The organism is Corynebacterium yonathiae (assembly GCF_027570195.1).
GTDB classification, from domain to species: Bacteria; Actinomycetota; Actinomycetes; order Mycobacteriales; family Mycobacteriaceae; genus Corynebacterium; species Corynebacterium yonathiae.
In genome coordinates this window covers 1-46,458 of the sequence record NZ_JAKMUZ010000021.1, presented here as the reverse complement: position 1 = coordinate 46,458, position 46,458 = coordinate 1, and the positions used below count along the sequence as shown (strand labels likewise).

The following is a 46,458-nucleotide window of genomic DNA, read 5'->3' as shown; positions in this document are numbered from 1 at the left end:
AAACATAATTCAATAACCCAAAAGAAGGGAAGTGAACGGAACACCCACCGTCCTCTTCCCTTCTTTCACGTTTTGCGGGGAGCAAGCATCACGCGACGGAACACGTAGCGAGCTGCACACCGCCACCATTCGTCGTAGCTGAAGTTTATAGGCATTAGGCTCCCAGGAGAACACTTCAGGACGAGCGATTGAGAGTGTTCCCGCACCCAACTGTGCTCGTTGCTGGGGATCTACGGACTAGGAATAGCTCGGTGATTTTCCCTTATCTACTCGTAAAGGGCGCCGGCTTTGGCTATACTTTTTCGCCACGTGACCGTTTCATGGACTACACAGTGTGTCGGCTATCTTTGATCTATTAAGCGGTGCGTATAGAGAGGAAGGGCGGACTCGAACGCCCGGTACTTCCCGCTGAGGGGGTCAGTAAATTCGATGTGGGTTGCGGTGAGATGCATAGGGATCCGCATATCCTCAGCATCCTCGGGATAGATTTCTGGATAGACAGGATCACCCAGGATGGGTATTCCAGCCTGCCACATGTGGAGACGCAGTTGATGGGTCTTGCCCGTGGTGGGTTTGAGCGTGTATTTGCCTAATTGTGGCAGTTCTCCGTGGATCTGTTCATACGGGGCGTTATCTATTAGTTCTACTGCAGTCAGAGTAGTAAATGCGTTGGGGGTGCCATCGCCTATGCGGCCTTGGATTTCGCCGGGGGTTTTGGTGAGGTGGGAGGCCCACTGTAGGGGCGTCGGAAATCGGCGGTATTCGGCGATCGCCTGATAGGTCTTTTGTACTTTCTTTTCCGCAAAGAGCGTTTGGTAGGCGCCGCGAACATCACGATGTTTGGTGAATAGCAAAATTCCGGAGGTAAGTCTGTCTAGGCGGTGCGCCGGTGCGAGCTCGTCGTTTCCTGTCATTCGTCGGAGCTGGACTGTAGCTGTCTGTACGATGTGGCGTGCGCGTGGCATGGTTGCCATAAACGGCGGCTTATCGGCGACGAGGATATGTTCATCTTCGAAGAGAATAGGGACGTCGTAAGGCACCGGTGTTTCGGGTGCCGGGATGCGGTAGAAAAAGACGTCCTCGTCGTTGCCTAATATTGAGTCCGGCCGAAGCCTGGTTTGATTGCGTAGGACAACCTCGCCGGAGTCGAAGCGCGCCTGGAGCGCCGAGGCGTCGTCGTCGGGGTGTCGATGGCGTTGTGTCGAAATTACTGCACTAAGAAAATCCCAGGCTGTTATGCCTGCCTCAGGGGTGCGCACGCGGGTTGGGTTTAGGCCATCTTTGATCGGCAAAGGCGTGAAACCTTTTCTGCGATGTATTAAAGTTTTGTCCATGGATTTTAACTCTCTCATTGAACCGGTTGTCGCCTTTTTCTCTGAAGGTATCGGCGCCGTAATTCGCACCGTCTTAGAATTTGTTTACACCGTTATGTTCCCGTCGAATTCCGAGGCCGCAACCACCAACCCTCAAGCCTAATCCGTACTACAATTAAGGTATAACCACGGAAAGGACACATCATGGCTAAGGAAGACATTGTAGTCGTTGCCGTTGACGGTTCGGAAGCATCGAAGAATGCAGTACGCTGGGCCGCAAATACGGCAATGAAGCGCGAGATTCCTCTTCGAATTGCATCGAGCTACACCATGCCCCAGTTCCTGTACGCAGAGGGCATGGTTCCGCCGAAAGAACTTTTCGATGACTTGCAGGCCGAGACCCTTGAGAAGATCGAAGAGGCTCGCGCTATCGCTCATGAGGTAGCTCCGGAGCTCAAGATTGGGCACACCGTTGCTGAGGGCTCTCCCATCGACATGCTGCTGGAAATGTCGCATGATGTCACCATGATCGTCATGGGCTCCCGTGGCATGGGCGGTTTGTCCGGCATGGTCATGGGCTCTGTCTCCGCTTCGGTTGTCTCCCACGCTTCTTGCCCAGTGGTCGTCGTTCGCGAAGATAATCACGTTACAGACTCCACCAAGTACGGTCCTGTCGTGGTCGGTGTGGATGGCTCTGAGGTCTCGCAGAAGGCCACTTCTTATGCCTTCCGTGAGGCACAGGCTCGTGGCGCCGCTTTGATTGCGGTCCATACCTGGATGGATATGCAGGTGCAGGCTTCCCTGGCGGGTCTGTCGGCCGCTCAGTCCGAGTGGGCTGATATTGAAAAGGAGCAGAGCGAGCTGCTGGCTGAAAACCTCAAGGAACCGCGCGAGGAATACCCAGACGTAGAGGTCAAGCAGCTTATCACCCGGGATCGTCCAGTGAGCGCTTTGACCGAAGCCGCAGAAGGTGCGCAGCTTCTGGTTGTGGGTTCCCACGGTCGCGGCGGCTTTAAAGGCATGCTCTTGGGTTCGACCTCTCGTGCGCTGCTGCAGTCCGCACCGTGTCCGATGATGGTTGTCCGCCCGGATGAGGAAAGCTAGAGACTGCTATTCATAGAGCGCTTCGCCCACAAGGGCGGAGCGCTCTTGTTGTGCGGAGCCGCCTTAGGTAGCGTGCGCTCGTGTACGCTAAGGTATACCCGCTATTTTAGGAGGATTGCATGAATTTGGGCCTGGGGCTTTTTAGCTCGATTGTTATTGGTATCATTGCCGGCTGGCTGGCAGAAAAGATTATGAAGCGCGACCACGGCTTGTTGACCAACCTTATTGTTGGTGTGCTGGGTGGCATTATCGGCGGAATGATTATCCACTTCCTGAATATCGAGGAAGGCGGATGGATCTTCTCCTTGATTGCCGCTACTGGTGGTGCTTGTATCCTGTTGTGGATCGTGGGGCTCATTAAGAAGTAGCCCGAATTTAATTCGCGTACAAACCGGTTTGTCTATAAAGTATAGATGAACCGGCTTTGTCGTTTTAGAGAGGAACCCATGGCAGAGAAGAAGTCGCGCCGTAATAGGCCCAGCCCGCGTAGCCGGCTGCTGGAATCGGCGACCAAGCTTTTTACCACCGAGGGCATTCGTGTCATCGGAATTGACCGCATCTTGCGCGAGGCTGATGTGGCTAAGGCTTCTTTATACTCCCTATTTGGTTCTAAAGACGCGCTCGTTATCGCCTATGTGGAAGCGCTGGACGAGAAATTCCGTCAGGATTGGGAGCAGCGCACAGCGGACATGACGGATCCAGATCAGAAGATCTTGGCCTTTTTTGATAAGGCGATTGAAGAAGAACCCAAGCAGGAGTTCCGTGGATCTCACTTTTTGAATGCGGCCGGAGAATACCCGCGACCAGAAACTGAAGCTGAGCACAGGATCGTGGCCGCATGTGTTGAGCACCGTAACTGGGTCCACTCCACCTTGACGGCATTGTTGACTGAGCGCAATGGGTACCCATCCTCTTCGCAGGCGAGCCAGCTTTTGATCTTCTTGGATGGTGGTCGCGCCGGCGCTCGGCTCACCAAGGAGATTGGGCCGCTGCAGACGGCTCGCGAACTGGCTACTCAGATGCTTTCTGCTCCCCCTGCTGATTATTCGATTTAAGGTACTTTCGAGCCTCCATACGTAGCTGGTTGACCCGCTTCTTCTCTTCCTTGGAGAGGGCGGGTTCTTTTTCGCGCTTGCGCCAGCGGCGGATGCTTTCTCGGCGCATAGTATGAACGTCCTCAGTAAGCGGGTAGTCGCGGTGCAAAATGATCTCAAAGATGGCGGTTTGGAGCAGCATAAAGAGATACGCGCAGCCCCAGTAGAGGATGATTGCTACCGGGATTGGTCCGGTTTGGGCCAAGTTCCATAGGAAGAATGGGATGACTAAGAGCAAAAAGCCCATGATGATGAAGACGCGACGGTTGACCTTCTTATCAAACTGAGTGGTGCGGAAGCTGCGCACCAAAGAAATAACAGAATTAGCCATGGTAAAGGCAATAGCGGCTATCAAGATGGGGTTGATGAGATCGCCGTGTTCGCGGGCGAAATCCGTCAACGGGGCGCCGTAGAAGGTAGTTTGGCGGAAGGCCGACACATCGGAGGCATTCAGCATTCCCACGGTGGTGGAGCCGCGCTCGATATTAGACATGCGCAGGAGCACCTGGTAGAGGCCGATGAAGGCCGGAATCATGATGAGCGGGGGAAAACAACCCGCTGCGGGGTTATAGTTGTAGCTCTTCATGAGGTTCTTTTCCTCTTGCATGAGCTCCACCATTTCCTCGGTAGTGGTGGCGTTATTCATCTGCTTTTTGATGCGGTTGTTTTCTGGGCGGATGAGTGCGCCGATGCGGGCGGAGCGTACGGAAATCCAGTTCAGAGGGACAACGACGCCACGCACGGTGATAACGAGCAGAATGATGGAGATCAGCCAAGCCGCGGATTCACTGACGAAGCTGCTGACGATCCAGTGCCAGAATTTCATGAATCCAGAAACCGGGTACATGAAGACTTCGTACATGCTTAACCTTTCATGGGCAGTATGGTCTAAGGCATGACTAAAGTTCTTGGGGAACTCATGCTAACCATTGGCGTGGTGCTTTTACTCTTTGCATTCTATGAAGCCTATTGGACAAATGTAGAATCCGGTCAGCTTCAGGAGGAGGCGAGCGCCCACCTCGAAGAGCAATGGCGCAATCCACGGCAGAAGATGGAGCCGGAATTAGGCAAGGCTTTCGCACAACTCTATATTCCCACCTTCGGTTCCGACTACCACTTCGCCATTATTGAGGGCACTAACGAAGATGATCTGCTGCGCGGACCGGGTCGCTACGTGGACTCCCAGATGCCGGGGGAGCTGGGTAACTTCGCGGTTGCGGGCCACCGTGTGGGCAAGGGAGCTCCCTTCAACGACCTTGGCAAGCTGCAGACCTGCGATGACATCGTGGTGGAGACGCAAACGGAGCGAATCACCTATCGCGTGCTGCCCATCGATGGTGAGCAGGCGGATTGTTTCAACGGGATGCCGCCGGAATACGCCCACGTGGCTGGCCGGCACATTACAACGCCTGGTGACGTCTCGGTAACCCACCCGGTGCCAGAATCAGACGCCGAGCCGAGCCGCGAGATCCTGACCCTGACCACGTGTCACCCGCAGTTTTCTAATGCGGAACGCATGATCGTGCACGCTATGGAAGTAGAAAAAGAGGAGAAATAATGTATCGCGCTTTGTGGAAACTCTTGCCAGGGCCGACACCGGTGAAGGCTGTTTTGGCCATCGCTATCGCAGTGGGAGTTTTCTTCCTACTGATGGAGGTCGTATTCCCATGGCTGTCGCCGATGATGCCGTATAACGACGTCGCGGTTTAAAGGCCTAAGTTAGCAATCGCTTCGTGGGCGATCTGTTCTGATTTAACGGTTTGTTGCTGGTTGCTCCACACCAGCACTGCGTGCGTATCCTTTTGCACCGCGTACACGGCGTGCTCGTTGACTACGCCCCTGCCGCCTTCCCATCCGTCGAAGGAAGCGGGTTCGGTGGCGTCGATAGGCGCGGCCCAATCTACTGCGGCGCGGGCGTCTTCGACCGTGGGCATATCGCGCACGATGACGGTGGCTTGCGGATCGTCCTGGTAGGACCAGAACACACAGGCCGGGGTAGGAAAGCGCGCGTCGACGCCCTGCTTGGTCAGACGCTGGCCATTGGTTTCTTCGAGCCAGCCGGGGTCGATGTAGGGGCAATCGCTCCAGTCATTGACCTCCGCGGCTTGAGTGACGTTAACCTCCGGGGCTTCCGCGGATCCCGGAGCTACTGTGCTGGTTGGCGCGGGGGTGGGTGCCGATGAATCGCAGCCGGCGATCCCAAAGGTGGCTAGAGCGAGAAGGGACAGTAGGCTTTTGCGCATGAGCTCCACAATAGACCGGGATACCGATGCGCTGCGCAGCGGTATCCACATCTTGACCGCTGGCCTGCTGGTGGTAGGCATTTTTACCTCCGCGCGGATGCCGCTTTCGCAAGCGATTATTAACCTGCTGCTTTTAGTGGGCTTTGCAGCGGTGTACTTTGCAGGCTCGGTTTATGGGGAGTATTGGGCCCAGCCGGTGCGCTACTTGTGGTTATGCATCCTATCGGTGCTGTGGGTGGCGGACTTATTCGTGGCCCCAGCGGCAATCTATTTGGTCTTCGCCATGTTCTTCTTATACCTCACGGTACTGGATATGGCAGCGGGCATCGTGTGCGTCATTGGCGCCTCAATCATCACCGTGGTGGTGCAGATTCCGCAGGGGTTGACCTTTGGCGGGGTGATGGGTCCGGCAGTCTCGGCGCTGGTGACGATAGCGATCACTTATGCCTTCCGGACGCTATCGCGGATGAATAAGGAGTTGGTCGCAACCCGTTCGCAACTGGCGGCCACAGAGCGCGATGCGGGCATGGTCGCCGAGCGTCAGCGTATTGCCCATGAAATTCATGACACCCTCGCCCAAGGGCTTTCCTCCATTCAGATGCTCTTGCATTCGGCGGACCGCGATCTGGATAAGCAGGATACGGACAAGGCGCGAGAGCGCATCGAACTGGCCCGCAGGACGGCCGCGGACAACCTGCACGAAGCGCGGGCAATGATTGCTGCCTTGCAGCCACCGACGCTCAATGAGGCGTCCCTTGAGGCCGCGCTGACCCGCATGGCGGAAAATTTTGGGGCTACCGCAGATATCCACGTTGAGGTGGAATCTGAAGGCGAGGTGCAACAGCTGCCTATGAAGGTGGAGGCGGCGTTGCTGCGAATAGCACAGGGGGCTGTGGGGAACGTCGTCAAGCATGCGCAGGCGAGCCGCGCCCGGATCACAGTGACCTACGAGGGCGATGAGGTGCGCTTGGATGTGGTGGATAACGGCAAGGGGTTTGATCCGGCTGCGGTGGAAAGTGCCCCGGCTGGGCTGGGGCATATTGGGCTGGCCGCGCTTCGGCGCCGCGCGCAGGAACTAGGCGGGGAGGTCATTATTGAATCCGCGCCGGGGGAGGGCACTGCAGTGTCAGTTAGTATGCCCTTAGACAACCGAGTAGATTAAACTTTTGGTTGACAAAGACATCGATAGGAGGAATGTCGTGATTCGGGTCCTATTGGCAGATGACCACGAAATCGTCCGGCTAGGCCTGCGCTCCGTGCTCGAGGGTGCAGAAGATATCGACGTCGTAGGCGAGGTCGCTACGGCCGAAGCTGCGGTGTCGGCAGCACAAGCAGGCGGCATCGATCTCATCTTGATGGACCTGCGCTTTGGCGCGGGCGTGGAGGGCACCCGAGTGATGGGCGGTGCGGAGGCAACCGCGCAGATTCGCTCCGCTATGGACACCCCGCCCAAAGTCCTCGTGGTCACCAACTATGACACCGACGCGGATATTCTCGGCGCTATCGAAGCTGGCGCCGTTGGCTACCTGCTCAAGGATGCTCCTCCGCAGGAGCTGCTTGCGGCGGTGCGCTCGACTGCGGAGGGTGATTCGGCGCTGTCTCCCATCGTGGCAGATAGGCTAATGACTCGCGTGCGCACGCCACGCACCTCGCTCACGCCCCGTGAACTGGAAGTCTTGCAGCTGGTAGCGGCGGGCGCGTCCAACCGGCAGATAGGCCAGGACCTCATGCTGTCTGAGGCCACGGTGAAGTCCCACCTTGTACACATTTATGACAAGTTGGGTGTGCGTTCGCGCACCTCCGCTGTGGCGGCTGCGCGCGAGCAGGGCGTGCTTTAGTTGGCGGCGTTATAGGCCTCGATGACGTCCTGCGGGATTTTTCCGCGGTGCGCTACTGGCAGGCCTTGGGTGCGCGCCCATTCACGGATTTGGCTGGGGTTTGCCCGCTGCGCATCAAGAGCGGGGGCAACGCGGGCAGCCTCCACGTAGGGGGCAAGAAGATTATGGAAGCGACGCGCGTTATCCGCAGAGAGATCGATAAGGTAATTTTGACCGTTTACGCTAAAGCGAATGACTTCTAGCTGGTCCTCGGGAATTAGGGTGTGGTCCAAGTCGTCGTAAAATTGGGTCACTTCACGGCGGGACATTTTGCCTCCAATTTTCTAAATGCACACCAAACAAAGAGAGTATAAACGGTGTTTAGGGGGATAGAGTGGTTAGAAGACTATCAGCAACCTTTTCGGGCTGAAAATACTTTTCCCGAAAAATCCCGGATCTTTATGGAAAATAAATAAACGCCACCACCTAATAGGGGGCGGTGGTGGCGTGGTTTCTCCTACTGGGCCAGACGCTGCTGGATTTCCGCAGTAATGGAGTCAATTTCTGAGCTAATGGTCTTGTGTGCGCGGCGGCGCTGCTGCTCAGTCATGAACTCGGCATTATCGATGGCGGAGTCTACTTCCTGCAGGCGGTCACGCACATCGCGCTTGAATCCGGCCGGAACGTCCGTGTTGTCGAGGGAGTTGCGGATGCCTGCGGTGCGGGCCTTAAGTGGTGCACCGTAACCGGAGAAGGAAGCCATCTGGTCCGAGCTCACACCGGCCTTAGCGGCCTTGCGCTTTTCGCCTTCGGTCTTCAAGCCTACGTAGCCACGGTAGAGAAGCGGCAGCAGCAGGGGCGCGGCGGTGCGCAGTGCACCGGCGTAGCGCTTGACGTTATCGGAATTAAATCGGCCGGCCTTGAGCTTGGCTAGCTCGTTCTTGGCCATCTTTTGCTCGTGCTTGCGGCGCTTCTTCAGGCCTTTTTCCTCAGACTTGATGAGGTGCTTTTCCTGCTTGGCCAGGAGCTTCTGCTGGCGGCGGCGGTCCTTAGACTGTGCCTTTACCTCTGCCTTAGCGCGGGTTTTGGCGGCCTTTGCCTGGGCACGTGCTTCTTGGCGGGCCTTTTTAACTTTCTTCAGAATGCTCATTAAATTTCCCTCACGTTTGATCGAGTCTGGATTCAACTTTACCTTGCCGTTCTATTAAGCTCACCCGGTGTGGAGGATGTGGTTGTTGCTTCGGACCTTGTGGGGTGTCGCTACCGCCTAGTGCAGCGGCGCGCGCACCCTGAGATGCCGCGTACCCATGCTTCGATCGCCCGGGCGGAACGCCATGCGGCCGCCGTGGAGGCGGTCATGGAGATGTTTCCCCGCAAGGGCTCTGGCCGGTTCCGCCGCATCGATTTAGAAGGAGATGAGTGGGAGCGCTCGATGCGTACCCTTGAAGCATTGGCTTCTGGATATACGCACATCACTAACGCGGTTTTTGCTACCGAGGAGTGGATGGTGCGCGTGGACTTGCTCCTGCGCGAGGGCGATAAATACACCCCAATCATCGTCTCCAATCACCGGGTCGCCCGGAAGAACGACACAAAGACGTCGTTGGCGGTGCCCACCCACCGCCTGGGCCTAAGCGAACCGCTCGAGGTGCCGTATAGGCTGCGCCATCATTCGGTGGATGGCTATCGCTTAGCTTTTGCTGCCCGTGCTCTACGCGATCTCGGTCTTGGTTCTGGCCGGGGCGGGGCCATTGGGCAGGATCGCACCCGGGCATTTTTCACCGAGACGGCCAAGTTCGATCTGGAACGCGCCTGGAATCAGCCGCTGCCCACCGCGCCGGTTCGGGTTAAGGAGTGCGCTAGCTGCCGTTTTTGGCCCCTGTGTGAACAGGAGTTGGTAGCGGCGGATGATATTTCGCTCTTTTTATCCGGCGACCGGGCTAAGCCTTATCGTGAGCGGGGGATTACTACGGTGCAGGCGCTTATCGACGCCAACTTAGGCGAACCCTCCCGCCTTGCCGCTGCCTGGCGCGCCGGGGAAGTGCTGCTGCGCCGCAGCGACGTGCACGTTCCGCGTGCGGACGTGGAAGTAGACGTGGATATGGAAGCTTATTTAGACCAGGGTGCATATCTTTGGGGCGTGTGGCACGACGGCGAGTACATCCCTTTCGTTACCTGGGAACCTTTGGGCGGGCGCGCCGAGGCAGAGAATTTCGCGGCTTTCTGGCGCTGGTTGATGGAGCTCCGCGCGAACGCACATGCCCAAGGCAAAACGTTTGCTGCGTATTGCTATTCGGCCCACGGTGAGAACCACTGGATGCGCATGTCTGCGCAGCGCTTCCGCGAGGTGGATGAGCGGGAGGTTGAAGAGTTTATTTCTTCGCGCGAGTGGGTCGATATGTTCGCCCACGTCAAAAGATCCTTCGCCGGCCCCTTCGGTTTAGGCCTAAAAGTGGTTGCGCCACAGGCCGGGTTTACTTGGCCCGAAGAGGACTTCGACGGCGAAGAATCCGTGAATGCGCGGCGCGAGGCGCTAGCCGGTGACCTCGTGGCGCGGCAGCGCTTGCTGGACTATAACTCCGGCGATGTGCAGGCGACCCGCGCGGTCCGCGAGTGGATGAACTCCGGAGCGCCGGGTACTACAGCGCTGTAAATAAGGCGTAGATGACCGCGAGGATCGCTACGCCCGCATAAATCTGGTTCCATTCAGGCCCCGGCTTAGGCTCCGGGCCTTCTGCCTTCTTCATCAAAACCTGCTTTTGGGCCTTGACCGCTCGGGCGATGAGCACGGGGTAGACCGCCAGAGACACGATGCACAGGAGGGAGGCGACCACCTTGAGCAGGGAAATGTCGGTGCCGATCCAAATGAGTAGCCCGCCGTTGACAAAGGTAGCGCGCAGGAGGCCGAGTTTGTCGAGCTGCTGCAGGCCCGCTCGGACGGCGGCGGGGCCGCCACCCATGGTGGTGGGCAAGAGGTAGCTCATGACCCCGATGAGGAGTTGCCCGGCAAATCCCACCAGCAAGGCGAGTGTAGGCAGCGCTGGCTCAGTGATAAAGAAGTGCTGCACGGTGTAGTACACCAGAGACAGCACCAGCCACAACGAGGCCATGAGAACGGAGACCGAGGCGAACGTGATGCGATCACGCGGTTCCTTCACCACTGTCAGTACGTTGGAGAGCCATTGCTGCAGGCTCAGCGTCCAACCGCAGCAGTAGACGATTAGGCCCAACTGAGGAAAGTCGAGGAAGGCGCCAACGATGGTGGCGGCCACGCCGACGGCGAGCAGCACAAAGGAGGATCGCATGTGGCGATTAATGCCCTGGGTGCGCCAGATAGACGGGAAAAGGATGGTGAGAGAGCCGGCTGCGGCCAAGCCGATGAATCCGCCGATATTGGCAGCAATATGGGCGAGCAGCAACGTGGGGTGTCCGGGATAGACGGCCAGCAACCCGCCGAAAATGGCGCCTACCGGCAGACAGAGGGCGGAAAGGACATACGCGCCCACCACGGGACGAAAACGCTTTTCTTTGGCGCCGCGCCATTGCTGGAAAAGTGACACCGCATGCCAGAACACCATAAGGGCAATGAGGGTGGCGCCCACTTGGGTGACGATCCAGTGCTGGGACCAATATTCCAGGAGGATTTGGCCAACCAATGCGATGATTATTCCGGCGTTGAGTCCATAAATACGGGCCAATTGGGTGGGCCGGGTGGAATCGGGGAGGCGCTGTTGGGTGAACTTTTCCGTCAGGTGCTGCGACCAGACGATGATGCTATTGCTTACCAGTCCGAGAGTGAATAGGTGGATGAGCACCCACCGATAATTCGGCACCAAGGTATGTGTTGCCCCCACGAGGATGAAGATCATCATCCATAGGGATACGGGACGGGAGGCTTTGCGGTGCCATGTCCGCGCTGACCATTTATTATCAGGCATAAAACCGAGTTTAGTCGGTTTTAATCGTGGTCCAAGTCAGCGCCGTAAGGGCGAGGGCTACGGCGGTGAAGAAGGCAATGAAGAGAGGCCAAGAAAGGGCGTCGAAAAGCAGCCCGGCACACGCGCCCACCACGGAAGATCCAAAGTAGTAGCAGAAAACATACATAGAGGAGGCTTCCGCGCGATCGTGTGTGGCAATCTGTCCCACCCACCCGGAGGCAGTGGAGTGTACTGCGAAAAACCCTACGGTAAAGGCGATCATGCCCAGAAGTGTTAGCGGCAGGTTACCGGCGCAGAGCGCGATACCTAGAGCGAAAAGCGCGGCCGAAGCACAGAGGGTTTTCCCATGGCCGATCCGCGCCACTAGTGATCCGGCTCGTGCCGAGGACCAGGTGCCGGAGAGGTAGAACAGGAAGGCCAAGCCGGCGAGTGAAGGAGCCAATCCGAAATCATCGATGAGCCGAAAGGTGAGGAAGTTATACATGGAGACAAAAGTGCCCATCGACAGGAATGCGGTGAGAAAGAGTAGTGCCAAATCCCGGTTAGCCCAGTGGCCAAAAAGCGCGCGGCTTTCGTTTTTGAGACGGATGGGCTTTGGGCGGAAATTGCGTTGTGCGGGAAGCAGAAGCCAGGACGTGAGAGCAAAGGTCAGTGAGACCAGCGCCGAGCCGAAAAGTGCCCAACGCCACGTGGAAACCTCCACCAGTCCGGTAGGGATGAGGCGCCCGGTAAGGCCGCCGATGGAGGTGCCAGCAATGTAGAGACCCATGGCCCGCGGCAGGGCTTGATCGTCGAGCTCTTCAGCAAGCCATGCCATCGCGGTAGCAGGGGCTCCGGAAAGGAGCGCGCCTTGGAGGCCGCGCAGCAGGATCAGCTGCCACCCCTGGTGGGCGATCGGTACCACGAGTCCGACACTGGTCGCGGCAACGGCCGAAATGAGGAGGATGCGTCCGCGTCCGAAACGCTCGGAGAGGATGGAAGCGGGCACCACACACAGGGCTAGCGCCCCCGTGGCGGCCGATACGGTCAGGGCAGCTTCGGTGGAGGACAGGCCCATGTTTTCTACCAGCGTGGGGAGGATAGCCTGGGTGGAATAGAGGCTGGAGAAAATGGCCAAGCCTACAAGGAGCATGGCTACCATAGCGCGCCGCGTTCGAGTCATGCTTTCAGCCTGCCCCGCTGCGCTGCATGTGTAAAATGTGGGGAATTGCGATAATCGATGCGGAGTATGCATGAATGTGGAGGATGTCCGCGGCTTCCTCGCGGTGGTGGAACACGGTCGAGTTGGCGCCGCGGCCGATGTTCTGGGAATTTCTCAATCAGCGTTAACCCGCCGCGTACAGCGCGTAGAGGCCAGCCTTGGCGCCCGCCTTTTCGAGCGCACTGGGCGCAGCTTGCACGTAAACTCGCGCGGCAGGGCCTTTGCTGCGGCTGGGCGGAAAATGCTCCGGGCCTACCACGTTGGGCGGGACGATGTAGCCCGTCTCATGGATCCAGAACACGGCACCGTGCGCTTAGATTTCATGCACTCGTTAGGTACCTGGTTAGTTCCGGACCTACTCAAAAGCTACCGCGCGCAGCACCCGCACGTGGATATTCGCCTGCACCAAGGAGCTGCCAAAGAGCTGGTGAGCAGGGTAGAAAATGGCGAGTCCGACCTGGCCCTCGTGGGCCCACGGCCTGATGCGGCATTGGGCTGGCACCAGATAAAAATCCAGCGCCTAGGTCTTGCGGTACCGGAAGGCCACTGGGCAGCGAACCAGAGAGAGGCTGACCTAGCGGAATTCGCCGCGGAGCCATTCATCGGCATGCTCCCTGGCTATGGCACGCGCATGCTTCTCGATGTCCTCGCAGAAGACGCCGGTTTCACCCCTCATCTGGTCTTTGAATCGATGGAGCTTACCACCGTCGCGGGGTTGGTAGCAGCAGGGTTGGGGGTGGCGCTATTGCCGCTCGATGATCCTTATCTACAGGTGGGAAGCTTGATTCCCCTCACGCCGCCCGCGTACCGCGAACTCGGATTGGTGTGGCGCGCCGGGGACGATGCGCCTCCGGTGCAACAATTCCGAGAGTTTATCCGGGCATAGAAAAAGCCGCCCCAGAGGGGGCGGCCCGAGTAACTAAAAGGGGTTACTTGGTGGCTGCAGCGAAGCGCTCAGCAACGTCATCCCAGTTGAAGACGTTCCATACGGCCTTAACATAGTCGGCCTTAACGTTCTTGTACTGCAGGTAGAAAGCGTGCTCCCACATATCCAGCATCAGCAGCGGGGTGAAGTTGATGGAGGTATTACCCTGCTGGTCAGTCAGCTGCTCGATGATTAGGCGGCCAGCAATGTGGTCGTAGCCCAGAACTGCCCAGCCGGAGCCCTGCAGGGAGGTAGCAGCAGCGGAGAAGTGAGCCTTGAACTTCTCAAAGGAACCGAAGTCACGGTTGATGGCCTCTGCCAGCTCGCCGGTTGGCTCGCCACCACCATTCGGGGACAGGTTCTTCCAGAAGATGGAGTGGTTGGTGTGGCCACCCAGGTTAAATGCCAAGTTCTTGGACAGGGCGCGGATGCGATCTGGGTTAGCCTCGCCGTTGCGCTCTTCCTCGAGCGCCTCGAGTGCAGCGTTAGCGCCAGCAACGTAGGTTGCGTGGTGCTTATCGTGGTGGAGCTCCATGATCTCTGCGGAGATGTGTGGCTCCAGTGCGTCGAATGCGTATGGGAGGTCAGGAAGTTCGTAAACAGCCATTTGTTAAATCCTTTCTTCGGGTACGTGTCCCGATGATAGGCACGGTTGAAAGATTTCGCCATGATTAATTCGAAATGTGGAACTCGCGCGAATATTAACTGGCTACGGAATAGCTTTCCGCAGTACAACGTTGGGAAGAAGGAATAAGGAAGGAGCTATACCTCATGTGGATGTTTAAGCCGGAGCCCAAACTAGTCGCCGCAGACGAGGCCCTGCCGGGTCGAGCCAAGCCGATCCTGAACCCTGCGCCGCATGCTGTTTTAGGAACGCCGATTACCGGCCCGTGGAAAGACGGACAGCGTTCCATTCTTATCGCGCTGGGATGTTTCTGGGGCGCGGAGAAAATGTTTTGGGAAACAGAAGGAGTGGAATCGACCTCGGTGGGCTATGCGGGCGGTACCACGCCGAATCCCACCTATTACGAGGTATGCCGTGGGTTGACCAACCATGCCGAGGTGGTAGAGGTGGTCTATGATCCGCAACGCGTCAGCCTGCGTGATCTCGTGGTGCAGGCCCTAGAAGCGCACGATCCTACCCAGGGCTTCCGTCAGGGCAACGATGTGGGAACGCAGTACCGCTCTGCCTTCTACCCACGCACGGAGGAAGAGCGTGTAGAAATCCAGAGCATCGTGGATTCCTATGCAGATAAGCTCAAGGAATTCGGATTTGGAGATACCACCACGGAAGTCAAGCTCCTTTCCGATACCGATTCCGGGGAATACTACTTAGCTGAAGATGAGCACCAGCAGTATCTACATAAGGTGCCCAATGGATACTGCCCACACCACAGCACCGGGGTGAAGTGCGACTAGGCGTCGCGCCGGATGAAGCGGGCGATCTTCTTGGCCAACCTCGGCGTAAGCGATTGGCGCGATTGGGAGCCTAAGACCTCATCCCAGTACCAGAGCATTTCCTCAAAGTAGTTGTGTCCGTGCCCGCCAGGGACGTTGAGGGAATTGATTTGGTCCAAGCCAATTTGCCACCAAGTAATAAAAGGTACCCAGTGCAGCTGCCGGAAAGTATCCGCGTGCAGTGCTTCCGGCTGCGGTTCACGGAGCCAGGTGGGCCTGCGCACGAGAAGGTTGAGATCCCACCACACGATTGCGTCGGAGGCATGCTGGGCAATGAGCATGCGGGGCCGGCGCCAAGTGTGGGCGTAGTCGTTGCCAAAGGCGTCGTGCAGGGTGTGGCTGGGGACGGCTGCGTAGCGGACATGCTTGCCGCCGTCGATAACGGGCAGGCGTTCCAAAGAGCCAATATCTCGGCGCAGACGTTGCGTAAAGTGCGTCATACGCGGAGGGCCAGAAAAGACGGCACCATTGCATTCAGAAAGTAGGTCCTCCTTATTATGGTAGTTATCCATAATGGCGTAAGCGCCAAGAGATTCGCCTGCGAAATAGAGCCGTGGGCGGTTTTCTTCTGGCAGTTTGTCTATTTCTTCTTGAACCACCCGAATCAATTCGCGGGCCGCCTGCTTCGGTGCGTTTTTATCCACGAGGTAAGCAAAAACCGAGGGTAGATAGGAATACTGCATGGTGACGGTGACGCAATCACCGCCCGTTAAGAACTCATAGGAGCTCGCGCCCCAGTTATTGATCCACCCCGAGCCGGCCGGCATCTGGATAACAATCGTTTCTCGCCGCAGTGCACCAGTGCGCTCGAGCTCGGCGCGAATTTTTTCCGCAGATTGCCGGAAGGAGCGGCCTGGGATGTAGCCGGCGTAGATGCGGATGGGCTCCTTGGCATCGTTCCCTGTCGCCGTGCGGATATCGCGGGCGCGGGGGCCATTGGATACGAAGCGACGGCCCTGTTGTCCCAGGGCCGACCACGGTTCGAGTGACCACGGGCTACCGGAACGTTCCGGCTCCCACGGCATAGAGGTGCCAGGGAAAATTTGCTTATTTATTCGCTGCGCTTGGTGTGATAGCGAGCGCAGCCAGCGCCGGAAAACCACGCGGTCAGAAAGTGCGAAGGCCGTTAAGCTCAGTCCCGCGGTAACCACCGGCCAAGCGATAAGCGCCGGTACCCAGCGCCCCAGCTGGCGCGAGAGCTTAGTAACCGCCAACTGGGTGGCCTCCCCGATGAGCAGTAGTGTGCCATAGCCTGCGGTGCCAGCAGCCAAGCCGATTGCCGCCGTGACGGGCCCGCGCACGAGCTGTTTATTGACCAACTCCGCCTGCTTTTTCTGGTTGCGCAGCGAAAGCACAGCATTAAACGCAGTGCCGGCACCGATAGCAAGGTGCAAAATTTGCCGATGCTGCGGCCCGAGACGGTCCTGCGGGCGTTTGCCAATGCTATTGAGGAAGAAGCTTGTCGAAGCCGCCCCTAAATGCCCAATTCCTTGCCCAATTGCCACGTTGGCAGCGGTCACCCACCACGGACGGGGGAGGAGGGAGGGGGAAACGGCAGCCCACGTGGCTAATTCGGCACCCAAAATTCCAGCCGACATATTGGGCGGTAAAGTTTGCCGGCTGGTCATACGGACGATGGGCGTGAGATCCGCGGCTACGCCAAGAGCGATTAGTGCAGCGCGGCGGAAAGCGCGTTTCATAATGCCTGATTGTCCCAGATTTCGTTGGGAATTTCAGTGTGAGATTAAGCCCGTGCAAAAATTCCGAGAAAGTTGCACAATGGGGTCATGGCAAATCATGTTGGAAACAAAGTAGTTCTCATCGGCGCAGGCGACGTGGGAGTCGCCTACGCCTTCGCTCTCATCAACCAAAGCATCGTTGACCACTTGGCAATCATCGACATCGATGAAAAGAAGCTAGAGGGAAACGTCATGGACCTCAACCATGGTGTTGTTTGGGCTCCCACCCGTACCCGCGTGACCAAGGGCACCTACGCCGATTGTGCAGATGCCGATATGGTCGTCATCTGCGCCGGTGCCGCACAGAAGCCGGGCGAGACCCGCTTGGACTTGGTAGGCAAGAATGTCAAGATCATGAACAGCATCGTTGCCGATGTCATGGCGAATGACTTTGATGGCATCTTCCTTGTCGCGTCCAACCCAGTGGACATCCTGACCTACGCCGTATGGAAGGCCTCCGGTCTGGACCACAAGCGCGTCATCGGCTCCGGCACCGTACTGGACTCCGCACGCTTCCGCTATATGCTAGGTGAGCTGGAAGGCGTTGCCCCGAAGTCCGTCCACGCCTACATTGTGGGCGAGCACGGCGATTCCGAGCTGCCCGCAGTCTCTACTGCCAACATCGCCGGTGTTCCGTTGTCTAAGAAGCTGGATACGGATCCGGAGTATGCAGGGCGCATCGAGAAGATCTTCGAAGATACCCGCGATGCCGCCTACTCCATTATTGACGCCAAGGGCTCCACTTCCTTCGGCATCGGTATGGGCTTGGCCCGCATTACCGCCGCCGTCATCCAGAACCAGGACGTGGCTCTGCCAGTTTCTGCGTACCTGCAGGGCGAGTACGGCGTAGAAGATCTCTACATCGGCACCGCTGCCATTATCAATCGCTCCGGCATCGTGCGCGCGATTGAGCTGCAGCTCAATGAGCACGAAAAGGAGCGTTTCGATGCTTCTGCGAAGACCCTGAATGACATCAAGGAAGAGTTCTTCGGCTAGTGAAGATTGTCGCTCACAGGGGATACTCCGGAAAATATCCAGAGCTATCTCCTCTAGCTTTTGAGAAGGCTTTAGATTTGCCAATTCATGGCGTCGAGTGCGATGTGCGCTTGACGCGCGATGGAAAGGTAGTGGTCCAACACGATCCCACGCTGGACCGCACTGCGGGGCGTCCTGGCCGCATTTCCAAGCTGGACTGGGAAGAATTGCGCGGCGTGGACATCGGTTCGGGCCAACGCATGATGCTTCTCGATGAACTCTTGGAACTACTAGAGGGCAAACCGCACCACCTATACATCGAGACCAAGCACCCCTCCGGGCAAGGCGACTTCCTGGAGGAGCAAACGGTTCTGCGCCTGCGATATGCAGGGCTTTTCGACGATCCCCGGATCCACGTCATCTCTTTTTCCCACCACGCCATTCGCCGCATGCAGAATTTGGCGCCGCACATGGACCGGGTTTATCTCCGCCGCGATTGGGAGCGCCACGTTAACCGTCCCGATGTGATGTTGTCTAAGCCCACTGCCCTGGGCGTATCCTTGCTGCGGGCGAAGCTACAGCCGGCAATTATCGGCGCCCAGGGATTGCCTACTTACCTGTGGACCGTAGATAAGCCAGAGGATATGAAGTGGGCGTGGGCCAACGGGGTGGATATGCTCGCTACCAACCAGCCTGAAGTGGCCCTGCATGCCATTGAGCTCTAGTAAGCAGGTATCTTGGAGGCATGGCCAAGAAGAAAAAGAACAAGGAACAGCTGCCTGAGGGTATGTCCCGCCGTCAGGCAAAACTCGCTGCTCGCGCCAAGGAGCGCGCTGCCCTAGAAAAGGACCCCCGCCCCTACGGCGGACTTGCTGCAGAGGCCTCCCTGGTCGCCATGCAGGAGTTCGTCCCCTCCGCTTTTGCCAAGCTTGAGGTCAAAGGCTGCGACAAAGACGTATATGTAGCCACCGTGTTGCCGGGCGCTTCTGCTGCGCTAATTCGTGATGCTGAATTTGGCGGCGATGCCTTCGTGGGCCTGCAGGTACAGTCGCATACCCATAACCCGGGCCGCGACTTGGCCTTTGCCCTTAACTGGGTAAAAAATAATGAACCCGGCGCCACCCTTGAATCCACCGCGGCCGATGGCTCGGAGCCGAAGCTGGAGGAGCTTATCGACGCCTCCGCAGCCCTCGACGTGCAGGTTCACCAAGACTTCGAGTGGTGGATCCCAGAGGGTGCACAGGTTACCCCGCAGATTGCGCAGTCCCTACGCGCAGCTAATGATTCCGTCATCGAATCCCACGAAGTGGGTGAGAACATCACCGGCGCTGCTTTTTGGGCAAATGCCGGCGGTGGCAAGGCCCACATCCGTTGGGTCCGCCCGAGCGATGATGAATCCGCATTCCTGAACGCACTAGCTCGCGTAGCCGCCCGCGGTGAGCTGAACCTCGGTGAGGGCACCAAGTTTGCCGGTGTCTTCCGCACGCACGGTCTCATCGCCCCAGTCTTCGACCTGGATCCAGAGGTTGACTACGCTTCTTATGAGGACCACCTCACCCGCGTGGATAAGGCCCTGGAGGAGGAAATCCCTAATGATGCTCAGCTAAGTGCCGATGAGCGCAAGCAGCTAGAAAACATTAAATCCCGCCAGGTTACCCTGCGCTAAAGACATAAAAATGGCACCTCCTGTGGGGGAGGTGCCATTTTTTGATCGCTATTTAAGGGAATCCCACAATCCGGAGGCTGCTTCCTCGTCCCAGAGGACTACGTTGCCTACCTCGGTGTCTTGGAATCCACCGACGGGGACGGTCTCTGTTTCTACTCCGGAGCCCATGGCGAGTGCCACGCGGGCAAGGTGCCAGACGTGGTCGCCCTCGTCCACGATGAACGAGGAAGCGGTGTGGTTGACCAAAGAGAAGGCACGGAAAGGGTTGATAAGGGTAGCTGGGGAAGCGACCTTATCCAGCAAGGCGGAGAAGAATTCGCGCTGGCGCTGCACGCGGTCTAGGTCTCCCATGGCAGTAGCACGGGTGCGCACGTAGCCCAAAGCATCGCGTCCCTTGAGCTTTTGGCAGCCGTCTTGGAGATCGATGCTGGCTAGCGGATCATTGATGGGTTCTTTCACGCAAACATCCACGCCGCCGACGGAATCGACCACATTGGCCAGGCCACCCATACCGATCTCGGCATAGTGGTCGATGTGCAGACCGGTTGTCCCTTCAACGGTTTGGGTGAGTAGCTGCGGTCCACCGTAGGTAAAGGCGGCATTGATCTTGTCCATGCCAAAACCGGGGACTTCCACGTAGCTATCGCGCGGAATGGACACAAGCTTGGCCTTGCCGGTGCGAGGGATGTGCAGCAGCATGATGGTATCGGTGCGGCCTTCGCCCACATCGCCGCCGGTGCCCAATTCAACCTGCTGTTCCTCGCTTAGGCCTTGACGGGAATCGGAACCAACAAGCAACCAGTTGGTACCGGCGGTATTAGGCACTTGGTCTTCGGGGAGCGCCTCGATACGGGTCAGGCGAGCATCGGTCCAAAACATAAAGACGAGGTTGAATATCAAGAGGACAACCAGCGCCAGACCAATACAACCGAGGGCGCGCTTGGCCGGATTGACCTTCTTGCGGCGGCTATGTGGGCGCTGACGTGGCGCCGGTCGGCGTTCGGTTCGACGAGGCGGGCGTTGTTGCGCTCGGTATTGACTCGGGTAGCGGCTCGGCGTTGGGGGCGGGGTGCGGCGCGGTGGCTGTTGCTGCCGCTGTGGCTGCGGAGCGCGGAAGGATTGCTGTTCCGGTTCGATGCGCCGCGGTGTCGGGCGAGCGGCGGTGCGGCGTCGGATAGGGCGGCCGTATCGATCCTTGAGGGGACGTCCATCGGCCCCAAGGACGAATTCAGTGGAGGAACCGTCGCCGGCTCGGCGGGCCTCCCTATGCGGATCTCGTCCTGATTCAGTCATGCGCTATACCTTACAAGGTGCGGGGAGTTTCGCCCGCTTCGCGACGTCCCCCTAAGGGAATTTTCACAGGAAGGAATAACCCACGAAAGCGACGGCGTCGATAAGAAAATGCGCTATGACCAACGGCCATACCCGCCCCGTGCGGTGGTAGTAGTAGCCGTAAATTAAACCCATGATGATATTGCCAAATCCAGCGGAAACGCCTTGGTAGAGGTGATAGGAACCGCGCAAGATGGAGCTTGCGGCAAGCGTGGCCGGCAGGGACCAACGGGCCTGGCGCAGGCGCGTCAGGAGCCACATCACCACTACGGTCTCTTCTGCAAAGGCGTTGGCGGCCGCCTTGAGAAGGGATACGGGGATCTCTAGCCAGACATTGGCAAAATCACCAGGTATGACCTCTTTGCTCCAGCCAAAATGTACCGCTGTGAAGTACAACGCGAGGCCCGGGATGCCAATTAAGGCGGCAAGCCCCGCGCCCTCCAGACAGTCGCGGGTGCGGTAAGAACGCGGGAAAATATGGTCCTTAGCCAGCAGGAAAAGCGCCAAAGCACCATAGGAGCAGAGTACGGCGGCCGAGCACAGCTGCAGGCCCATATCCACCCAGGCTAAAGAGGACTGGCTGGAATTGAGCGTGACTGATTGCTCATTGAGCCGCTGTGGCGAGGCAAGAGAATTGATGAGATGCAGCACCGCCCGCACCCCGGAAATGCCAAAAGTGAGGGTGAGGACGATGAGCAGTTCGGCGCGTAGGGACTTAGTCATGGGTGCAGGATGTGGGCAAGGCCGAGGAGGGCGGCGTCGGAAAGCGTAATGCTTCCCAGGTGTACGCCCACCGGCGGGTGATTGGGTACGGCCCACGGTACGGAAATGGCTGGCAGGCGGGCCATGTTGAACAGGGAACCCCACGGCGACCACCGGGTCTGGGCCGCGAAATTTTCCGCATGGGAAAGAGAGAGGAAATGGCCAATGCGCGGCGGATCCGTGGTCAGCATTGGGGTGAGGATGGCATCGACGCCCCACTCCTGGGCTAGTAAGCCGGGCAGCTGCCGGACATGTGCCCGCGCCGCGGCCAGTTCGGCGGAGCTGACGCGCTGGCCCTGCTGGGCAATCCACGCGGCGTAACCCGCCGCTGGGCTGAGCCCCCCTAGGCGGGAGGTAAAGGTATTTCGGAAATGCGCAAAAGTTGCTCGTGCCTGCGGGTAGGGGGAAATGGGCACTACGTGGAAGCCGGCTGCTCGCAGGCGTTCGGCCGCCTCGCGGGCAGCGCGCAGGTGGTGCGCGTCGACGCTGGCATCGCAGAACAATGGCTCTACCAGCAGCCCGATGCGGGCGCGGGGAGTGATCATGCGGTGGCCATGCAGAAACGCATTATCGGCCACGGTCCGGGTGATAAACCCCTGCACGCCTAGCTCTTTGCCGGCCGGCTTAAAGCCCACCACGCCGCAGGCCGCGGCGGGCACGCGGATGGATCCGCCGCCGTCGCTGGCGTGTGCGGCGCGCAGTAACCCCCGTGCGACCTGTACCGCCGCACCACCTGAGGAACCACCTGGAGTGCAGCCCGGGTAGAGGGGATTGTGCGGGTGGGGTAGGCCCACCGGCTCCGTATCCACGCGCAGACCCAGCTCCGGGGTGGAGGACTTACCGATGAATAACGCACCCTGCTTTTCTAGGTCCTCTAAGAAAGCATCGCTGCATTCGGGAAAGTAAGTGCGATCGACATTTCCCAAGGTGGTGGGCATGCCACGGACGTCGCAGAGATCCTTGGCGGAGAGCACCCAGCCGGCAAGCCGGCCGTGACCGGAGGGTGTGCGGTCCATATCCAAGTAGACAAAACCGTGCTCCTCTGGGGCAAGGCCGTTCAGGTCCGCGCGGAGTTGTTCTACGGAAAAGTCCATGGAGCACCAGTCTAGTGGGCTAAGGTGACGTGCATGACCACCACCATTGCCTTCCTCGGGCCGGCCGGAACCTTTACAGAAGCGGCCGTGCACAAGTTTTCCGCATACCTATCTGAGGTAGAGCCCTTGCCGGTTGGCTCTCCCTCGGAAGCTGTGGCCGCCGTGCGCGCCGGGCAGGCGGATTATGCCTGCGTGGCCATTGAAAATTCCGTGGATGGTGCGGTGACCACGACTTTTGACGCGCTTGTTGAAGCAGAACCGGTGCAGATTTACCGCGAGGTGGATATTCCCGTTGCTTTTAGCATCATGACCAGGCCGGGCGCGGACGGTATTAGACGTCTGAGCACTCACCCAGTGGCTTTCCAGCAAATCCGCGGCTGGGTAAAAGACAACTTGCCGGAGGTTGAGTTTGTACCGGCCAGTTCCAATGCCGCTGCGGCCGAAGCCGTAGCCCGCGGGGATGCGGATGCCGCTGCAGCGCCGGTGCGGGCCGCCGAAATCTTCGGATTGGAGGCTATCGCCCGCGGTGTGGCGGATGTCAAGGGCGCCGTAACGCGCTTCGTTCTAGTGGGAAAACCGGGAAAGCCCACCGCGCGTACCGGCCAGGACCGCACGAGCGTAATTTTCACCCTGCCCAATGAGCCCGGCAGCCTGGTAGGTGCATTGCAGGACTTTGCGCACCGCGGGGTGGACCTCTCCCGGATTGAATCGCGGCCCACGCGGCAAGCCTTTGGCACCTACCGTTTCTATGTGGATCTCATCGGGCATATCGATGATCAGCCGGTTGCGGAGGCGTTGCGAGCATTATGGCTGCGGGCAGAGAACTTGCTCTTCCTCGGCTCGTGGCCCACGGCAACCCCAGCGGGAAAGCCGCCGCGCGATCTGGCAGCGGCGGATGATTGGGTAGCGCGGGCACGCAGGGGGCAATAATCTAGGAGTATGCCTGGAAGAATTATCCTGCTGCGCCACGGCCAGACCTATTCCAATATTTCCCGCTTACTCGATACCCGCCCGCCGGGGGCCGAGCTTACCGAGCGCGGGCGCGACCAAGCTACGGAGGTAGGCCGTGAGCTGGCGCAGTTGGTGGGTGAGCGCGAGGTGGAATTTAAATGCTCCGTCGCGCTGCGCGCGCAGCAAACCGCAATGCTGTCAGCGTGCGCTTTTGAACAGGAGCGCGGCTTGCCAGAGTTTTCTCAGCGTGTGGACGTGATTGCCGGTGTGCATGAGATTTTTGCCGGCGATTGGGAAATGGACGGCAGCGAGGATGCTCACCGTTCGCACATGGTGGCCATGCGTGGCTGGTGCGATGGCGAGCGGGGCGCCGGGATGGAAGGCGGCGAGACCTTGGATGATGTGCTGGCTCGCTACCAGCCGGTGTTGGAGGGCATTGCAGAGCAGCTTGCCGACGACCAAGATGTGATCCTAGTCAGCCACGGCGCGGCCATCCGTGTGGTGACCAAGCACGCCACGGGTGTTGATGCCGACTTTGCCTATACCGGCTACCTGGCCAATTGCCGCTTCATGGTGATAGAACCACGCGGCAAGGGCTTTGGTGAGTGGACATTGACCCGTTGGGCAGATACGGAGCTCTAGCCCCAGCCCAGCCGGTGCAGCTCCTCTTCTTCGAGGCCGAAGTAGTGCCCGAGCTCATGGAATACGGTGACTTTGACCTGTTCCGCTAGTTCTTCCTCGCTGCCGGACCAGCGCTGCAGCGACTTCCGGTAAATGAAGATCGCATCGGGCAAGAATCCGGTGTGATCGAAGGTGCGGTGGGGTAGAGCCACGCCTTCGTAGAGCCCGAGCAGCATTGGGTTATCGGGGTTTTCATCTTCGACCAAGATGACGAGGTTGCGCATGCGGCGCACAAATTCCTCGGGTACCTGATCCAGCGCCTCGTTGACCATTTCGTTGAAGCGCTCTTCCGAAACCTCCACCATTAGGGTGCTGGGGCTGGTGCAGGGGCGGCGGATTCGGGTGCCGGCTTATTGTCCTTATCCTCGCGCAGCGGATTGCGCTCAGGTCGCTCCTCCGGCGGATTGCCGTCGATAGTCAGCGCCTGGCGGCCACCGGTAGCGGAGCCGGTGATGGCAGAGAAGCCGCCGCCTTCGCGGGCGTGCACAAGGGAGCAATTGACGGACTTGGTGCCGCCATTCCACGAGGCCTCGGTGATAGACCCCCAGAATGGCTGCAGTGTGGACTGGTAAAGCTGCTCCTCGCCGCCGAGGTAGTCTTCGGTAGCGGCGGTACAGGTATCGGAAAGGAATTTGTCCATATCCTTGCCGTCCGGGTAGCCATCAGGGAACTGCTTGCCCACATCAATAACGGATACGGTCTCCATCTGGTGTGGCTTAGCGCAGTCGACCACGTGCGGAACCTGCTTGTCATCAATGGCCAAGCACTCGCCCGGCTGGGTGAGGTTGGCTTGCTCGGAAGCCTCTACGTTGCCGGTATTAAGCTGCGGTACGCCGTGATCATCGGTGGTTTGCAGGCCGCAGAGCAGGGTGCGGTCACCCCGGTCCCAAGCGGACTGCGGCGGAAGAATGGATGCCACATCGTACTTACCATTCGGATCCCATTTGCCGTGCAGGTAGCCCACGGTAGCGGATTCACACAGCTCATCGCGCAACTGGTGTTGGCGGGTAAGCGCTGGGCGAGTGGCATCGGTGCCGAATTCACTGGTGGGGTAGACACTTAAGTCTTCAGTCTTGGAAACCTCGAAGCGGTGCTGTTCGGAACAGGGCACTTCCTTGAAGCCGGTGGCGGAGCCATCTTGCGCGATATCCCACGTCAAACAGGCGCCGGCGGCCGCGGCGGTGAAAGGCTCCGGCTTGGGAGCTGCGGTTTCTGAAGCATCGCCATTATCATGCTGTCGGGCAGCGGTAGTGTCTTCGCCGCCTGATTTGTGGGAGCTGATAACGCCGTAGATGCCCATGAAAACGGCCGCCGCGATTGCCGCAATCAAGACAATCTGGACGGCCACAGGGGAACGCCACGCAGGTGATTTCTTCATAAGGCCCTTAATCTTACCTTTTCAGCAGGGTGCTGGCTAGATGCTGTTCTCCCTAGCCACGCGGGTAGTCAGGCGGTAACGGTCCGTACGGTAGACCGAGGAACACCACTCCACCGGTCTATCGCCCGAGCGGGAGTAGCGCACAATATGCAGCAGTGGGGTGCCCACGGGGACGTCGAGAAGCGGGGCAGTGTCCGCATCGGCCGAAATTGCAGAGACCGTCTGATCCGCATCGGTAATGGGGGCATCAAAGACAGAATCGAGGATGGCGTAGACCGAGTTGTAGATGTCATTTTCCAGAAGGTTGGGCGCAAACGTGGAGTTATACCAGCCATCGTCAATGGAGTACGGTTCGCCATCGCCCAAACGCAGGCGGCGCAAATGAATATGTTCGGTGTGGGCAGGAGTATCAAAAAAGATGGCGGCGTCTTCTGGGGCGCTACTGCGGCCGCTGGTAAGGATCTTGGAGGAGGCGGTGACGTCTTGGGCGCCCATCTCATCCGAAAATGAGGCTAGGTGGAGCCGGGATACTAAAGGATTGGGGGCTACGAAGGTGCCCTTGCCGCGGACGCGACGCAATTTTCCGGCTGCAACGAGATCCCCGATGGCACGACGCACTGTGATACGTGACACTCCGTAGGTTTCTTCAAGGAGCCTTTCGCCGGGGAGTATATCGCCGGGTTTGAGAGTCGTGCGACACAATTCTTCGAGAATATCGTGTAATTGGGCGTGTTTTGGAACGGGACCGTCCGTAATTGTGCGGGCGGGGAGCGGAACGGCGGACATAACACCATGATAATTCGCTGGTTATTACCACCGCAAGGTGTAGTCAATACGCTAAACTTACATTCGTGATTGATCTCAAGCTACTCCGCGAAAACCCCGACGTTGTCCGTGCTTCCCAGGTGAACCGAGGTGAGGATCCCTCCCTCGTGGATAAGCTTTTGGAAGCTGATGAGCAGCGCCGTGCTGCTATCCAGAAGGCCGACGAACTGCGTTCCGAGCAGAAGGCTTTTGGCAAGAAGATCGGCCAGGCCTCCCCGGAGGAGCGCCCCGCTTTGCTGGAGGGCTCCAATGAGCTGAAGGCCAAGGTTAAGGAGGCGGAAGAGGCGCAGTCCGCCGCTGAGGCCAAGGTAGAAGAGCTGCAGTACAAGCTGGATAACGTGGTTGAAGGTGCCCCAGCCGGCGGCGAAGATGACTTCGTGGTGGTAGAAGAAGTTGGCCAGATTCCGGAGTTCGATTTCGCACCGAAGGACCATCTTGAGCTGGGCGAATCCCTAGGCCTCATCGATGTCAAGCGCGGTGCCAAGGTAGGTGGCGCTCGCTTTTACTACCTCACCGGTGATGGTGCCTTCCTGCAGTTGGGAATGCTCATGCTTGCGGCGCAAAAGGCGCGGGAAGCCGGCTTTAAGCTGATGATTCCGCCAGTTCTGGTCCGCCCAGACATTATGTCCGGCACCGGTTTCTTGGGACAGCACTCCGATGAGGTCTACTACTTGCCGGCCGATGATATGTACCTGGTTGGTACCTCTGAGGTAGCCCTTGCTGGCTACCATAAGGACGAGATTATTGACCTTTCCAATGGTCCGCTGCAGTACGCCGGTTGGTCCTCCTGTTTCCGCCGTGAAGCTGGCTCCCATGGCAAGGACACCCGTGGCATCTTGCGTGTCCACCAATTCGACAAGCTAGAAATGTTTGTTTACTGCAAGCCGGAAGATGCTGAGGACATGCACCAGCGCCTTCTATCCATGGAAAAGGATATGCTTGCAGCCATGGAGCTGCCCTACCGCACCATCGATATCGCCGGTGGTGACCTCGGTTCCTCGGCGGCCCGCAAGTTCGATAATGAGGCGTGGGTCCCTACCCAGGGCACCTACCGCGAGCTGACCTCCACCTCGAACTGCACCACCTTCCAGGCTCGCCGCCTGTCCACCCGTTACCGTGACGAGAACGGCAAGACCCAGACCGCTGCTACCCTGAACGGCACTTTGGCCACTACCCGCTGGCTCGTTGCTATTTTGGAAAACCACCAGCAGGCCGACGGCTCTGTTGTTGTCCCTGAGGCCCTGCGCCCCTTTGTGGGCAAGGATGTCCTGACCCCGCAGTAAGTCCGCCGTCGTCCTGGAGAGTTATGAACGCTGCGACGAATTTCCTGTACCGCCAGATCACCCACATTGGCAGGGGGGTGACTCTGGCTCAGGGATTACAGATGCGCCTTTCGGGCGAAGAAAATATCCCCGATAAGGGCGGCGCGGTGTTGGTCTGCAACCACACCGGTTACATGGATTTCCTCTTCGGCGCTTTCTTGGCTTACCGCAAAAGGCGCCTCGTACGCTTCCTGGCTAAAGCTGGAATCTTTAAAGCTCCAGTGGCAGGGCCGTTGTTGAAGGCCATGCACCACGTGCCAGTTGATCGTATCGATGGCAGTGCTTCTTTCCGCCAAGCGGTTCAGCTGGCCAAGGACGGCGAACTCGTGGGCGTGTTTTCTGAAGGCACAATTTCCCGCAGCTTTGAAATCCGCAGCATGAAAAGTGGCGCCTCCCGCATTGCCTATGAGGCGGGGGTGCCGGTAATCCCACAGGTCATTTTTGGTTCGCAGCGCCTGTGGACCAAGGGGCATAAAAAGAACCTGGGACGGACCAAGACCCCTGTCTTTATTACCGCCCTCGAACCGTACTATCCCACCGGCGATGCGGAGGCTGATACCGCGGAGATTCGACGCCGTATGCAAGAGGCGTTGGAAGGACTATGGGAACAGTACGAAGCCGAATTTGGGCCGATGCCTGCCGGTGAATACTGGGTGCCCGCCCGTAAAGGTGGAGGGGCTCCAACCCTTGATGAGGCAGAAGCTCGCGATGCTGAAGTGGAAACCGAACGACACCGCGTACGCCGACTGCGTGACGATCTAGTGGGCCTCAAAGAACGCGTCTCCGTTACTACGGTTGACTTGGTGCGCAACCACATGGCCGCCGCCAAGGGAACAGATGGGGAGGAACCAAAGAATAAGGCGCGTACCGCCCCGGAGACCTTGGAGTGGATCAAGAACAACCTCAATGCCGTGGTTGAAGAGGCAACCCGCGGCTTAGATGAAGGCCGCGATAAGGTCGCGGATGTCATGGCGCAGCTGAAGGCGGATGTGGTGCAAACCCAAGCGTCCATCACGGCCAGCAGTAAGGAGATATGGGCCGGTTCCGTAGCAGAGCAGGGCCTGTTGGCGGCAGCTACCCAATCCCGGCTTATCGTCTCGCGCTTGCCGCACCGCATGAAGGCGCAATTCTCTTCCATCCCCCGCGTGGTAGTGGCGCACAACAGCGCGCTGAATTGGGAAGATGGCGCGCTGACTCCACGATTGCACAAGGCTTTGGCGGAGATCTATCCGGCGGCCGAAGTCCTGATCGTGATATCACCCGCCGGTGAGGTGGATGTTCCGCAAGCCGTGTGGAGCGTTGTCGTTGATGAGGATGCTATGCAGCCGCGTCTCGATACCAATGCACTCTCCGTCACTGCCGCGACCGCGGTACAAGGCGTGGAGCGCATCCTCGAGGATCTGCAAGCTAAGCCGGAGGAGGCCCTGGTTTTTGCTAACGAGCCAGGAGATGAGGATTTCCTTGACCGGATGCCGGTAGTGGCTTTGGAAACTGCCCCTATTGAGGTGGTCAAGGGCGCCCAAGCGGTCACATATTCTGCGGAGAAAGCCGGAATGTCCGAAGTGCTCGAGGCGATGGCTCGTTTAGCGAAGAAATAGCGAAGGATTTCCGTCCGCTTTGCACCCCCGCGAGGGGGTGACTTTTCTTTTTGAATGTCTAAGTATTTTAAGAAAACTGACTGCTTACGGGCCTGAAACCTACGTGTGAGTAACCACATGTGTAACTCGCGTCCGTGACCCCTAACATAGATTTCAGGAGATAAAGTCTCTGCAGCCACGGTGCGAATCTTTCCACCGAAACCACAATTTAACTGCTTTTAGCTGTGCTTTTGCCATCTCATTCATGGATTTATGGCGCAGGCACATGCAAGCACCAAGGAAGGAGATGCGGTCAGCAATGACCCAGCAAAGCAACCAATCCTTTAACCCCGAATACTTTGAAAATCTATGGAATGGGTACGCGGATGAGGACTACGACGTAGTCATCATCGGTGGCGGTTCCGTAGGCGCCGGTGCGGCAGCGGACGCCGCTACCCGTGGCCTCAAGACCGCCGTCATTGAGGCGCGCGACTTCGCCGCAGGTACCTCTTCTCGTTCCTCCAAGATGTTCCACGGTGGCCTGCGCTACCTGGCCATGTTTGACTTCCGTCTGGTGGCGGAGTCCCTCAAGGAGCGCGAGCTGAATATGTCCACCCTGGCACCCCACCTTGTGAAGCCGCTGAAGTTTATCTTCCCGCTGACCCACCACGTATGGGAGCGCGTGATGATGTTCGGTGGCTTTACTCTTTATGACCTCATGGGCGGCTCGAAGAGCGTGCCAATGCAGAAGCACCTCACCCGCAAGGGCGTGCTGAAGGTGACCCCGGGTCTGAAGGACGATGCCATTGTGGGCGGCGTGCGCTACTACGACACTTTGGTTGATGACGCCCGCCACACCATGACCGTGCTGCGTACCGCCGCCGAGTACGGCGCCGATGTACGTACCAATACCGAGGTCATTGGCTTTGACAAGGACCGCGGCGGTCGCATCGTAGGCGCCAAGGTGCGCGACACCGCCACCGGCCGTGAGACTACCGTGCGCGGCAAGGTCTTTATCAACGCCACCGGCGTGTGGAATGACAAGATTCAAGAGATGGCCGGCGTGGAGGGCAAGTTCACCGTGCACGCCTCCAAGGGAGTGCACATCGTTGTGCCCAAGGATGCGCTTGATGCAGAGGCAGCCCTGTGCTTCGTCACCGAAAAGTCCGTCCTCTTCGTTATCCCGTGGGGCGAGTACTGGATTATCGGTACCACCGATACCGATTGGGAAAAGGGCCTCTCTTTGCCAGATCCGGCACCAACCAAGTCCGATATTGACTACATCTTGGACCAGGTTAACCAGCGCGTTCGCCGCAAGATCACCCGCGATGACATCGTGGGCGTCTACTCCGGACTGCGCCCGCTGCTGTCCGGCAAGTCCGATTCCACCACCAACCTTTCCCGCAACCACGCGGTTGCGCGTGTGGCCCCAGGTATGGTCTCTGTCGCCGGCGGTAAGTACACCACGTACCGCGTCATCGGTAAGGACGCCGTGGACCTGGCAGTGGAGGAACTGGATACCAAGGTCCCAGAGTCCATCACCGAGCAAACCCCGATCCTCGGCGCCGCCGGCTACCACGCCTTGGCCAACCAGGTCCCATCCTTGGCTCGTCGCTATAACCTGAGCGAGAAGTTCATTGAGCACCTGCTCGGCCGTTATGGCTCCCTGCTGGGTGAGGTTTTGGCACCGGCAGTTGAGGATGCCTCCCTGCTCGAGCCAGTTCCTGGTGCCGAGTCCTACTTGTGGGCCGAGGTCCGCTACGCCGTCACCCACGAGGGTGCATTGCACTTGGAAGACATCCTGTCCCGCCGCCTGCGCATCGCCATCGAGTTCGGTGACCGCGGCGTGAACGCCGCCCCGGCCGTTGCTGATTTTGTAGCACCGCTGCTGGGCTGGAGCGACGCCGACAAGGAGCGCGAGGTATCCCAATTCAAGGCCCACACGCAGGCCGAACTTGAAGCAGAAGCTGCGGTAACTGACCGTGAGGCCAATGACATTTTGGTACGCGCAGGATCCGCCCGACCCACCCAAAACGAGGTTTAAGTTATGACCGGATTTGATGCATTCCTGTGGGAGTTTATCGGCACTGCGTTGCTGCTCCTTCTAGGCAACGGCGTATGTGCGCTGGTAAACCTGCGCACCTCTGGCGCACGCGGTTCCGATTGGATCGTTATCGCCCTGGGTTGGGGCATGGCGGTCTTCGTCGGCGCTAGCGTGGCCGATCCTACGGGCGGGCACCTCAACCCTGCCGTCACCGTAATGTTGGCAGTTAATGGATCGCTTGAATGGTCTCTGGTCCCGTACTACTTCCTGGGCCAGATTCTCGGCGCTATCCTCGGTGCCATCCTGGCATGGGCTGCCTTCAAGCAGCTTTTCGACGCCAATAATTACGATGATGCCGGAAACGTCACCGGCGCCAATAAGAACACGAACGGTATCTTCTTTACCAAGCCGGCACACCCTAAAAATGGCTGGAATGCGGTGACGGAGTTTATCGCTACCTGTGTGCTGCTGATGTTCATCGCTTTCGGCCCAACCGGCGGCGAGCTTGGTCCAATGAGCTACTTCGCTGTTGCTTTCGTTGTTGTGGCGGTCGGCCTGTCCCTTGGTACCCCCACGGGTTATGCCATCAATCCGGTCCGTGACTTGGGTCCGCGAATTGCCTATGCATTCATCTTGCCTATCCAGGACAAAGGCAGCGCGAACTGGGGCTATGCCTGGGTCCCCATCGTGGCCCCGCTGGTCGCGGCCGTAGCCGTTGGCCTGTTGTCCGTTGCGCTCTAATTCCACCTTCGTACAGGAGACTAGACACATGACTAACAAGAAATACGTCGCCGCGATCGACCAGGGCACCACGTCGACGCGCTGCATCATCTTTGACCACAGCGGTGAGCAGGTTGCCGTCGGCCAGCTCGAGCACGAGCAAATCTTCCCCGAAAAGGGCTGGGTAGAACACGACCCAGAAGAAATCTGGAGCAATACCCGCCGCGCTGTTGGAGAAGCTCTTGCCAATGGCGATATCACCGTAGAAGACATCGACTCGGTAGGTATCACTAATCAGCGAGAGACCACCGTGGTGTGGGATAAGCACACCGGCAAGCCGGTCTACAATGCCATTGTCTGGCAAGATACCCGCACCACCGCCATCTGTAAGGAACTCTCGGGTGAGGAAGGTCCGGAAAAGTGGCGCCGCCGCACGGGTCTCATCATCAACTCCTACCCGGCCGGCCCGAAGGTTAAGTGGATCCTCGACAACGTCGAGGGGGCCCGCGAGCGTGCCGAGGCTGGCGACCTGCTCTTCGGCACCATTGACAGCTGGTTGTTGTGGAACCTCACTGGCGGTGCCGAGGGCGATGCCGGTCGCGAAGCGCTGCACGCCACCGACGTCACCAATGCGTCCCGCACCCTGCTCATGGACATCGAAAAGCTGGAGTGGGATGAGGAGCTGTGCAAGGAAATGGGCATCCCGATGTCCATGCTGCCGGAGATTCGCCCATCCCTCGGTGATTTCCGTACCGTGCGTGAGCGCGGTTCGCTCTCCGGAGTGCCTATCCGTGCTATCCTGGGTGACCAGCAGTCAGCGATGTTCGGCCAGGGCTGCTTCCGGGCGGGCTCCGCGAAGAATACCTACGGAACCGGCTTATTCCTCCTGCTGAACACGGGCACTACTCCGAAGTTTTCTGACAACGGCCTGCTCACCACCGTGTGCTTCCAGCGTGAAGGCGAGCGCCCCGTCTACGCCCTTGAGGGTTCTGTTTCTATGGGTGGTTCCTTGGTGCAGTGGCTGCGCGATAACCTGCAGCTTATCCCGAATGCAGCGTCCATTGAAAACCTCGCGCGCGAGGTCAAGGACAACGGCGGCGTCTACATCGTACCGGCCTTCTCTGGTCTCTTTGCACCGTACTGGCGCCCGGATGCCCGCGGCGTCATCGTGGGTCTGACCCGCTTTGCCAACCGTAAGCACTTGGCTCGCGCCGTTCTCGAGTCCACTGCGTATCAGACTCGCGACGTCGCCGATGCCATGGTGGCGGATTCCGGTGTGGAGATTACCGAGTTGCGCGTGGACGGTGGCATGACCATGAACGAACTGTTGATGCAGTTCCAGGCAGATATGCTCGGCGTGGAAGTACACCGCCCGAAGAATATCGAGACCACCGCCACCGGTGCTGCCTTCGCGGCGGGCTTGGACCATGGTTTCTGGGATGACCTCAGCGTCTTGGGTAGCCAGGCCGGAGACATGAAGGTATTCAAGCCGAAGCGCGACAAGGAAGAAGTAGAGGCTCTCTACCGCGACTGGAAGCGCGCTATTAAGCGTTCCCTGGAATGGGAGGATAATGAGGACGAGGACCTCAGCTTCTAAGTCCTGACGTAAACTCGCGGGTATGGAGAATTTCCCTGCCCGCGCGCCTCGCCTCATTGCGAGCGATATTGACGGCACCCTGTTGGACCGCAACCACCGCGTCCCGCGTCGCAACCGTGACGCCGTGGCGCGGGCAGTCCAGCAGGGTGCCTATTTTGCGCTTTCCACCGGCCGTCCGTTCCGCTGGATAGCGCCCGTGTTGGAGCAGCTTCCCGTGCGGCCGGTGTGCGTGACCTCGAATGGCGCCGTGCTTTATGATTCCGCGGAGGATCGCGTAATGTCCGCCCACGAGCTTTCGCCCGCGGCACTGGCGGAAGTGGTGGATGTGGCCCAGTCCGCATTGGGCACGGTGGGCTTTGGCGCGGAGCGGGCGGGAGGATCGCTTGCCGACGCCGTAGAGGACCTCTTCGTGGTCGAGCGCCACTATTCTGAAAACGCCCTCTTCGAGGGATTTGGCGTGGTCAGCATGGGCGAACTTGTGGGGCAGCCGGCGGTGAAGTTCCTCATTCGCAATACGGACTACACCGCCCCAGAGCTATATGAGCTCATTGCTCCTCACATCGATCCGGAGCTTGCGCACCTGACGTATTCCATGCAAGAAGGAATTCTGGAGGTCGCTGCACCCAATGTGACCAAACGCCGTGGGGTGGAATGGCTGGCGGAGCACATCGGCGTCGCCCAGCAGGAAACCATTGCTTTTGGGGATATGCCCAATGATATTGAGATGCTGACCTGGGCTGGCTGTGGAGTAGCCATGGAAAACGCCCACCCGGAGGTTAAGGCGGCCGCGGATGCGGTCACCGTGGCTAACCACCAGGCGGGCGTCGCTAAGGTGCTAGAGCGCTGGTTCTAGTCGGTGAAGATGTCTACCTTTTCCGTTTCGGTGTTGTAGACAATCTCGCCGCCCTGGAACGTCACGCGGATTTCCTTACCATTCTTCTCTTCATTAGAGGTTGGCAGGCCGAGCTTGGAGGCATTATCGCCCTCGGACCACTTCTTGGCAATCTCACCCGTCAACGCCTTGGTGCCGGACTCCTCGGAGGAGAGCACCACGCCATTCTGGAAGAGCTGGTAGAGGATCTTGCCGCCATCGGTGGTATCGGGGCCGCCGACTGCTAGGCCCAAGACCGGGCCGAAGGCATTGAGTACCGAGGTCCAGGATTCCTTCAAGCCCTCGTTATTGGAGACTTGGACCACCTTGTTGACAATCTCCGGGATATCACCGGTGGTCAAGTTGCCCGCCACCTTCTTATCAGTATCAGGCTTCTGTAGGCGGTCATTGGCGATGAGCACGCCGAAGACGGCGGCAGCAATGCCCGCAAGGGCGGAGATGGTGGAGACTGGGACCTCGACGTCGCCCAGCGAAGACGTGATTTCGTCACCTACCTGCTGTGGGGTCTTGGGAGTATTGGGCTTGGGAGCCTTCTGCCAGTTCAGATCCGTACTGTTCTTACCGGACTTGATGGCATCCGCTTTGCGCTTGGTGTTCTTACGGATTTCGTCCCAGTGGCGCATGGTGTATTGACCGGGGCAGGCCGTGTTGTGGAAATCATTATGGCCCGCGAAGGCTGGCACGGTGGCCATGGTCCCCGCTGGGAACTTGGAGCCGTAGAAGCCGCCGGAGTACAAACTAGCCTTGCCCATCGGGTCGATGTCAGAAATAGCGGCCTTCCAGCCCGCAATCTCGGCAACGGAGTTGAGCATCTCGCGGGAAGGCTCAGCTTGCTCGTAATTGCCAATCATGGAAATGCCCCAGTTATTGGAGTTGAATCCGCCTACGTGGGCACCCTGTACGGCCTTGTCCAAGCCGCCGTAGCGGCCTTCATAGATGGTGCCAAACTTATCCACCAGTACGTTGTATCCGATATCGCACCAGCCCAGGGTCTGTGCATGATACTCGTAGGCACCGCGAACCTGTGCTGCTGCCTGGGCGCGGGTGTAGTTATTGGTACCCGCGGTGTGGTGCAGGGTCAGGGCCTTCAGGCCATCATCGTAGGTCGGCTGCTGGCAGCGCTTGGATTCGTCGGCACCCCAGCCGGCGCGGGAGACGACCTTGGGCATCCCCGCGGTTTCCGCGGTGGGTTCGATAGCTTCGCCTTCCTGGGCATTGCCGTCGATAAATACGGCATCAAGATCTGCCACCTGGGTGCGTTCATCGGCTACGGGGGAGATATCGCCGACGTTATAGGCAAGCGGCGCCGGGCGATTGGCATCAGCGCCCTTAGCGGCCTTGTCCAAGAGGGAGTCTTCCTTCTTGTCCAGGTTGGATCCGGTCACGAGATCAACGTTGGCCATAGAGACCTGAACATCGTTGGTATCGCCCACGAAGATGAGCTCGGTACCGTTTTTACCCTCGGAATAGTTCATTGCATCCATGGGCAGCCACTCGCTCCAGGAACCGTCCTGCTGCTTGGAGCGAACGAAAGAGTTGATATCGCGCTTGCCTTCCCACGTGACGGCAAACATGTTGAAGGTCTCGTCGCGGTGGAACTGTTTGACCGCGCGGCGGCCTTCACCGTCGCCCTGTGCGGCCACGGCAGGATCATCGACGACGATGGATTCGCCGTCGCTGAAGCTAGCGGAGGCGTTTTTGACCTCAATGGGGCCGCCGTTGCCAGAGTCTTGGGTTTTAAGAACTTGCTGGCCGCCAAATGCGGCCGTTACGGCGAGCGCGATAGAGGTGACCGCCGCGATGACCGGGGTGGACCACTTTGACCTAGTGGGTACTAGTCGACGTCGTTGTTGCACTGTTATCTCCCTGGGGTTGTGCAGCTGTAAAAACGGTTGCCAAAAGTTAAGAATTGATAATGATGGTACGTTTGTGATTTCTGTGAAGTCTGTTGCGACACGCCGATATAACGTGTCGGGTGCTGTAGTGCAATAAAGTGGTGGCCATGACTTCTTATGACCTCATCGTTGTTGGCTCTGGATTCTTTGGCCTAACGGTTGCCGAGCGCGCCGCTAGCCAGCTGGATAAGAAGGTGCTCATTGTGGAGCGCCGCAACCACCTCGGCGGCAATGCCTACTCCGAGGCCGAACCCACCACCGGAATCGAAGTGCACAAGTACGGTGCGCACCTCTTCCACACCTCTAATAAGCGCGTGTGGGATTACTGCAATAAGTTCACCGATTTCACCGACTACCAGCACCGCGTCTTTGCCATGCACGACGGAACCGCCTACCAATTCCCGATGGGTCTGGGTCTTATCAACCAGTTCTTTGGCCGGTACTATTCCCCAGATGAGGCCCGCCAGCTTATTAAGGACCAAGCCGGCGAATTCTCCCCAGAAGAGGCGCAAAACTTGGAGGAAAAGGCCATCTCGCTCATTGGTCGCCCCCTGTATGAGGCCTTTATCCGCGATTACACCGCGAAGCAGTGGCAAACTGACCCAAAGGAGCTGCCGGCGGCGAATATCACCCGCTTGCCGGTGCGCTATACCTTCAACAACCGCTACTTCAACGACACCTACGAGGGTCTGCCTGTAGATGGCTATGCGGCATGGCTAGAAAACATGGCCAACCACGACAATATTGAGGTCCGTCTAAACACTGACTGGTTCGAGGTCCGCGAGGAGCTGCGCGCTGAGTCCCCGGATGCGCCGGTGGTCTACACCGGCCCGCTTGATCGCTACTTTGATTTTGCTGAGGGCGAGCTGGGGTGGCGCACCCTCGACTTTGATCTGGAAGTGCTGGATACCGGCGATTTCCAGGGCACCCCGGTGATGAATTACAACGATGCGGATGTGGACTACACCCGCATCCACGAATTCCGCCACTTCCATCCAGAGCGCAAGGATAAGTACCCGAAGGATAAGACGGTCATCATGAAGGAGTACTCGCGCTTCGCTGACAAGGGCGATGAACCGTACTATCCGATTAATACTCCGGAGGATCGCGCCAAGCTGGAGGCTTACCGTAAGCTTGCCGCCCAAGAGTCCAAGGACAACAAGGTTCTCTTTGGTGGTCGCTTGGGTACCTACCAGTACCTGGATATGCACATGGCCATCGGTTCCGCGCTGTCCATGTTTGATAATAAGCTCGCACCATTCTGGAAGGAAGGTAAGGCCATTGAGCAGAAGCGTGGCCACTAAGCGCTATGCTTGATCACCTCTTAGGAAAGGAGGTGACGGCATGGCTGACCGCCGCATGTGGAAAATGTCGCCGGAGCGGCTGCAGGAGCACCTGAAATTGCGTAGCCGCGCAGCGCGCATTCCCGATAAAAAGAAGGAACAGTCCAAGAAGGCCTGCCGGAACTCCCGGCGGGCCTTTCCGCGTTTTCGGTGCAGAAAACTATTGGGTTACTCCCAACCGTTTGACTTAACCCACCGTTAACCTGTAAAGTTAACTGTAGATTAACAATTAGCAAACGGGACAATAACCCGAGAAAGGGGATAACAATGAATCAGTTTGAAACCCTGCGCCAGGATCTGCACGAGAACTACGGCCACGAGTACGCGACCGCGGAAATCGACACCAAACTCGATGAGGTTATTGCCAAGCACACCAAGAAGGCTGAGCTCGATGAATTCGTGCCACTGTTGGTGGAACGCGAAGTGCGCGAATATTTCGGTGCTCACCGTCTTCATATTCGCTTTGCTGCCGGTACTAATAATGCGCTGGCCCAAGCCGCAGCGGAACTTACCCGCAAGCATGCTGGCGAGGCCCTGTTTGTAGATACCGCTGTTGCCCACCCAGAAAACGAAGCCGAAGGCCACCTCGCGCACGTCATGAACGAGCGCGGCATGGGTGAGGCTCCGAATAAGTACCTCGATGAGGTGCGCACGGTGGCGATGCCGGATTACATCGTGTTCTTGGGCCGCGAGGTTGAACGCGATGAGGCGGGCAAGGACATCAAAATCTGGGATATCGTTGCCGCCGACACCGTGGAGCAGGCCCGCGAATTGGCCGATGACCTCGAAGCTCGCGTGCTTTATATGCTCAATAAACTAGGCATCGATCCGGTAACCGAGGCGGTCAACGCCTAGAAGCGGTACGGGTTGGGCAGCTGGGAGGAGACGTTATTATTGGCCACCCAGAAGCCCGCAAATCTATAGGGCATGTAATGCGTGCCCATGCCGGGGCGCCACTCTGGCGTTCCCAGTAGAGGGGGGATTTTGCGGTCGCGCTGCGGATACAGTCTTTCAGGAAGCGCGCCCACCAGAGGGTGGTAGTCCGCCAATAGTCGTGCGAAGGCAGAGTCGAAGTCTTCCCGCGACAGATCCTGAGATAGGTCGTTAATGCGCTGAGTAATCTGGTGCAGGCTGGCATTGTCGGGCTGGCGGGAGAGTGCCGCTCGGGCGTCGCTAAGCAGCCATTGCACCTCGCTGTCACGCACCGCAGTATCGCCGTCGCAGAACCTTTCCAAGGAATCTATTTGCGTTGCGGCCGTTTTGATCTGCTTGAGTGCCTCGTAGGCCTCCTTGATGGAGGCTGCATGCAAGGAATAATCCTGGATGCTCTCCAGTGTTTTCAGGATCGGTCGCGCATCAATGTGCCGATTGACTAAAGAGCGCCATTGCCTCTTTAGGTGGTCGCCCGCCAAGGGGGACTGCAGGGCATTAATCCGTGATCCCGTGTGTGTGATGAGATCTTCGGCCTCGTCGCGAGCTCTCTCAATATAGTTAAAGCGCTGGCGCAGGCGGGCGCGGCGGACAAATAGGTAGGCAATGAGCCCAACCGTGCCAAGGAGCACGATCACTAACGTGGCGGCGATGAACACGGACCACGTGGGCTTATCCTGCGTATATTGCCGGCGCACGGTCGTATCCGCGGCGGCACGCGTGGCTAAGATCATGCCGACGGTATAGTCATCATCCGCTAGCGCCGACCGCATTTGATCCAAGATCCCGTCCACGCGGCCCTCGTCATTAATCTTGATGTCTTGGCACACCTCAGTGCCGCAGTGGACAGCCATGCTATTGGGCTCAAAGCCTACGGCGATAACGAGCACATTCTTCCGCAACGCATCGCCACTGACGAACTGTGGGTGCTCATGGGCCAAATCATGGAAGAGAGTGCGGGAAAAATCCTCACCAGAAGTCGGATAAGTAGCGTAGAGAACCGCGTGTACGGAATTGGGAAGATGCATGGACTGCGCTTGGGATTTTATGGCGTCTTCGTCCGAATCACTGAGGATCTGGGCGTGGTCTAAAAACTCCACCGCAGGCTTTTCCTCCGCGAGAGTGGCGGGGGCGCTGGCTACAGTAAGAAGACCTACTGCTGCCGCGCAAGAAACCCATCTCATGATGTTCCATTTTACGGGCCCCGCGTGTAAACCGTAGTACTTATGCAAAAGCAACTACGCTAAATCGCTGACTACTGTTTATACCGTTTGGAGAATCGAAGCTATCGTGACCGCCAACAACACCCAGGCCCATGAGCCGCTGCAGCGCATCCTGCTGCCAAAGCGCGGAGAGCCCTTTGATGTGCGGATGCTCTACCTCATCGAGGCCGAGCAAAACCGTGAACGACTCAGCTGGTTTAACCGCACGTCCGTTACTATCCCTGCTGGCGAGGAAGCCTCTTTTGAGACCTACTTCAACGCCTTCCCGGCTTCCTATTGGCGCCGTTGGTCCCAGCTGCGCTCCGTTATCCTGAGCTTGGACATTGAGGGCCAAGCAAATATTTCCCTCTATCGCTCCAAGCAAGATGGCCAGCGCATTTCCGTGGCCAACCACCTGGTAGGCACCGGTCACCATGAGTTTGAGCTACCGCTCAAAAACTTCGAGGACGGTGGCTGGCTGTGGTTTGATATCACCGCCGAGCAGGAAACCACGCTTGCCGACGCCGCCTGGTGCTCCCCCCATGCCCCCGGACCACAGGTGCTGCCGGATGGTACCGAGCAGCCGGCGCAGGACAAGCGCGTGACAGTTGGAATTCCTACCTTCAATCGCCCGACCGATGCCGTAGCAGCGCTTAAGGCATTGGCCGAGGACCCGGTAGTCGATGAAATCATTGACTTTGTCCTCATGCCGGACCAAGGAAACCAGCATCCAGCCGATGAACCGGGGTACAACGAGGCAGTGGCCCACTTTGGCGAGCGGTTCCGCGAATTCCGTCAGGGCAACCTGGGCGGCTCCGGTGGCTACTCCCGCATCATGTACGAGGCGCTGGAAAATACCGAATCCCCGTTCATCCTGTATATGGATGATGACATCGCTATCGAACCGGATTCAGTGCTGCGCGCGGTGCAAGCGGCCCGCTACGCCGCCAAACCCATTATCGTCGGTGGCCAGATGCTCAACCTGCAGGAGCGTTCCCAGCTGCGCACTACCGGCGAGCAGGTCAATCGCGCCGACTTTATGTGGGGCGCAGCACCGCACGCCGTCTATGATCACGACTTTGCCAAGTACCCGCTGCGCGCCATCGGTACCCGCGAAACCCACCTAGATCCGAAGAAATACGATTCCCGCGCGCTGCACCGTCGCGTTGACGTGGAGTACAACGGCTGGTGGATGTGCCTCTTCCCGCGCATCGTGGCGGAGACCAACGGCCAGCCGCTGCCGCTCTTTATCAAGTGGGACGATACCGAGTACTCCCTGCGCGCGGCGCGCAATGGATTCCCCACAGTGACTTGGCCGGGTGCCGCCATCTGGCATATGGCTTGGGCCGATAAAGATGATGCCATCGATTGGCAGGCCTATTTCCACCTGCGCAACCGCCTCATCGTGGCCGCGATGTACCACGAGGGGCCAGCCAAGGGCATTACCAAATCCATCTTCAAGTCCACACTCAAGCACACCATGTGCATGGAATACTCCACCATGGCCATCCAGATTGAAGCTATGCGGGACTTCCTGGCGGGGCCGGACCATCTCTTTGACATCCTGGAGTCCTCGTTGCCGCGCATCGCGGAAATCCGCAAGAACTACTCTGATGCCGTCATCTTGGAATCTGCCGATGAGCTGCCCGCTCCCACCGGCGCGCCGGGTGTGCCTACGCGCAATATCGGCGGCCGCCTAGCCAAGATTAAGAAGATCCCGTGGGCCATCAAGGGGCTCAAGCACCTCGTGAGCAAGGAAGACGCTGCGCACCACGAGGCGCCTCAGCTTAACCTCACTCCGGAGGAGGCCCGGTGGTTTACCCTTTCCCGCGTGGACTCTGCCACCGTCTCTACCGCAGGTGGTACCGGCGTGGCCTTCCGTAAGCGCGACCGCGACCTGGCCAAAGACCTCGTATCGCAGACCCGCGAGCTACTGAAGGAGATCGAGGAAAACTTTGATGACCTGCGCGCTGAATACCGCGCGGCGCAACCGGAGCTGACTTCGCGCGAGTCTTGGAAGAAGGTCTTCGATGCCCAATAAACTTTCCGTAGCAGAATCGCGCATCCTCGAATCCATCCAGGGCGCGGCCTTTGACGTGCCCGGCGTGCTTCCCACCGCCCGCGGGCTCAGCCACTGGGGCGAGCATGCCCTGGGCTGGATGGGCAGTGCTGCGGTAGGGGCGGGCGTCGATAAGCGCCGCCGTGAGGGCTGGATCCGGGTGGGCGCTGCTGCTTTTCTCGCGCACGCCGCCAGCGTGGTGCTCAAGCGCATTGTGCGCCGTAAGCGTCCGGATTATCCGTACGTGCGCGTGGGGGTAAAGACTCCCTCCAAGCTATCTTTCCCCAGCTCGCATGCGACCTCAACTACCGCTTTCTTGGTGGCGGTCAGCCGCCTTACTGGCCGCAAGGCACCGCTGCTCGGCGTGCCGGTGATGATGGCATCGCGTATGGTGCTCGGAGTGCACTATCCAACAGATACGGCAGTGGGTGCGGCCATCGGCGCTGCTACCGCAGAGGTCGTGATGAAAGGAATGAAGCATGAGTGATGATGGAAACCAGCACTTTTTCCATTCGGAACCGCATACCTCTGGCGTAGATACGGGCCGCAAGCGCAAGCCGCCGAAGAATCTTGTCGATGGCATGATTAAAGCCCTGCGCCCCAAGCAATGGGTCAAAAACGTCCTAGTACTGGCGGCCCCCGCCGCGGCCGGCGCCGATGCGTTGTTTCATGGGCGCGTGCTTGTCGATGTCCTCTTGGCCTTCGTCGTCTTCTGCCTCGGCGCTTCCTCCATTTATCTGATCAATGATGCAAAGGACTGGCGAGAGGACCAGGAGCATCCGACCAAGCGCTTCCGGCCGATTGCCTCCGGCGTGCTGCCCATCAAGCTCGCCTACGTCATGGCGGTCGTGCTCATCTGCTTGTCCATCGGACTATCCTTCCTCGCTACCGCTGGCCTGCAGTTGGCAATCGTGATGGCGATTTATATCGCGCTGCAATTGGGTTATTGCTTCGGCTGGAAGCACATGCCGGTGATTGATATCGCTTTGGTTTCCTCTGGCTTCATGCTGCGCACCATGGCCGGTGGCGTGGCCGCAGGCATCGAGCTTTCCCAGTGGTTCCTGCTGGTGGCGGCCTTTGGTTCGCTATTTATGGCCTCCGGTAAGCGCTACTCGGAGATCCTGCTGGTGGAACAGACCGGTGCAAAGATCCGCAAGTCACTGGAGGGATATACGCCCACCTACCTGCGCTTCGTGTGGACGCTAGCCGCCACCGCGGTGGTTATCTGCTACACCTTGTGGGGCTTTGAGCTTGCTAGCGATGCCCAAACCGGTGGCGTGTGGTACCAGGTTTCCATGGTTCCGTTTACCATCGCCATCCTGCGTTACGCTGCCGATGTGGACCGCGGCCAGGGCGGCGCACCGGATGAGATTGCACTTGAGGATCGCACGTTGCAAGTTCTCGCCTTGGCTTGGCTCGGCTGCATCGCGATGGCGGTTTATATCATGCCGTTGTTCTAGACACAGCTGAATCGATGTAGAAATTTTCCGCCGGGCTGATAAACTTTCTTCCCGTGCTTAACATCGACCACAAGAGTATCGCCCGCTGGAGCGCTCCGGCGGCAGCCCTTGTGATCGGTGTTTTATCTTTGTGGGGCGGTTTTGCGCGCCGCTGGATTTCCGATGACGGACTCATTGTCCTGCGCACCGTGCGAAACCTCGAAGCCGGAAATGGGCCCGTGTTCAATATGGGCGAACGCGTTGAGGCTAATACCTCCACGCTGTGGCAGTACCTCATTTTCCTGGTGCGCTGGGTGACCCACGCAAATCTGGAAGGCATCGCCATTTACCTGGGGCTCATCCTTGCTGTCGCGGCGATGGTGGTAGGTACGGGCGCTGCGGCAAGCATGCGCACAGGCACCGTTCTTCCGGCCGGTGCGCTGGTGTATCTGGCCCTGCCGCCCGCCCGGGACTTTTTTACCTCAGGCCTGGAATGGGGCCTGTGCCTTCTCTATCTCGCTGTGCTTTGGTCGCTGTTGCTGCGTTGGTCGCGACCGGCCCGCCACTCTAATAGTGATAGCGACGCGTACTGGCTAGCTTTCTGGGCCGGACTGTCCTGGCTGGTGCGCCCAGACCTCGCTCTATACGGCGGTTTGGTGGGAATAGTGCTTCTTGTATCCCACCGTTCGTGGAAGATTCTTGCCGCCGCAGTACCGTTGCCGTTGGCCTATGAGTTTTTCCGCATGGGCTACTACGGTCTTCTAACACCGCACACGGCTGTGGCCAAGTCTGCGGCAGGGGCCGAATGGGGCAAGGGCTTTATCTACTTGGCTGACTTCGTTGGGCCGTACTGGCTCTTTCTGCCCCTCATTGTGCTGGCTATCGCTGGTCTGTGGAAGGTGGACCTGCGTCCCACCGCGGTGCGTTCCACCATCACCGCGACCTATCTTTTTATGGGCGCGGCAGTGATTCACACGCTCTACATCCTGCGTGTGGGCGGAGATTTCATGCATGGCCGCATGTTGCTTTTGCCGCTTTTTGCCCTTCTGCTTCCGATTTTTGTCGTTGGGACTCGTACGTGGTTCGTATCTGTATTCTGTGCGGTCTGGGCGCTAGTCATCGTTCTGCGCGGCCATCCGGTGGACCGCAGCATTTATGAGGATGAAATTTCCATCGTAGACGAGCGTGATTTCTGGACCTACGCCACCCAGCGGCAGGAGCCTCCCATGCGTGCCCAAGATTTCCTCGGAGCTAAGTTTATGGAAGACTACCAAAAGGGCATCGACGAACTAGAGGCAGGCGATGCCATGACCTTCCTCTACATCAAGGAGCAAGATAGGTTCTCTTGGATGGCCACGCCAGCGGACCCTGCGCGTACCGATCCGCCGACTGTCTACCTGCTCAACCTTGGTCTGTCTTCCATGAATGCGCCGCTAGATATTCGTGTGCTGGATGATATTGGCCTCAGCAACCCGTTGGCTGCACGCCAGCCTCGCATCGTGGGTGGACGTATCGGGCATGACAAGAGCTTGGCTATGTCGTGGCAGGTGGCAGATTCCGCAGTCGATATTGACGAGATTCCGGTGTGGATTGATAAGGACGAGGCAACCAGGGCTCGGAGGGCGATTGCCAATGACGATTTTCAGAGACTTTTCGATACCTACAGGTCTCCCTTAACTTGGGACCGTTTTTGGAAAAATGTTAAATTTTCTCTGACTGAAGGGAGGACGCTCGCGTTTTCCTCCAATCCGATGGACTACTTGCAGTAATTCCATACAGCTCAAAGCATGAAGAGCTTCATCTACACTATTCTGTGAAGATGTTTTCAAATTGAAACTGTTAATAGGACGCTGGATACAAGCGATAGTACTCAGTAAGAAGCATCGAGTAGGATTTGAAGGAGAAACGTTGACTACTCTCTCTAAAAGGCGCGTCTTATCTGCCATTATGGCGTGCGTTGTAGCCTTAGGTCTCGCAGTGGTTTCAGGTAGCCAGCCTGCGGAAGCAGCTAATCGAGATTGGCTGCGCCATGATTCCACTGGAAAATGTGAATGGGATAAAGTCAAATGGTGGGTTCAGCGTTGTGATGTTTGGTCGCAATCAATGGGACGTAATATTCCTGTCCAGATCCAGCCAGCAAAGCGAGGCGGAAATGCGGCACTCTATCTGCTTGACGGATTGCGTGCGACCAACCAAACTAACGCGTGGGTAAATGATGTTAATGCGGCGAAAACCTATGAACCCCATAACATTACACTCGCAATGCCTGTGGGCGGAGCTGCATCCTTCTACGCAGACTGGCAGGGACCTGCGACGTATGATCTATCAAATCCGGTTAATTATAAGTGGGAGACGTTTCTAACCAGCGAACTCCCAGGCTATCTGGAGCGAAACTTCGGCGTTGCACGTAACAATAACTCTATTGCTGGTTTGTCGATGGGCGCTGGTGCCGCGCTAACCCTAGCGGCGAAGCATCCGAATCAATTCAGGCAAGCGCTGTCTTTTTCCGGTTTCTTGACTACCACTGTTCCAGGGGCACAGACCTTCATGCGTCTGGCCATGTTGGATGCTGGTGGCTTTAATATCAATGCAATGTACGGATCGCTATTCAATCCGAAGCGCTTCCAAAACGATCCACTGTTGCTGATTCCTCGATTGCGTAACACTAATCTATATATTTCTGCGGCATCAGGTATCCCTGGTCCTGGAGACAGCCACTATTTGCCACAGCATCAAGCTGCGGGGGCAGCCTTAGAAGTCGGGTCTAATGCGACTACTCGCGCGTGGGAAACCGCTGCGCGGCTGCAGGGTCTAAATCCGACTGTAAGCTACCCTGCTCAAGGGCTGCACAACTGGGAGCAATTTGGCTATCAGCTCAATCGCTCTAAAACTCAAGTTCTGAACGTAATGAACGCGTGGTAACACAGTAGTTCAATCGCCCG

Annotated in this window: 47 protein-coding genes; 30 read left to right on the top strand and 17 right to left on the bottom strand. The window is 58.3% G+C overall.

The genetic code is table 11. The features are described 5' to 3' along the window. Window positions 1-341 precede the first annotated feature (341 nt). Entirely contained in the window at window positions 342-1,352 is a 1,011-nt protein-coding gene (locus tag L8V22_RS10345; protein WP_338028280.1) for a pseudouridine synthase, read from the bottom strand. Between L8V22_RS10345 and L8V22_RS10340 the strand changes: the two genes are divergently transcribed. The 4 genes from L8V22_RS10340 to L8V22_RS10325 all read left to right on the top strand — a co-directional run bounded on the left by L8V22_RS10340 (window position 1,333) and on the right by L8V22_RS10325 (window position 3,472). Beyond that, a complete protein-coding gene (locus L8V22_RS10340; RefSeq protein ID WP_238801944.1) occupies window positions 1,333-1,476 on the top strand; it encodes a hypothetical protein in 144 nt (47 codons plus the stop codon). The genes L8V22_RS10345 and L8V22_RS10340 overlap by 20 nt on opposite strands. Before the next feature lie 41 nt (window positions 1,477-1,517). Then, window positions 1,518-2,417: a universal stress protein gene (locus tag L8V22_RS10335; protein ID WP_238801943.1), complete on the top strand. Its 900-nt coding sequence runs from the start codon at window positions 1,518-1,520 to the stop codon at window positions 2,415-2,417. A gap of 119 nt (window positions 2,418-2,536) precedes the next feature. Next, the gene (locus L8V22_RS10330; RefSeq protein ID WP_005325340.1) at window positions 2,537-2,785 is read left to right on the top strand and encodes a GlsB/YeaQ/YmgE family stress response membrane protein; all 249 of its coding nucleotides are present in this window, start codon (window positions 2,537-2,539) and stop codon (window positions 2,783-2,785) included. A gap of 78 nt (window positions 2,786-2,863) precedes the next feature. Then, on the top strand, window positions 2,864-3,472 hold the full coding sequence (locus L8V22_RS10325) for a TetR/AcrR family transcriptional regulator (protein WP_238801942.1): 609 nt from the start codon (window positions 2,864-2,866) through the stop codon (window positions 3,470-3,472). On the opposite strand, the gene yidC is transcribed toward L8V22_RS10325, so the two are convergent. Next, a complete protein-coding gene (yidC, locus tag L8V22_RS10320) occupies window positions 3,429-4,373 on the bottom strand; it encodes a membrane protein insertase YidC (protein ID WP_238801941.1) in 945 nt (314 codons plus the stop codon). The genes L8V22_RS10325 and yidC overlap by 44 nt on opposite strands. A 33-nt stretch (window positions 4,374-4,406) precedes the next feature. Between yidC and L8V22_RS10315 the strand changes: the two genes are divergently transcribed. Together L8V22_RS10315 and L8V22_RS10310 are read left to right on the top strand one after the other, a co-directional pair. Continuing rightward, on the top strand, window positions 4,407-5,069 hold the full coding sequence (locus L8V22_RS10315; protein ID WP_238801940.1) for a class E sortase: 663 nt from the start codon (window positions 4,407-4,409) through the stop codon (window positions 5,067-5,069). Further along, window positions 5,069-5,221, top strand: a complete 153-nt coding sequence (locus L8V22_RS10310; RefSeq protein WP_238801939.1) for a hypothetical protein — start codon at window positions 5,069-5,071, stop codon at window positions 5,219-5,221. The genes L8V22_RS10315 and L8V22_RS10310 overlap by 1 nt, the downstream gene beginning before the upstream one ends. Here L8V22_RS10310 and L8V22_RS10305 read toward each other — a convergent pair. Further along, window positions 5,218-5,754, bottom strand: coding sequence for a DUF2020 domain-containing protein (locus L8V22_RS10305; RefSeq protein ID WP_238801938.1), 537 nt, complete (start codon window positions 5,752-5,754; stop codon window positions 5,218-5,220). The genes L8V22_RS10310 and L8V22_RS10305 overlap by 4 nt on opposite strands. Between L8V22_RS10305 and L8V22_RS10300 the strand changes: the two genes are divergently transcribed. Then, complete coding sequence (locus tag L8V22_RS10300) at window positions 5,753-6,916, top strand: sensor histidine kinase (protein WP_238801937.1); 1,164 nt, start codon at window positions 5,753-5,755, stop codon at window positions 6,914-6,916. The two genes, L8V22_RS10305 and L8V22_RS10300, sit on opposite strands and share 2 nt — an antisense overlap. A 37-nt stretch (window positions 6,917-6,953) precedes the next feature. Next, window positions 6,954-7,592 (top strand): LuxR C-terminal-related transcriptional regulator, encoded by a 639-nt coding sequence (locus L8V22_RS10295; protein ID WP_238801936.1) that lies wholly within the window; start codon window positions 6,954-6,956, stop codon window positions 7,590-7,592. Here the strand turns inward: L8V22_RS10295 and L8V22_RS10290 are convergent. Both L8V22_RS10290 and L8V22_RS10285 read right to left on the bottom strand, forming a co-directional pair. Then, the gene (locus L8V22_RS10290) at window positions 7,589-7,900 is read right to left on the bottom strand and encodes a histone-like nucleoid-structuring protein Lsr2 (RefSeq protein WP_238801935.1); all 312 of its coding nucleotides are present in this window, start codon (window positions 7,898-7,900) and stop codon (window positions 7,589-7,591) included. The genes L8V22_RS10295 and L8V22_RS10290 overlap by 4 nt on opposite strands. 188 nt (window positions 7,901-8,088) lie before the next feature. After that, window positions 8,089-8,721, bottom strand: a complete 633-nt coding sequence (locus tag L8V22_RS10285; RefSeq protein WP_238801934.1) for a DUF6474 family protein — start codon at window positions 8,719-8,721, stop codon at window positions 8,089-8,091. 69 nt (window positions 8,722-8,790) lie between these two features. On the opposite strand from L8V22_RS10285, the gene L8V22_RS10280 reads away from it, so the two are divergent. Next, a complete protein-coding gene (locus L8V22_RS10280; protein ID WP_238801933.1) occupies window positions 8,791-10,224 on the top strand; it encodes a TM0106 family RecB-like putative nuclease in 1,434 nt (477 codons plus the stop codon). Here the strand turns inward: L8V22_RS10280 and L8V22_RS10275 are convergent. Continuing rightward, window positions 10,211-11,509, bottom strand: coding sequence for a copper oxidase (locus L8V22_RS10275; protein ID WP_238801932.1), 1,299 nt, complete (start codon window positions 11,507-11,509; stop codon window positions 10,211-10,213). The two genes, L8V22_RS10280 and L8V22_RS10275, sit on opposite strands and share 14 nt — an antisense overlap. Before the next feature lie 10 nt (window positions 11,510-11,519). Continuing rightward, window positions 11,520-12,671, bottom strand: a complete 1,152-nt coding sequence (locus tag L8V22_RS10270) for an MFS transporter (RefSeq protein WP_238801931.1) — start codon at window positions 12,669-12,671, stop codon at window positions 11,520-11,522. A 70-nt stretch (window positions 12,672-12,741) separates the two neighbouring features. Between L8V22_RS10270 and L8V22_RS10265 the strand changes: the two genes are divergently transcribed. Beyond that, window positions 12,742-13,596: a LysR family transcriptional regulator gene (locus L8V22_RS10265; protein WP_238801930.1), complete on the top strand. Its 855-nt coding sequence runs from the start codon at window positions 12,742-12,744 to the stop codon at window positions 13,594-13,596. 43 nt (window positions 13,597-13,639) lie between these two features. Here L8V22_RS10265 and L8V22_RS10260 read toward each other — a convergent pair whose 3' ends face one another. Further along, window positions 13,640-14,242 carry a superoxide dismutase gene (locus L8V22_RS10260; protein ID WP_005325362.1) on the bottom strand — a complete coding sequence of 201 codons (603 nt, stop codon included), beginning with the start codon at window positions 14,240-14,242 and terminating at the stop codon, window positions 13,640-13,642. Window positions 14,243-14,406: 164 nt separating this feature from the next. Here L8V22_RS10260 and msrA point away from each other — a divergent pair, with 164 nt between their 5' ends. Continuing rightward, entirely contained in the window at window positions 14,407-15,054 is a 648-nt protein-coding gene (gene msrA, locus L8V22_RS10255) for a peptide-methionine (S)-S-oxide reductase MsrA (RefSeq protein ID WP_238801929.1), read from the top strand. Here the strand turns inward: msrA and L8V22_RS10250 are convergent. Then, window positions 15,051-16,793, bottom strand: a complete 1,743-nt coding sequence (locus tag L8V22_RS10250) for an alpha/beta-hydrolase family protein (RefSeq protein WP_238801928.1) — start codon at window positions 16,791-16,793, stop codon at window positions 15,051-15,053. The two genes, msrA and L8V22_RS10250, sit on opposite strands and share 4 nt — an antisense overlap. A gap of 87 nt (window positions 16,794-16,880) precedes the next feature. Between L8V22_RS10250 and L8V22_RS10245 the strand changes: the two genes are divergently transcribed. The 3 genes from L8V22_RS10245 to L8V22_RS10235 are packed head-to-tail and all read left to right on the top strand — an operon-like array spanning window position 16,881 to window position 19,473. Then, window positions 16,881-17,828 carry an L-lactate dehydrogenase gene (locus L8V22_RS10245; RefSeq protein WP_238801927.1) on the top strand — a complete coding sequence of 316 codons (948 nt, stop codon included), beginning with the start codon at window positions 16,881-16,883 and terminating at the stop codon, window positions 17,826-17,828. Next, window positions 17,828-18,532: a glycerophosphodiester phosphodiesterase family protein gene (locus tag L8V22_RS10240; RefSeq protein ID WP_238801926.1), complete on the top strand. Its 705-nt coding sequence runs from the start codon at window positions 17,828-17,830 to the stop codon at window positions 18,530-18,532. The genes L8V22_RS10245 and L8V22_RS10240 overlap by 1 nt, the downstream gene beginning before the upstream one ends. Before the next feature lie 20 nt (window positions 18,533-18,552). After that, window positions 18,553-19,473 carry a DUF5926 family protein gene (locus L8V22_RS10235; RefSeq protein ID WP_238801925.1) on the top strand — a complete coding sequence of 307 codons (921 nt, stop codon included), beginning with the start codon at window positions 18,553-18,555 and terminating at the stop codon, window positions 19,471-19,473. A 48-nt stretch (window positions 19,474-19,521) separates the two neighbouring features. On the opposite strand, the gene L8V22_RS10230 is transcribed toward L8V22_RS10235, so the two are convergent. The 3 genes from L8V22_RS10230 to L8V22_RS10220 all read right to left on the bottom strand — a co-directional run bounded on the left by L8V22_RS10230 (window position 19,522) and on the right by L8V22_RS10220 (window position 22,661). After that, window positions 19,522-20,766 carry an LCP family protein gene (locus L8V22_RS10230; protein WP_238801924.1) on the bottom strand — a complete coding sequence of 415 codons (1,245 nt, stop codon included), beginning with the start codon at window positions 20,764-20,766 and terminating at the stop codon, window positions 19,522-19,524. Window positions 20,767-20,829: 63 nt separating this feature from the next. After that, window positions 20,830-21,528 (bottom strand): CPBP family intramembrane glutamic endopeptidase, encoded by a 699-nt coding sequence (locus tag L8V22_RS10225; RefSeq protein ID WP_238801923.1) that lies wholly within the window; start codon window positions 21,526-21,528, stop codon window positions 20,830-20,832. Beyond that, entirely contained in the window at window positions 21,525-22,661 is a 1,137-nt protein-coding gene (locus tag L8V22_RS10220; RefSeq protein ID WP_238801922.1) for an amidase, read from the bottom strand. Before L8V22_RS10220 ends, L8V22_RS10225 begins: the two co-directional genes overlap by 4 nt. Window positions 22,662-22,694: 33 nt before the next feature. Here L8V22_RS10220 and pheA point away from each other — a divergent pair, with 33 nt between their 5' ends. Both pheA and L8V22_RS10210 read left to right on the top strand, forming a co-directional pair. Then, window positions 22,695-23,591, top strand: coding sequence for a prephenate dehydratase (gene pheA, locus L8V22_RS10215; protein ID WP_238801921.1), 897 nt, complete (start codon window positions 22,695-22,697; stop codon window positions 23,589-23,591). A 9-nt stretch (window positions 23,592-23,600) separates the two neighbouring features. Continuing rightward, the gene (locus tag L8V22_RS10210; RefSeq protein WP_238801920.1) at window positions 23,601-24,254 is read left to right on the top strand and encodes a histidine phosphatase family protein; all 654 of its coding nucleotides are present in this window, start codon (window positions 23,601-23,603) and stop codon (window positions 24,252-24,254) included. Here the strand turns inward: L8V22_RS10210 and L8V22_RS10205 are convergent. From L8V22_RS10205 to L8V22_RS10195, 3 genes are read right to left on the bottom strand one after another with little or no spacing between them, the layout of a single operon-like run. Then, window positions 24,251-24,598 carry a metallopeptidase family protein gene (locus L8V22_RS10205; protein WP_238801919.1) on the bottom strand — a complete coding sequence of 116 codons (348 nt, stop codon included), beginning with the start codon at window positions 24,596-24,598 and terminating at the stop codon, window positions 24,251-24,253. The two genes, L8V22_RS10210 and L8V22_RS10205, sit on opposite strands and share 4 nt — an antisense overlap. Further along, on the bottom strand, window positions 24,598-25,671 hold the full coding sequence (locus L8V22_RS10200; protein WP_238801918.1) for a septum formation family protein: 1,074 nt from the start codon (window positions 25,669-25,671) through the stop codon (window positions 24,598-24,600). The genes L8V22_RS10205 and L8V22_RS10200 overlap by 1 nt, the downstream gene beginning before the upstream one ends. 36 nt (window positions 25,672-25,707) lie before the next feature. Beyond that, complete coding sequence (locus tag L8V22_RS10195; RefSeq protein ID WP_238801917.1) at window positions 25,708-26,457, bottom strand: GntR family transcriptional regulator; 750 nt, start codon at window positions 26,455-26,457, stop codon at window positions 25,708-25,710. Between the two features lie 65 nt (window positions 26,458-26,522). Here L8V22_RS10195 and serS point away from each other — a divergent pair, with 65 nt between their 5' ends. The 6 genes from serS (at window position 26,523) to L8V22_RS10165 (ending at window position 34,609) form a co-directional block, all read left to right on the top strand. Beyond that, entirely contained in the window at window positions 26,523-27,779 is a 1,257-nt protein-coding gene (serS, locus tag L8V22_RS10190) for a serine--tRNA ligase (protein ID WP_238801916.1), read from the top strand. Between the two features lie 23 nt (window positions 27,780-27,802). Continuing rightward, complete coding sequence (locus tag L8V22_RS10185) at window positions 27,803-29,416, top strand: lysophospholipid acyltransferase family protein (protein ID WP_238801915.1); 1,614 nt, start codon at window positions 27,803-27,805, stop codon at window positions 29,414-29,416. A 298-nt stretch (window positions 29,417-29,714) separates the two neighbouring features. After that, entirely contained in the window at window positions 29,715-31,439 is a 1,725-nt protein-coding gene (locus L8V22_RS10180) for a glycerol-3-phosphate dehydrogenase/oxidase (protein WP_238801914.1), read from the top strand. A gap of 3 nt (window positions 31,440-31,442) precedes the next feature. Beyond that, a complete protein-coding gene (locus L8V22_RS10175) occupies window positions 31,443-32,180 on the top strand; it encodes an MIP/aquaporin family protein (RefSeq protein WP_238801913.1) in 738 nt (245 codons plus the stop codon). Window positions 32,181-32,208: 28 nt separating this feature from the next. After that, the gene (glpK, locus tag L8V22_RS10170) at window positions 32,209-33,756 is read left to right on the top strand and encodes a glycerol kinase GlpK (RefSeq protein WP_238801912.1); all 1,548 of its coding nucleotides are present in this window, start codon (window positions 32,209-32,211) and stop codon (window positions 33,754-33,756) included. A 22-nt stretch (window positions 33,757-33,778) separates the two neighbouring features. Beyond that, complete coding sequence (locus tag L8V22_RS10165) at window positions 33,779-34,609, top strand: HAD family hydrolase (protein ID WP_238801911.1); 831 nt, start codon at window positions 33,779-33,781, stop codon at window positions 34,607-34,609. Here L8V22_RS10165 and L8V22_RS10160 read toward each other — a convergent pair. After that, window positions 34,606-36,504, bottom strand: coding sequence for an N-acetylmuramoyl-L-alanine amidase (locus L8V22_RS10160; RefSeq protein WP_238801910.1), 1,899 nt, complete (start codon window positions 36,502-36,504; stop codon window positions 34,606-34,608). The two genes, L8V22_RS10165 and L8V22_RS10160, sit on opposite strands and share 4 nt — an antisense overlap. Window positions 36,505-36,650: 146 nt before the next feature. On the opposite strand from L8V22_RS10160, the gene glf reads away from it, so the two are divergent. The 3 genes from glf to L8V22_RS10145 all read left to right on the top strand — a co-directional run bounded on the left by glf (window position 36,651) and on the right by L8V22_RS10145 (window position 38,741). After that, window positions 36,651-37,847, top strand: coding sequence for a UDP-galactopyranose mutase (gene glf, locus L8V22_RS10155; RefSeq protein WP_238801909.1), 1,197 nt, complete (start codon window positions 36,651-36,653; stop codon window positions 37,845-37,847). A 40-nt stretch (window positions 37,848-37,887) separates the two neighbouring features. Continuing rightward, the gene (locus L8V22_RS10150; RefSeq protein WP_238801908.1) at window positions 37,888-38,088 is read left to right on the top strand and encodes a DEAD/DEAH box helicase; all 201 of its coding nucleotides are present in this window, start codon (window positions 37,888-37,890) and stop codon (window positions 38,086-38,088) included. A gap of 65 nt (window positions 38,089-38,153) precedes the next feature. Continuing rightward, window positions 38,154-38,741 carry a three-helix bundle dimerization domain-containing protein gene (locus L8V22_RS10145; protein WP_238801907.1) on the top strand — a complete coding sequence of 196 codons (588 nt, stop codon included), beginning with the start codon at window positions 38,154-38,156 and terminating at the stop codon, window positions 38,739-38,741. Here the strand turns inward: L8V22_RS10145 and L8V22_RS10140 are convergent. After that, window positions 38,738-40,000: a TPM domain-containing protein gene (locus L8V22_RS10140; protein ID WP_238801906.1), complete on the bottom strand. Its 1,263-nt coding sequence runs from the start codon at window positions 39,998-40,000 to the stop codon at window positions 38,738-38,740. The two genes, L8V22_RS10145 and L8V22_RS10140, sit on opposite strands and share 4 nt — an antisense overlap. 106 nt (window positions 40,001-40,106) lie before the next feature. Between L8V22_RS10140 and L8V22_RS10135 the strand changes: the two genes are divergently transcribed. From L8V22_RS10135 to L8V22_RS10115, 5 genes are all read left to right on the top strand, one after another. Then, window positions 40,107-42,059 carry a glycosyltransferase gene (locus L8V22_RS10135; protein ID WP_238801905.1) on the top strand — a complete coding sequence of 651 codons (1,953 nt, stop codon included), beginning with the start codon at window positions 40,107-40,109 and terminating at the stop codon, window positions 42,057-42,059. After that, on the top strand, window positions 42,049-42,564 hold the full coding sequence (locus L8V22_RS10130; RefSeq protein ID WP_238801904.1) for a phosphatase PAP2 family protein: 516 nt from the start codon (window positions 42,049-42,051) through the stop codon (window positions 42,562-42,564). Before L8V22_RS10135 ends, L8V22_RS10130 begins: the two co-directional genes overlap by 11 nt. Beyond that, the gene (locus L8V22_RS10125) at window positions 42,557-43,537 is read left to right on the top strand and encodes a decaprenyl-phosphate phosphoribosyltransferase (protein ID WP_238801903.1); all 981 of its coding nucleotides are present in this window, start codon (window positions 42,557-42,559) and stop codon (window positions 43,535-43,537) included. Before L8V22_RS10130 ends, L8V22_RS10125 begins: the two co-directional genes overlap by 8 nt. A gap of 53 nt (window positions 43,538-43,590) precedes the next feature. Continuing rightward, window positions 43,591-45,285 (top strand): arabinofuranosyltransferase AftB family protein, encoded by a 1,695-nt coding sequence (locus L8V22_RS10120; RefSeq protein WP_238801902.1) that lies wholly within the window; start codon window positions 43,591-43,593, stop codon window positions 45,283-45,285. Window positions 45,286-45,463: 178 nt separating this feature from the next. Beyond that, window positions 45,464-46,438: an alpha/beta hydrolase gene (locus L8V22_RS10115; protein ID WP_420840001.1), complete on the top strand. Its 975-nt coding sequence runs from the start codon at window positions 45,464-45,466 to the stop codon at window positions 46,436-46,438. Window positions 46,439-46,458: the final 20 nt, after the last annotated feature.

What these genes read in the sequence shown, in the direction of transcription:
- glf (WP_238801909.1), top strand. Translation starts at nt 36,651, where the DNA reads ATGACTTCTTATGACCTCATCGTTGTTGGCTCTGGATTCTTTGGCCTA.
- L8V22_RS10300 (WP_238801937.1), top strand. Translation starts at nt 5,753, where the DNA reads ATGAGCTCCACAATAGACCGGGATACCGATGCGCTGCGCAGCGGTATC.
- L8V22_RS10260 (WP_005325362.1), bottom strand. Translation starts at nt 14,242, where the DNA reads ATGGCTGTTTACGAACTTCCTGACCTCCCATACGCATTCGACGCACTG.
- yidC (WP_238801941.1), bottom strand. Translation starts at nt 4,373, where the DNA reads ATGTACGAAGTCTTCATGTACCCGGTTTCTGGATTCATGAAATTCTGG.
- L8V22_RS10205 (WP_238801919.1), bottom strand. Translation starts at nt 24,598, where the DNA reads ATGGTGGAGGTTTCGGAAGAGCGCTTCAACGAAATGGTCAACGAGGCG.
- L8V22_RS10290 (WP_238801935.1), bottom strand. Translation starts at nt 7,900, where the DNA reads ATGTCCCGCCGTGAAGTGACCCAATTTTACGACGACTTGGACCACACC.
- L8V22_RS10175 (WP_238801913.1), top strand. Translation starts at nt 31,443, where the DNA reads ATGACCGGATTTGATGCATTCCTGTGGGAGTTTATCGGCACTGCGTTG.
- L8V22_RS10220 (WP_238801922.1), bottom strand. Translation starts at nt 22,661, where the DNA reads ATGGACTTTTCCGTAGAACAACTCCGCGCGGACCTGAACGGCCTTGCC.
- L8V22_RS10265 (WP_238801930.1), top strand. Translation starts at nt 12,742, where the DNA reads ATGAATGTGGAGGATGTCCGCGGCTTCCTCGCGGTGGTGGAACACGGT.
- L8V22_RS10230 (WP_238801924.1), bottom strand. Translation starts at nt 20,766, where the DNA reads ATGACTGAATCAGGACGAGATCCGCATAGGGAGGCCCGCCGAGCCGGC.
- L8V22_RS10345 (WP_338028280.1), bottom strand. Translation starts at nt 1,352, where the DNA reads ATGAGAGAGTTAAAATCCATGGACAAAACTTTAATACATCGCAGAAAA.
- L8V22_RS10180 (WP_238801914.1), top strand. Translation starts at nt 29,715, where the DNA reads ATGACCCAGCAAAGCAACCAATCCTTTAACCCCGAATACTTTGAAAAT.
- L8V22_RS10305 (WP_238801938.1), bottom strand. Translation starts at nt 5,754, where the DNA reads ATGCGCAAAAGCCTACTGTCCCTTCTCGCTCTAGCCACCTTTGGGATC.
- L8V22_RS10310 (WP_238801939.1), top strand. Translation starts at nt 5,069, where the DNA reads ATGTATCGCGCTTTGTGGAAACTCTTGCCAGGGCCGACACCGGTGAAG.
- L8V22_RS10195 (WP_238801917.1), bottom strand. Translation starts at nt 26,457, where the DNA reads ATGTCCGCCGTTCCGCTCCCCGCCCGCACAATTACGGACGGTCCCGTT.
- L8V22_RS10340 (WP_238801944.1), top strand. Translation starts at nt 1,333, where the DNA reads ATGGATTTTAACTCTCTCATTGAACCGGTTGTCGCCTTTTTCTCTGAA.
- L8V22_RS10140 (WP_238801906.1), bottom strand. Translation starts at nt 40,000, where the DNA reads ATGAGATGGGTTTCTTGCGCGGCAGCAGTAGGTCTTCTTACTGTAGCC.
- pheA (WP_238801921.1), top strand. Translation starts at nt 22,695, where the DNA reads ATGACCACCACCATTGCCTTCCTCGGGCCGGCCGGAACCTTTACAGAA.
- L8V22_RS10210 (WP_238801920.1), top strand. Translation starts at nt 23,601, where the DNA reads ATGCCTGGAAGAATTATCCTGCTGCGCCACGGCCAGACCTATTCCAAT.
- L8V22_RS10335 (WP_238801943.1), top strand. Translation starts at nt 1,518, where the DNA reads ATGGCTAAGGAAGACATTGTAGTCGTTGCCGTTGACGGTTCGGAAGCA.
- L8V22_RS10285 (WP_238801934.1), bottom strand. Translation starts at nt 8,721, where the DNA reads ATGAGCATTCTGAAGAAAGTTAAAAAGGCCCGCCAAGAAGCACGTGCC.
- L8V22_RS10330 (WP_005325340.1), top strand. Translation starts at nt 2,537, where the DNA reads ATGAATTTGGGCCTGGGGCTTTTTAGCTCGATTGTTATTGGTATCATT.
- L8V22_RS10325 (WP_238801942.1), top strand. Translation starts at nt 2,864, where the DNA reads ATGGCAGAGAAGAAGTCGCGCCGTAATAGGCCCAGCCCGCGTAGCCGG.
- L8V22_RS10125 (WP_238801903.1), top strand. Translation starts at nt 42,557, where the DNA reads ATGAGTGATGATGGAAACCAGCACTTTTTCCATTCGGAACCGCATACC.
- L8V22_RS10275 (WP_238801932.1), bottom strand. Translation starts at nt 11,509, where the DNA reads ATGCCTGATAATAAATGGTCAGCGCGGACATGGCACCGCAAAGCCTCC.
- L8V22_RS10225 (WP_238801923.1), bottom strand. Translation starts at nt 21,528, where the DNA reads ATGACTAAGTCCCTACGCGCCGAACTGCTCATCGTCCTCACCCTCACT.
- L8V22_RS10165 (WP_238801911.1), top strand. Translation starts at nt 33,779, where the DNA reads ATGGAGAATTTCCCTGCCCGCGCGCCTCGCCTCATTGCGAGCGATATT.
- L8V22_RS10245 (WP_238801927.1), top strand. Translation starts at nt 16,881, where the DNA reads ATGGCAAATCATGTTGGAAACAAAGTAGTTCTCATCGGCGCAGGCGAC.
- L8V22_RS10185 (WP_238801915.1), top strand. Translation starts at nt 27,803, where the DNA reads ATGAACGCTGCGACGAATTTCCTGTACCGCCAGATCACCCACATTGGC.
- L8V22_RS10145 (WP_238801907.1), top strand. Translation starts at nt 38,154, where the DNA reads ATGAATCAGTTTGAAACCCTGCGCCAGGATCTGCACGAGAACTACGGC.
- L8V22_RS10150 (WP_238801908.1), top strand. Translation starts at nt 37,888, where the DNA reads ATGGCTGACCGCCGCATGTGGAAAATGTCGCCGGAGCGGCTGCAGGAG.
- L8V22_RS10250 (WP_238801928.1), bottom strand. Translation starts at nt 16,793, where the DNA reads ATGAAACGCGCTTTCCGCCGCGCTGCACTAATCGCTCTTGGCGTAGCC.
- L8V22_RS10315 (WP_238801940.1), top strand. Translation starts at nt 4,407, where the DNA reads ATGACTAAAGTTCTTGGGGAACTCATGCTAACCATTGGCGTGGTGCTT.
- L8V22_RS10200 (WP_238801918.1), bottom strand. Translation starts at nt 25,671, where the DNA reads ATGAAGAAATCACCTGCGTGGCGTTCCCCTGTGGCCGTCCAGATTGTC.
- L8V22_RS10130 (WP_238801904.1), top strand. Translation starts at nt 42,049, where the DNA reads ATGCCCAATAAACTTTCCGTAGCAGAATCGCGCATCCTCGAATCCATC.
- msrA (WP_238801929.1), top strand. Translation starts at nt 14,407, where the DNA reads ATGTGGATGTTTAAGCCGGAGCCCAAACTAGTCGCCGCAGACGAGGCC.
- L8V22_RS10270 (WP_238801931.1), bottom strand. Translation starts at nt 12,671, where the DNA reads ATGACTCGAACGCGGCGCGCTATGGTAGCCATGCTCCTTGTAGGCTTG.
- L8V22_RS10115 (WP_420840001.1), top strand. Translation starts at nt 45,464, where the DNA reads ATGGCGTGCGTTGTAGCCTTAGGTCTCGCAGTGGTTTCAGGTAGCCAG.
- glpK (WP_238801912.1), top strand. Translation starts at nt 32,209, where the DNA reads ATGACTAACAAGAAATACGTCGCCGCGATCGACCAGGGCACCACGTCG.
- L8V22_RS10235 (WP_238801925.1), top strand. Translation starts at nt 18,553, where the DNA reads ATGGCCAAGAAGAAAAAGAACAAGGAACAGCTGCCTGAGGGTATGTCC.